This is a genomic window from Blautia sp. OF03-13, from assembly GCF_003460685.1.
Lineage (GTDB): Bacteria > Bacillota > Clostridia > Lachnospirales > Lachnospiraceae > Fusicatenibacter > Fusicatenibacter saccharivorans.
In genome coordinates, this window is sequence record NZ_QTVR01000024.1 from 1 (window position 1) to 45,472 (window position 45,472).

The 45,472-nt window shown below is 49.7% G+C and carries 45 protein-coding genes and 8 pseudogenes; 49 read left to right on the top strand and 4 right to left on the bottom strand.

What is annotated here, in order from left to right; all coding sequences use genetic code 11:
- Positions 1-454: 454 nt before the first annotated feature.
- From DXA55_RS19390 to DXA55_RS14570, 14 genes and pseudogenes are all read left to right on the top strand, one after another.
- A complete protein-coding gene (locus DXA55_RS19390) occupies positions 455-613 on the top strand; it encodes an ATP-binding domain-containing protein (RefSeq protein ID WP_242996502.1) in 159 nt (52 codons plus the stop codon).
- Between the two features lie 206 nt (positions 614-819).
- The gene (locus DXA55_RS14520) at positions 820-1,239 is read left to right on the top strand and encodes a winged helix-turn-helix domain-containing protein (RefSeq protein WP_173821045.1); all 420 of its coding nucleotides are present in this window, start codon (positions 820-822) and stop codon (positions 1,237-1,239) included.
- 349 nt (positions 1,240-1,588) lie between these two features.
- Positions 1,589-1,987: a plasmid mobilization protein gene (locus tag DXA55_RS14525; protein WP_009259638.1), complete on the top strand. Its 399-nt coding sequence runs from the start codon at positions 1,589-1,591 to the stop codon at positions 1,985-1,987.
- Positions 1,959-2,987: pseudogene (locus DXA55_RS19645) on the top strand (relaxase/mobilization nuclease domain-containing protein); the annotation flags it as partial. The gene DXA55_RS14525 and the pseudogene DXA55_RS19645, both read left to right, overlap by 29 nt.
- A 111-nt stretch (positions 2,988-3,098) precedes the next feature.
- A pseudogene (locus DXA55_RS19650) lies at positions 3,099-3,686 on the top strand (relaxase/mobilization nuclease domain-containing protein); the annotation flags it as partial.
- Positions 3,676-4,062: a cysteine-rich VLP domain-containing protein gene (locus tag DXA55_RS14535; protein WP_009259636.1), complete on the top strand. Its 387-nt coding sequence runs from the start codon at positions 3,676-3,678 to the stop codon at positions 4,060-4,062. The pseudogene DXA55_RS19650 and the gene DXA55_RS14535, both read left to right, overlap by 11 nt.
- 133 nt (positions 4,063-4,195) lie before the next feature.
- The gene (locus DXA55_RS14540; RefSeq protein ID WP_025653850.1) at positions 4,196-4,930 is read left to right on the top strand and encodes a replication initiator protein A; all 735 of its coding nucleotides are present in this window, start codon (positions 4,196-4,198) and stop codon (positions 4,928-4,930) included.
- On the top strand, positions 4,927-5,769 hold the full coding sequence (locus DXA55_RS14545; RefSeq protein WP_009259634.1) for an ATP-binding protein: 843 nt from the start codon (positions 4,927-4,929) through the stop codon (positions 5,767-5,769). Before DXA55_RS14540 ends, DXA55_RS14545 begins: the two co-directional genes overlap by 4 nt.
- Before the next feature lie 14 nt (positions 5,770-5,783).
- Positions 5,784-5,972, top strand: coding sequence for a transposon-encoded TnpW family protein (locus tag DXA55_RS14550; RefSeq protein WP_009259633.1), 189 nt, complete (start codon positions 5,784-5,786; stop codon positions 5,970-5,972).
- 111 nt (positions 5,973-6,083) lie between these two features.
- Positions 6,084-7,702 (top strand): annotated as a pseudogene (locus tag DXA55_RS14555) (recombinase family protein).
- Positions 7,703-7,722: 20 nt separating this feature from the next.
- Positions 7,723-7,785: pseudogene (locus DXA55_RS19655) on the top strand (Maff2 family mobile element protein); the annotation flags it as partial.
- A 199-nt stretch (positions 7,786-7,984) separates the two neighbouring features.
- Complete coding sequence (locus DXA55_RS14560; RefSeq protein WP_002593556.1) at positions 7,985-8,257, top strand: helix-turn-helix domain-containing protein; 273 nt, start codon at positions 7,985-7,987, stop codon at positions 8,255-8,257.
- Complete coding sequence (locus DXA55_RS14565; protein WP_005927690.1) at positions 8,217-8,594, top strand: TnpV protein; 378 nt, start codon at positions 8,217-8,219, stop codon at positions 8,592-8,594. The genes DXA55_RS14560 and DXA55_RS14565 overlap by 41 nt, the downstream gene beginning before the upstream one ends.
- A gap of 29 nt (positions 8,595-8,623) precedes the next feature.
- Positions 8,624-9,586, top strand: a complete 963-nt coding sequence (locus tag DXA55_RS14570) for a DUF3658 domain-containing protein (protein WP_005927687.1) — start codon at positions 8,624-8,626, stop codon at positions 9,584-9,586.
- 61 nt (positions 9,587-9,647) lie between these two features.
- On the opposite strand, the gene DXA55_RS14575 is transcribed toward DXA55_RS14570, so the two are convergent.
- Positions 9,648-10,454 (bottom strand): helix-turn-helix domain-containing protein, encoded by an 807-nt coding sequence (locus DXA55_RS14575; RefSeq protein WP_117814525.1) that lies wholly within the window; start codon positions 10,452-10,454, stop codon positions 9,648-9,650.
- Between the two features lie 483 nt (positions 10,455-10,937).
- Here DXA55_RS14575 and DXA55_RS14585 point away from each other — a divergent pair, with 483 nt between their 5' ends.
- From DXA55_RS14585 to DXA55_RS14715, 25 genes and pseudogenes are all read left to right on the top strand, one after another.
- Positions 10,938-11,126 (top strand): hypothetical protein, encoded by a 189-nt coding sequence (locus tag DXA55_RS14585; protein ID WP_117536679.1) that lies wholly within the window; start codon positions 10,938-10,940, stop codon positions 11,124-11,126.
- Positions 11,123-11,464 carry a DeoR family transcriptional regulator gene (locus DXA55_RS14590; RefSeq protein ID WP_005924748.1) on the top strand — a complete coding sequence of 114 codons (342 nt, stop codon included), beginning with the start codon at positions 11,123-11,125 and terminating at the stop codon, positions 11,462-11,464. Before DXA55_RS14585 ends, DXA55_RS14590 begins: the two co-directional genes overlap by 4 nt.
- On the top strand, positions 11,457-11,753 hold the full coding sequence (locus DXA55_RS14595; RefSeq protein ID WP_117628259.1) for a DUF3847 domain-containing protein: 297 nt from the start codon (positions 11,457-11,459) through the stop codon (positions 11,751-11,753). Before DXA55_RS14590 ends, DXA55_RS14595 begins: the two co-directional genes overlap by 8 nt.
- A 345-nt stretch (positions 11,754-12,098) precedes the next feature.
- The gene (locus DXA55_RS14600; RefSeq protein ID WP_025544158.1) at positions 12,099-12,947 is read left to right on the top strand and encodes a MerR family transcriptional regulator; all 849 of its coding nucleotides are present in this window, start codon (positions 12,099-12,101) and stop codon (positions 12,945-12,947) included.
- 109 nt (positions 12,948-13,056) lie between these two features.
- Positions 13,057-14,631, top strand: coding sequence for a MobQ family relaxase (mobQ, locus tag DXA55_RS14605; protein WP_025544159.1), 1,575 nt, complete (start codon positions 13,057-13,059; stop codon positions 14,629-14,631).
- 66 nt (positions 14,632-14,697) lie between these two features.
- Positions 14,698-15,342 carry a CHC2 zinc finger domain-containing protein gene (locus DXA55_RS14610; protein WP_025544160.1) on the top strand — a complete coding sequence of 215 codons (645 nt, stop codon included), beginning with the start codon at positions 14,698-14,700 and terminating at the stop codon, positions 15,340-15,342.
- Entirely contained in the window at positions 15,311-16,648 is a 1,338-nt protein-coding gene (locus DXA55_RS14615) for a virulence-associated E family protein (protein ID WP_008394605.1), read from the top strand. The genes DXA55_RS14610 and DXA55_RS14615 overlap by 32 nt, the downstream gene beginning before the upstream one ends.
- A 242-nt stretch (positions 16,649-16,890) precedes the next feature.
- The gene (locus DXA55_RS14625; protein WP_002595176.1) at positions 16,891-17,088 is read left to right on the top strand and encodes a hypothetical protein; all 198 of its coding nucleotides are present in this window, start codon (positions 16,891-16,893) and stop codon (positions 17,086-17,088) included.
- Positions 17,089-18,758: pseudogene (locus DXA55_RS14630) on the top strand (recombinase family protein).
- 90 nt (positions 18,759-18,848) lie between these two features.
- A pseudogene (locus DXA55_RS14635) lies at positions 18,849-18,932 on the top strand (Maff2 family mobile element protein); the annotation flags it as partial.
- A 40-nt stretch (positions 18,933-18,972) separates the two neighbouring features.
- Positions 18,973-19,839: a VirB6/TrbL-like conjugal transfer protein, CD1112 family gene (locus tag DXA55_RS14640; protein ID WP_005927637.1), complete on the top strand. Its 867-nt coding sequence runs from the start codon at positions 18,973-18,975 to the stop codon at positions 19,837-19,839.
- Between the two features lie 42 nt (positions 19,840-19,881).
- Positions 19,882-20,523, top strand: coding sequence for a septation protein SpoVG family protein (locus tag DXA55_RS14645; protein ID WP_158565097.1), 642 nt, complete (start codon positions 19,882-19,884; stop codon positions 20,521-20,523).
- A 9-nt stretch (positions 20,524-20,532) separates the two neighbouring features.
- Entirely contained in the window at positions 20,533-21,186 is a 654-nt protein-coding gene (locus tag DXA55_RS14650; RefSeq protein WP_117814526.1) for a DUF7007 domain-containing protein, read from the top strand.
- 44 nt (positions 21,187-21,230) lie between these two features.
- Complete coding sequence (locus DXA55_RS14655) at positions 21,231-21,617, top strand: PrgI family protein (protein ID WP_117814527.1); 387 nt, start codon at positions 21,231-21,233, stop codon at positions 21,615-21,617.
- A pseudogene (locus DXA55_RS19395) lies at positions 21,535-23,962 on the top strand (VirB4-like conjugal transfer ATPase, CD1110 family). The gene DXA55_RS14655 and the pseudogene DXA55_RS19395 overlap by 83 nt, the downstream one beginning before the upstream one ends.
- A gap of 279 nt (positions 23,963-24,241) precedes the next feature.
- Positions 24,242-25,908 (top strand): annotated as a pseudogene (locus tag DXA55_RS14670) (CD1108 family mobile element protein).
- A 22-nt stretch (positions 25,909-25,930) separates the two neighbouring features.
- Positions 25,931-26,197, top strand: a complete 267-nt coding sequence (locus DXA55_RS14675) for a DUF4315 family protein (protein WP_005927622.1) — start codon at positions 25,931-25,933, stop codon at positions 26,195-26,197.
- Entirely contained in the window at positions 26,184-26,831 is a 648-nt protein-coding gene (locus DXA55_RS14680; protein WP_117814529.1) for a DUF4366 domain-containing protein, read from the top strand. The genes DXA55_RS14675 and DXA55_RS14680 overlap by 14 nt, the downstream gene beginning before the upstream one ends.
- Before the next feature lie 2 nt (positions 26,832-26,833).
- Positions 26,834-27,025, top strand: coding sequence for a hypothetical protein (locus tag DXA55_RS14685; protein ID WP_318272949.1), 192 nt, complete (start codon positions 26,834-26,836; stop codon positions 27,023-27,025).
- Positions 27,026-27,427 (top strand): cysteine-rich VLP domain-containing protein, encoded by a 402-nt coding sequence (locus tag DXA55_RS14690; protein ID WP_025543447.1) that lies wholly within the window; start codon positions 27,026-27,028, stop codon positions 27,425-27,427.
- 99 nt (positions 27,428-27,526) lie between these two features.
- Positions 27,527-28,150, top strand: a complete 624-nt coding sequence (locus DXA55_RS14695; protein WP_117814530.1) for a hypothetical protein — start codon at positions 27,527-27,529, stop codon at positions 28,148-28,150.
- Positions 28,151-28,162: 12 nt separating this feature from the next.
- On the top strand, positions 28,163-28,345 hold the full coding sequence (locus DXA55_RS14700) for a DUF4316 domain-containing protein (RefSeq protein ID WP_003500078.1): 183 nt from the start codon (positions 28,163-28,165) through the stop codon (positions 28,343-28,345).
- Positions 28,345-28,686 carry a plasmid mobilization protein gene (locus DXA55_RS14705; RefSeq protein ID WP_117814531.1) on the top strand — a complete coding sequence of 114 codons (342 nt, stop codon included), beginning with the start codon at positions 28,345-28,347 and terminating at the stop codon, positions 28,684-28,686. The genes DXA55_RS14700 and DXA55_RS14705 overlap by 1 nt, the downstream gene beginning before the upstream one ends.
- Before the next feature lie 175 nt (positions 28,687-28,861).
- Positions 28,862-29,152 carry a CD1845 family protein gene (locus DXA55_RS14710; RefSeq protein WP_009901657.1) on the top strand — a complete coding sequence of 97 codons (291 nt, stop codon included), beginning with the start codon at positions 28,862-28,864 and terminating at the stop codon, positions 29,150-29,152.
- Positions 29,153-29,231: 79 nt separating this feature from the next.
- Positions 29,232-30,647 carry a relaxase/mobilization nuclease domain-containing protein gene (locus DXA55_RS14715; protein ID WP_117814532.1) on the top strand — a complete coding sequence of 472 codons (1,416 nt, stop codon included), beginning with the start codon at positions 29,232-29,234 and terminating at the stop codon, positions 30,645-30,647.
- A gap of 170 nt (positions 30,648-30,817) precedes the next feature.
- On the opposite strand, the gene DXA55_RS14720 is transcribed toward DXA55_RS14715, so the two are convergent.
- Positions 30,818-31,177 (bottom strand): helix-turn-helix transcriptional regulator, encoded by a 360-nt coding sequence (locus DXA55_RS14720; RefSeq protein WP_036626676.1) that lies wholly within the window; start codon positions 31,175-31,177, stop codon positions 30,818-30,820.
- Positions 31,178-31,405: 228 nt separating this feature from the next.
- Between DXA55_RS14720 and DXA55_RS14725 the strand changes: the two genes are divergently transcribed.
- The 10 genes from DXA55_RS14725 (at position 31,406) to DXA55_RS14765 (ending at position 42,460) form a co-directional block, all read left to right on the top strand.
- Positions 31,406-32,098 carry a response regulator transcription factor gene (locus DXA55_RS14725; RefSeq protein WP_117814533.1) on the top strand — a complete coding sequence of 231 codons (693 nt, stop codon included), beginning with the start codon at positions 31,406-31,408 and terminating at the stop codon, positions 32,096-32,098.
- Positions 32,095-33,126, top strand: a complete 1,032-nt coding sequence (locus tag DXA55_RS14730; RefSeq protein ID WP_117814534.1) for a sensor histidine kinase — start codon at positions 32,095-32,097, stop codon at positions 33,124-33,126. The genes DXA55_RS14725 and DXA55_RS14730 overlap by 4 nt, the downstream gene beginning before the upstream one ends.
- Before the next feature lie 165 nt (positions 33,127-33,291).
- Entirely contained in the window at positions 33,292-35,325 is a 2,034-nt protein-coding gene (locus DXA55_RS14735; protein ID WP_044960748.1) for an ABC transporter permease, read from the top strand.
- 129 nt (positions 35,326-35,454) lie between these two features.
- Entirely contained in the window at positions 35,455-35,715 is a 261-nt protein-coding gene (locus DXA55_RS14740) for a hypothetical protein (protein ID WP_005927561.1), read from the top strand.
- Positions 35,716-35,720: 5 nt separating this feature from the next.
- The gene (locus tag DXA55_RS14745) at positions 35,721-36,386 is read left to right on the top strand and encodes an ABC transporter ATP-binding protein (RefSeq protein WP_005927557.1); all 666 of its coding nucleotides are present in this window, start codon (positions 35,721-35,723) and stop codon (positions 36,384-36,386) included.
- A gap of 14 nt (positions 36,387-36,400) precedes the next feature.
- Complete coding sequence (locus DXA55_RS14750; protein ID WP_117814535.1) at positions 36,401-38,779, top strand: ABC transporter permease; 2,379 nt, start codon at positions 36,401-36,403, stop codon at positions 38,777-38,779.
- A gap of 639 nt (positions 38,780-39,418) precedes the next feature.
- Positions 39,419-39,841 (top strand): RNA polymerase sigma factor, encoded by a 423-nt coding sequence (locus tag DXA55_RS14755; RefSeq protein WP_044927992.1) that lies wholly within the window; start codon positions 39,419-39,421, stop codon positions 39,839-39,841.
- Positions 39,842-40,348: 507 nt separating this feature from the next.
- Positions 40,349-40,552 (top strand): hypothetical protein, encoded by a 204-nt coding sequence (locus DXA55_RS14760; RefSeq protein WP_044927990.1) that lies wholly within the window; start codon positions 40,349-40,351, stop codon positions 40,550-40,552.
- 133 nt (positions 40,553-40,685) lie between these two features.
- A complete protein-coding gene (locus tag DXA55_RS17375; protein ID WP_165483719.1) occupies positions 40,686-40,862 on the top strand; it encodes a hypothetical protein in 177 nt (58 codons plus the stop codon).
- Between the two features lie 89 nt (positions 40,863-40,951).
- On the top strand, positions 40,952-42,460 hold the full coding sequence (locus DXA55_RS14765) for a recombinase family protein (RefSeq protein WP_117814537.1): 1,509 nt from the start codon (positions 40,952-40,954) through the stop codon (positions 42,458-42,460).
- Positions 42,461-42,651: 191 nt separating this feature from the next.
- Here DXA55_RS14765 and DXA55_RS14770 read toward each other — a convergent pair whose 3' ends face one another.
- Positions 42,652-43,938, bottom strand: a complete 1,287-nt coding sequence (locus DXA55_RS14770; RefSeq protein WP_117814538.1) for a GntP family permease — start codon at positions 43,936-43,938, stop codon at positions 42,652-42,654.
- Between the two features lie 12 nt (positions 43,939-43,950).
- Entirely contained in the window at positions 43,951-45,375 is a 1,425-nt protein-coding gene (locus DXA55_RS14775; protein ID WP_117814539.1) for a serine hydrolase domain-containing protein, read from the bottom strand.
- Between the last annotated feature and the right edge of the window lie 97 nt (positions 45,376-45,472).

The window sequence follows — 45,472 nt, forward strand, 5'->3', positions numbered from 1 at the left end:
CCGTTGTACGAATGAAATTTTAAATTTTAGTTTAAAAGTTCATTGAACAAAGTTCACAGATAAAAAGTTTTAATCGGAATGGCGATAGCCCAAAAGTATATATTGCTGAAAAAATCTTCTCTTATTATGTTGGATAAAAGTTTCCGTTGTACGAATGAAATTTTAAATTTTAGTTTAAAAGTTCATTGAACAAAGTTCACAGATAAAAAGTTTTAATCGGAATGGCGATAGCCCAAAAGTATATATTGCTGATAATTCCGAAATCTTCATTGATGAAATTGTTAAGGAAATAAAATTATGCCAAGAGAAAGGGTTTCAGTCGATATGCTTAATTTGTAAAACCGAAAAAAATTCAACCTATCTATTTAATAAAATTAAACACAAACTTGATATTCAATTAATTAAAAATGGGAGCGTATCAGATTTACAAGGCGTGTTTATCTTACCAGTATATATGTCAAAGGGATTAGAATTTGATACTGTCTTAATTTGTGATGCAGATAGCCAAAACTACCATGATGAAGATGATAAAAACCTCTTATATGTTGCCTGCACAAGAGCGCTTCACAAACTTAGCTTATTTTGTGAAAATGAGGTTAGCCCGCTGATATAGATAAATTTACAATATATTGAATTGCCTAAATGCCAAACGCAGCGTAAGTGCATATGAACAAAATGATAATAATTAGACAGACCATCTTTCTCTTTTAATGGCATTAAATTGACATTACGCTCTCTATCATATATATTTGTTGCTTACTGTCAAAAACACGACAGAAAAATATAGTTTAAATTCAACGGATAAAAGAGGTAATGAACATGGGGAAATTACTACTGCTGACACTTAACGAACAAGAGGAAACAGCGATTGACAAAATCATATCGGCAATATCTGATTATATACAGATTGAACCCATGCAGATCACAACCGCTTCCGTGTTATCTTTTCCGGGACTGGAAATAAAGCAGAACCAACGCCGGGTATTTCAAGACGGGGAGGAAGTAAGCCTTACCCGCCTTGAATACAGTACCCTTGTATATCTTGCTTCCAACCCCGGCATTGTCCTCACACGGACACAAATATTTGAAGCCGTTTGGAACATGGAAAGTGAAAGCTGCCAGTCAAGCGTTGCAAATGTGATTTACAACCTGCGGAAAAAAATAGAGCCGGACAGCCGCAAGCCCATTTACATAAAAACCGTTTTAGGTATGGGCTACAAGTTTGCTTCCGGGGAATGACAACAGAATAACCGCCGCCCGTTACAGCGGCATACCATGACAGGAAATCAGAAAAGGTTTCCTGTTTTTTTGCGCCAAAAACCGCGCTGATTTTCCAGCTTTGTCGAAAAGTTTTATCAAAAAGTTTTTCAAAACTTTGCCATATTTGCATTTCTCTGCGTAGTAAGGAGTAAAGGGGGAGTTTCGCCGTTTTCTTAGAGCAAGTTTCTACCACGGTGCCAAAATCCGCAATTCTGCGGTTTTGCCCCTCGCGGGAAACTTGTTGGGGAGTGCCTTCCCCAAACCCTGCTATGCGGCTTGCGCCGCTTATCCCCGCCGCGCTCATGCGGCAAGAAAGGAGGTCACGACCATGCGAAAGAAATACAACACACCCCACCGCAGCCGCGTTGTGAAAACCCGGCTGTCCGAAGATGAATACGCCGACTTCACAGCGCGGCTTGCGCCCTATGGTATCAGCCAGTCGGAATTTCTCCGGCAGGCGATACGGCGCACGACCATACGCCCCGTTATCCATGTGTCAGCGGTCAATGATGAACTGCTTTCCGCTGTTGGAAAGCTGGCCGCCGAGTACGGCAGGATCGGCGGCAATCTCAATCAGATTGCCCGGTATCTGAACGAGTACGGCGCACCTTACAATGCGCTGTCCGGCGAGGTGCGCGCTGCCATAGCCGACCTTGCCGCCCTCAAGTATGAAGTCCTCAAGAAAGTAGGTGACGCGGTTGGCAACACTCAAGCATATCAACTCTAAAAATGCCGACTACGGAGCCGCCGAGCAATACCTGCTTTTTGAGCATGACGAGTTTACCATGAAGCCCGTCCTTGATGAAACCGGCAGGCTTATCCCCCGCGAGGACTACCGGCTGTCCACACTGAACTGCGACGGGGAGGATTTTGCCGTTGCGTGTATGCGGGCAAATCTCCGATACGGAAAGAACCAGCAGCGGGAAGATGTAAAAAGCCACCACTATATCATCAGCTTTGACCCACGGGACGGCCCGGACAATGGCTTGACCGTAGACCGGGCGCAGGCATTGGGGGAGCAATTCTGTAAAGAGCATTTCCCCGGCCACCAAGCCCTTGTATGCACCCACCCGGACGGGCATAACCACAGCGGCAACATTCATGTGCATATCGTTATCAATTCGCTGCGGATAGAGGAAGTGCCGTTCCTGCCCTATATGGACAGGCCAGCCGATACAAAGGCCGGTTGCAAGCACCGCTGTACCGACGCAGCCTTGCGCTACTTCAAGTCCGAAGTCATGGAGATGTGCCACCGGGAGGGGCTTTACCAAATCGACCTCTTGAACGGCAGTAAGAACCGCGTGACCGACCGGGAGTATTGGGCGCAGAAAAAAGGACAGGCCAAGCTGGACAGGCAGAACGCCCCCATGATTGCAGGCGGTATCACGCCCCGGCAGACCAAGTTTGAAACGAACAAAGAGAAGCTGCGGCAGACCATACGGAAAGCCCTTGCCACCGCCGCCAGCTTTGACGAATTTTCCTCTCTGCTGCTGCGGGAGGGCGTGAGCGTTAAGGAGAGCCGTGGGCGGCTTTCCTACCTCACGCCGGACAGGACGAAGCCCATTACCGCCCGGAAGCTGGGCGACGACTTTGACCGCGCCGCTGTCTTTGCCGTTTTGGAGCAGAACGCCGCCAGAGCCACAGAAAAGGCCGCAGCCATACCCGAATACCCCCGGCATGGGAAAACCGGCATACAGCCTACAAAAGCCCCACAAACCGCCCCGAAACTCGTCGGCGCAAGCTCCATATCCTTCGCTTCCCCGCAAGCGGGAAAGCTCACTCATTCCGCTGCTTCTCCTCTCCCCGCAAAGCCAGACGGCTTTGCGGGGGCCCCAAGTGTGCAGCGGCTTGTGGACATTGAAAAGAAGCTGGCCGAGGGCAAAGGCCGGGGCTATGAACACTGGGCGAAGATACACAATCTGAAGCAGGCAGCCAAGACGCTGAATGTGTATCAGGAATACGGCTTTACTTCCCCGGAGCAGTTAGAAGCCGCTGTTGATACCGCCTATCAGGAAATGCGCCAGACCAGCGGCGAACTGAAAGCACTGGAAACCAAGCTACAAGGGAAAAAGGAGTTGCAGCAACAGGTACTTGCCTATGCCAAGACCAAGCCCGCCCGTGACGGGCTGCGGGCGCAGAAATCGCAGAAAGCCCGTGACGCATACCGGCAGGCAAACGAGAGCGATTTTATCATAGCCGACGCAGCCGCCCGGTATTTCAAGGCGCATGGCATTACCAAGCTGCCCGCCCGGAAAGCGTTGCAGGCCGAGATCGAGCAGCTTATCTCCGAGAAAGACGGCCTGTATAACACCTATCACGAACAGAAACAGCGGTTCAAGGAGTTGCAGACCGTCAAGCGGAACATCGACCAGATTTTGCGCCGGAACGAGCCGCACCGCAGAAAGGAGCAGAGCCATGAGCGATAAGTTACCGAGAATGGACTACCGCCAGCATCGGCGGGCGCGGCGGCTGGTACATGAGTGTTGTAACTACGACGAGGGAAACTGCCTGCTGTTAGACGACGGGGAGCCTTGCGTGTGCGTCCAGAGCATTTCCCTTTCCCTCATGTGCCGCTGGTTCCGTGTGGCTGTTCTGCCCCTTGACGGGGAACTGGCCGCAGCCCTCTTGCACCGAGGGAGCCGGAAACGCTGCGCCGTCTGCGGGGCGGCATTTGTCCCCAAATCCAACCGGGGGAAATACTGTCCCGGCTGCGCCGGACGCATGAAGAAAATCAAAGCCGCCGAGAGAAAGCGGAAACAAAGGCAGAAATGTCACGCTTTAGAGCCTTTCAAACCCGCATAAATCAAGGCTTTTTTCGTGGGTGTCAAAGGGTACGCGATACATTTATCCTTTTCCACCGGAAACGCCGTTCTAAGGCGTGACAAAACGCCAAAATCAACCCGAAACACAGGGAGGTGATACTATCGCTGATTATATCATGGCAGACACGCCGCTGCCTATCTATCTGCCCTACCCCCGTTTCCTGCTGAAAATGGAGATTTCCCAGACCGCCAAGCTGCTGTATTCGCTGCTGTTAGACCGTTCCACACTTTCCCAGAAGAACAAGTGGCAGGACGACGAGGGCAGGATATATATTATCTATCCCATCGCGGAGATAGCCGAAATACTGGATAAGGGCAGCACCACCATAAAGGGGGCGCTTAATGAACTGGACATGGCGGGGCTGCTGGAACGGGAACGGGGCGGCTTCTCCGCACCGAACCGCCTATATGTGAAAGTGCCGCGTGTGCCACAGGTACAGTTTTCCGACCAACTGATGGCCGGAAATCCGACCCTCATAGAGCCGGAAAACCGTCCTACTGATGGTCAGAAAACCGACCTTATGATGGTCGGAAAACCGTCCCCTAACCAAACTACTATAAACAACCTTACAGAGAGCCAAACAATGGGAGTGAGTGGGGAGCCGCCCGCGCCCTATGGCCGATACCAGAATATTTTTCTGTCGCAGACCGAATACGACGAGTTGCAGGCAGAGTACCCCGACAGGTTGGAACGGTTCATCGAGGAAATGAGCCGCTACCTTGCCGCCAACGGGAAAAGTTATCAGAACTATGCCGCCGCCCTGCGGATATGGGCGGGGAACGACAAAAAGAAAGCCCCGAAAAAGGGCATACCAGACTACTCATGCAAGGAGGGCGAGAGTTTATGAAGAACGAAATCAACGCTGTTTTGGAGAATATGACGGCCACCACCCCGGAGCCGGAGGACTACACCGGCGAGGACGGTTTACTGTACTGCGGCAAGTGCCGCAAGCCGAAAGAAGCCTATTTTGCGCCGGATAAGGCTGCTATCTTTGGCCGTGACCGCCACCCGGCAGAGTGCGACTGTCAGAGAGCCGCCCGCGAGGAACGGGAGGCCGCAGAGAAGCGGCGCAGGCACCTTGACACCGTGGAGGAACTGAAACGCCGGGGCTTTACCGACCCCACCATGCGGGACTGGACTTTTGAGAACGACAACGGCAGAAATCCGCAGGCCGGGATTGCCCGCCGGTATGTGGAACACTGGGAGGATATGCGAGCCGACAATATCGGCTGCCTGTTCTGGGGCGGCGTGGGAACCGGGAAAAGCTACCTTGCGGGCTGTATTGCAAACGCCCTCATGGAGAAAGAAATCCCCGTCCACATGACGAACTTTGCCCTTATCCTCAACGACCTTGCCGCCAGCTTTGAGAACCGCAACGAGTACATTTCCCGCCTTTGCCGCTATCCGCTGCTTATCCTTGACGACTTCGGCATGGAGCGCGGCACCGAGTATGGATTGGAACAGGTTTTCAATGTGATTGACAGCCGTTACCGTAGCGGCAAGCCGCTGATCGTCACGACCAACCTCACGCTGGACGACCTGCGGAACCCGGAGGACACCGCCCATTCCCGGATTTATGACCGCCTGCTTTCCATGTGCGTCCCGGTACGCTTTACCGGCGACAACTTCCGGCAGGAAACCGCGCAGCGGAAAATGGAGAGCATGAAGAAACTGATTACCGACTGAAAGGAGTATTGCCTATGGCAGATAGACAGCAGCACGACACCCGCACCACCCGCCGCCCCGACTGCGTGACGGAAATCCGCATGGGCAATTCCGTCCTTGTCGTGTCCGGCTATTTCAAGAAAGACACCACGACCACCGCCGCCGACAAAATGGCGCGGGTACTGGAAGCGGAAGCCGCTGCTACACAAAAATCGGCAATTTGACAAATCATAAAGAAGCTGATTTTACACTTTTGCCGCTATACAGCCCGCCCTATTCCGTGGTACAATGAAACCACGGAATAGTGGGGCTGGCTGTCGGAAACGGAGGATTTTATGTTAAGACAAGCCACCCAAAACCTCATTACCGCCCTTTATCCGAGATTGTCCCATGAGGACGAATTGCAAGGCGAGAGCAATTCCATATCGAACCAGAAAAGGATTTTGGAAACCTACGCCAAGCAGAACGGCTTTACCAATCTGCGCTGGTACACCGACGACGGCTTCTCCGGCGCAAACTTTCAAAGACCCGGTTTTCAAGCCATGCTTGCAGACATTGAAGCCGGGAAAGTGGGTACGGTCATAGTCAAGGACATGAGCCGGTTAGGGCGAAACTACTTGCAGGTAGGGTTTTACACGGAAATGCTGTTCCCCCAAAAGGGAGTGCGTTTTATCGCTGTCAACGACAATGTGGACAGCGCAAACGGCGGCATGGACAACGATTTTACCCCTCTGCGAAATCTGTTCAATGAATGGCTGGTGAGAGATACGAGCAAGAAAATCAAGGCAGTAAAACGAGCAAAAGGCATGAGCGGCAAGCCTGTTACCAGCAAGCCGGTCTATGGCTACCTCATGGACGAGGACGAGAACTATATCGTTGACGAGGAAACCGCGCCGGTTGTCCAGCAGATATACCAGCTTTGCCTTGCCGGGAACGGACCGACCAAGATTGCCCGTATGCTTACGGAGCAGCAAATCCCCACGCCGGGGACGCTGGAATACCGCAGGACGGGCAGCACCCGCCGCTACCACCCCGGCTATGAGTGCAAGTGGGCGACGAACACCGTCGTGCATATCCTCGAAAACCGGGAGTACACCGGCTGTCTGGTGAACTTCAAGACGGAGAAGCCTCTTACAAGGTCAAGCACAGTGTAGAGAACCCCGTGGAGAAGCAGGCCATTTTTGAGAACCACCATGAGCCTATCATAGACCGGGAAACATGGGAGCGCGTGCAGGAGTTACGCAAGCAACGCAAACGCCCGAACCGCTATGATGAAGTGGGGCTGTTCTCCGGTATGCTGTTCTGCGCCGACTGCGGCCATGTGATGTACCAGCAGCGGTATCAGAACAAAACCCGCAAGCAGGACTGTTACATCTGCGGCAGCTACAAGAAGCGCACCCGCGACTGTACGGCGCACTTTATCCGCACCGACCTGTTGACCGCCGGTGTCCTCTCCAATCTCCGGCAAGTAACGGAATATGCCGCCAAGCATGAGAGCCGCTTTGTGAAGCTGCTTATCCAGCAGAACGAGATCGGCGGCAAGAGAAAGACCGCCGCAGCCACCAAGCAGCTTGAACAGGCGCAGGAGCGCATTGCCGAAGTGAGCCGCATTATCAAGCGGCTGTATGAGGACAATGTAAACGGCAAAATCAGCGACGAGCGTTTCATGGAACTGTCGGCAGACTATGAGCAGGAGCAGCGGGAACTGAAAGACCGCGCCGCCGCTTTGCAGGCCGAACTGGACAAGTCGCAGGCCGCCACCGTCAACGCGGAAAAGTTTATGGGTATCGTCCGAAAGCACCTTGCCTTTGAGGAATTGACCCCCACCCTCTTGCGGGAAATGATTGAAAAAATCGTCGTGCATGAGTGCAGCTATGACGAGAACGGCACCCGCAGGCAGGACATTGAGATTTATTACAGCTTTGTCGGCAAGATTGACTTGCCCGAAGCCTAACGCCCGACCTATCCGACACAATGGCCAAGTGCCGGATAGGAACGGCAAAATTTTTTACACTTCTATTACTTCTTTATCGCACATAAGCAAAGAGCCAGGGCATGAAGCAGTTCATGGCTAATTAGTTGGAACAAAAAACGAAAGGAAGAGCACAATCCAGACGGTATCAGCGGCAGGCTACAAGAATAAATTGTGATTTCACAAGATTGGTGCTATAATAAGAGAAAAGTTCCTGCCGGGGCAGCCGCCCCGGTGGTATGGATAGAAAGGCAGGAAAACAATATGCACATCAGCTATAAACCACTCTGGCACACACTGTTAGAGCGTGATATGAGAAAAGAGGATTTAAGGCTTGCCGCTGGTATGACAACAAATATGATTGCCAACATGAGCAAAGAGGGAAAGCACATCAGCATGGATACATTAGCCCGTATCTGCGAAACGCTGAATTGTGAGATTACCGATGTGATTGAGTTAGTACCAGACGAGCCTGCTTCCACAGGAGGTAAGGAACATGAGCGAATTGAAACCAAGAATAACGGAAAACGGAATTGATTATATCCTTGTCGGAGATTATTACATCCCGGACTTGAAACTGCCGGAGGAACACCGCCCTATCGGAAAGTACGGACGGATGCACCGGGAATATTTAAGGGAAGTCCACCCAGCCAGATTGAATACATTGATACTGACCGGGGAATTGTGGACATATCTTGCAGACCTGAACGAACAGGCACAGGAACGGTTAGACACCATCATGGAGCAGATGAAAACTGCCGAGGGCGTAACCGAGGAATTGAAGCGTACCCACCAAATGGAATGGGTGCAGCGTTGCAATAACATTCATAACCGGGCAGAAGAAATTGTTTTGCATGAGATGATTTATTCATAACGGGAGCAATTAAATCGGAGGTATATAAGATGATTGAAATTGTATTTGGTGAAAGTGCCTGTGGAAGTTTGAAAATTGCCCAAACTTACGGCAAGGGAAAGTATAGAGGAAGTGCTGTTTCAATATTTATGAGGCATGAAGACGGGAGTGTTCCATCTTCAGATGAAATGAAAAAAGCACAGCTTCAAGCACAGGAACAAGAACGCATTGCTTGGGAGAATGCTATTCCATTGGGAGGCAAGAGCTGTGATGTTTATTGTTTTGATATGGCTCTTAGTGTGGGAGATATTTCTGATAATGGAATTGGCGAACAGCGGAAAAATGTTTTCAAGAAAATGCTGTCTGTCTGCTTTGTAGAGGATTTAGATTATCAGGTTGAAGAAAAAATACAGAAAATTAAAACTACATTGACCTCAGTGATTGAACGATATGTAGCTGGGGAAGAAATTCGCATTTGGTATAGCTATAATCCAGATGAGCTTTGTGGTATGTATTGGCTTATGAAACAACTTCAACCCTTAAACTGCCAGACAACAATTTATTTGGTTAAGTTACCTACATGGGAATATGGAAAAGAAAATACTATGACATCCAAAATAGCATGGGGCGAGGTCTCTCCTGGCGAATGGGGAAACTATATAACTCTACAAGAGAAAGCTAATCCTGTATTTCTTTCAGCTTGTGCTATGAAATGGAATCAACTTCAAAATGAAAATGCACCTTTGCGTGCAATGTTAAATGGTAAATTGCAAAGCGTTTCAGAAGATATATATGATAGTTTCATTCTTCGTGAAATTGCGGAACAGCCAGAGCAATTCAAAATGGCTATTGTCATAGGTAATGTTTTAGGAAAATATCAACTTGGAATTAGTGATGTATGGATTTCCAATCGCATTGATAAAATGCTTGAAGATGGTGTGTTGGAAATTATACAGGACGCACCAAAGGGAGAAACAAATTATCGCCGAATATTAAGAAAACGAATGAAGTAATAACCACAGCACAAACCGCTGCTACATGGAATCCAACAAACCATGCAACAGCGGTTTTCTTTTACCGTTTTTTCCTCTGGTTGATAGGCGTTCCCGTTTTCTTTGATTTTTGGAGAATCCGAATAAGCCAGCGAAATTCTTCTTCCGATAAATTTTTGTAGTTGATACCGAGCTGCTTGCAGTAAAGCACTGCCAGTTTTTCCAAACGGCTGCCCTTGAAATTTTCGACCGCTTCCAGATTTTCTTTCAGTTCATTGGCAACAGTGGTCTGGGGCGCACTCTCACTATCCTTTTTATGGGTTTCCCGAATATCCCGGATAATCAGGTTTAGGTCATCCAGAACCATGTGGCTGAAATATTCATCATCACTGATATGGGCGGCTTGCAGCACTTTCAAATGTGGGTCATCTTCGCCAGGGCGATACCGTTCTATGATTTCATGCCGGACAGTATCGACAAGGGTGTTGAGGTTTTGAATCTGCATGGTGGCAATCCCATCCACATAAATCTCAATGTCCGCAAGAAACTTGATAAAGTCCTTATGGGTGGCAAGTTCGCAGAGCAGACGGTTGTTGATCCGTCCGCTTTTCAGAAGTGCAACCATTTCATCGTTCAAATGCAGCTCCGTCAGTGGCGTGTTGATCTGCTCCCTGTTCTCTGTCCGGCACAGCAGATAATCGACGGAAACCCCATAGAAGTCTGCCAGCGTGATAAGGTTGCCATGATTGATTTCCTTAAAATCTTCTTTTTCATAACTGCCAAGGGCTGATTTAGAAATACCCGTTAGTTTTGATAGTTCTTCCAGATTTAAGCCTTTGTCCTTGCGGAGTTCCCAAAGGCGTTCCTGTATGCTTGTTGCTCCTTTCATGGGCACACGCTCCTTTCCAACGGTTTCATTGCTGCCGCTTATCTGGATTATATCACACTTTCCGTAATCGTGGAAATTTCTGATTTTTACCCTTAATTCCTACTTTGTGGACATACGGCACAGGGCACAAAAATGTTCTATGATACAGGTAGTTCATCGATGGATTATTCCAATCGAATGACCAGCCTGTGTGGGATATGCTTCCCCGGCGATGTAGCGCCATGAATTTTGGCAGGGATATGGAGGAACCCTGACCGAAACGAGCGTACCAAAGGGAGCGATACGCCGCTGTGAGATTCAGGGGAGGAACGACACCGGGGAGAACTGGCGAACTGACACCGAAATGATACCGAAACACGACAATCTGATAGGGGGATAGTCTACCCTATCGCTGATACTTCGGGAGATTTTAAGCGGCTCTATGGCTGTAATTTTGCCGAAAATCGCCCCGAGACCATACACTAAAACGGGAGGAAACACAATATGCCGAGAATGAGCAAAAAGAGGAAGCATGAGCTTTCCTTTTACCTCAATGACCGGGGGCGTGTCACTTACAACGAATTATGCCGGAAATGCCAGCATGGGTGCAAGCAGAGCTTCCGGGCGGTTGTGATTGACTGCCCCTGTTATTTATCCAAACGAGCAAAGAAAAAGGAGGAACACACCGAATGAATTTTGAATTTATGACGATAGACACACCATTACCGCCCTGTATGCCATTTCCCAGAGCGTTGACAGGATTTCCAGTCAGCAGCACCGCAAAGGTCATGTACTGCCGGATGCTGGACGCTATGCTATCCAAAGGGAAGGAGGACGAGAACGGAATCCTGTTTGTCTGCTTCCCCATCACAGCCATTGCCGCAGTCCTGTCCCGCAGCCCCATGACGGTCAAGCGTTCTCTGAATGAACTGGAAACCGCCGGACTTATCATGCGGGTGCGTCAGGGCATTGGAGAACCAAACAGGATTTATGTGCTGATACCGGGAAAGGAGGACGCTGCCCTTGCCTGATACCTCAAAACTGGAAAAGCTCAACCGGGAGTTGGAAAAAAGCGAAAAGAAACTGCGGAAAGCCATCAATGATGAAAAGGCATTGCAGCACCAGTTGAAGCAGCTTACCCGAAAGGAACGGACGCATCGGCTCTGTACTCGTGGCGGTATGCTGGAAAGTTTTCTGCAAGAGCCGGAACGCCTGACAGATGATGATGTCATGCTGCTGTTGAAACTCATTTTTCACAGGCAGGACACGCAGGAACTATTGAAAAAACTGCTGGAACGGGAGAAGCTGGAAACCCCTTAGTTTACTAAGGGCGCAATTATACACCACCCAAAGGTTGGTGCATTGCGTTCTCCGAAGGCTCCTCGCCGGAGGGCTGTGATTTTCCGCAGCCACGGACTGCTCCAAATCAAACAGGGGACGCTACACTTCCCCTGCGCTGGCTTTCGCCAGCTACCCTTTTGTGGACTTGCCATCTGGGGACACCTTGCGTTGCAAGCTGTTCCCAGCCGACAAGTTTTACAGAATCAGTTTTCTGTCTTTTGAGAAGAAATGAAAAATGTTATACTAAAAAATGAAAATGCCTATTGACTCTCACGGAACGTCATAGATTAAAGTTACCTTATCAGGAACAGGAGGTCAGCAGCTATGAGGACAGTAAAAGAAATATCAGATTTAACAGGTATCAGCGTTCGCACGCTTCACTATTATGATGAAATCGGGTTGTTAAAGCCAACAGAAAAAAGTGATGCGGGATACCGGCTTTATGACGATAAGGCACTGGAAACATTACAACAGATTTTATTTTTCCGTGAGTTTGATATCTCCTTGAAAGAAATCAAAGCTGTTTTGGACAATCCGGCTCTTGAAAGAAATCAGATTCTACAAGTACAGCGAAAAATGTTGGTAACAAAGAAAGAACGAATGGAACGTCTGATTGCCAGCATTGATGACATTCTGAAAGGAGAGAACAAAATGGATTTTACAATTTTTACCAAAACAGAAGTAGAAGAAATGTTCCAAACCATGCTTGAGCATATGCCGGAGAATATGAGAAACATTGCAATTAAAGAATTTGGTAGCATTGAACAATGGAAAAAGCATTATATGGAAGTCGTATCTTCGGAAGAAATGCAGAAAGGCTATGCAAAGGTAGTTGAATGGTATGGTGGAAAGGACAAGTTTCTGTCTGTTGCCCGAACTCCCGTCAGCAAAGAAGTTGCAGAAAGCTATAACAAACGGATAGAAGCGATTTTGCAAAAACTGATTGCAAAACAGAATTGTGACATAGATTCTTTTGAAGTAAAAGAGCTTGTTGGAGAATATGGCTTTGTTATGAAACAGCTTGCCCAGATAAAAGAAGAAAAAGGCTTTATGATGGCACAGACGCAGTATTACCGCAATGAACAAATCAAACCAATGATAGACGAAAAATACGGTGAAGGGGCTTCTGATTTCTTTGCACAGGCAATAGAAAACTATTATAAAGTTAAGTAATCTTGAATTTTAACTAAATACCCGCCGCCCCCAGCGGCACACCAAGCAGGAAATCTGAAAAAGGTCTCCTGCTTTTTTTATACCTAAAATCGGAAAGGAGGAACACTAAATGCCCTGTCCACACAATCAAATCTCCATCGTCCAGCGTAGCAACCGCCAGTCTGCTGTTGCCGCCGCTGCTTACCAAAGCGGCGAAAAGCTGTTCTGTGAATACGACCAGCAAGTGAAGCACTACCCAGAAAAGCGTGGTATCGTCCATAATGAAATCCTGCTCCCGGCAAATGCCCCGCCAGAGTATGCAGACCGCAATACCTTATGGAACGCCGCCGAAGCTGTTGAGAAGCAATGGAACTCCCAGCTTGCAAGGCGGTGGGTGCTTTCCATTCCCAGAGAGATACCGCCCGACCAGTACGCCGCCCTTGTCCGGGATTTCTGCAATCAGCAGTTTGTTTCCAAAGGAATGTGCGTGGATTTTGCCATCCATGACAAAGGGGACGGAAACCCTCACGCTCATGTCATGCTGACTATGCGGGCAATGGATGAACATGGGAAATGGCTTCCCAAGAGCCGCAAGGTTTATGACCTTGACGAGAACGGGGAACGGATAAAACTTCCGTCCGGCAGATGGAAAAGTCACAAGGAAGATACGGTTGACTGGAACGACCGCAAGTATTGTGAAATCTGGCGGCATGAATGGGAGATCATCCAGAACCGCTATCTGGAAGCCAACAACCGCCCGGAGCGGGTGGATCTCCGTTCTTATGAAAGACAGGGGCTTGATATTATCCCTACCGTCCATGAGGGTGCTGCTGTCCGGCAGATGGAAAAGCGAGGGATTCAGACCAACATCGGAAATCTGAACCGGGAAATCAAAGCCGCCAACAGCCTGATGAAGTCTATCCGGCAGCTTATTAAAAATCTCAAAGGCTGGATTATCGAGCTTAGTGAAAAACGAAAAGAACTGCTTGCGGAAAAAGCTGCGGAGGAAGCGGTATTTCTTCCCAATCTGTTGATGAAGTACATGGAGGTACGAAAGGCAGAACGGAGCGACTGGACACGGGCGGGACAAAACCGTGGAACTTCCAAAGACTTAAAGGCAGTCAGCGAAGCCCTGTCCTATCTTCAGAGAAAGGGACTTTCCACCGTGGAGGATTTGGAAAACTTTATAGAAACGTCCGGGAAATCTGCCGCCGACTACCGAAAGCAGATGAAGCCAAAGGAAACCCGCAGCAACGTGATTGACGCTATCCTTGCCGCCCGGACGGACTGTAAGGAATGTAAGCCCGTTTATGAGAAATACCAGAAGATATTTTTCAAGAAAACTAAGGAAAAATTCAAGCTGGAACACCCGGAGGTTGCCCGGTTTGAGAAAGCCAGTGCCTACCTTGCCAAGCACCCGGATGATAAGGACAGCACGAAAAAGGAGCTTTTGCAGGAACAGGCGAAGCTTGTGGGCGAAATCGCAGACTTGAAAGTACCGTTGACCGAGGTGCAGGAAGATTTGAAGAAGCTGCGGGACATCCGCTACTGGGTACGGAAAGCCACACCCGGCACAGAGGAAAGCAAAGAGCCGCCCAAGAAGCAGCCCCTCAAAGAAGTCTTGCAGGATAAGGCTGACGAGAAGAAAGCACAGAAAAACGCCCCGGCGCAGACGAAACACAAACAACAGGATATGGAACTTTAACAGGCACTTGTCATTTTCAGATTGAGAATGATAAGTGCCTTTTCTTTTTTACAAGGAGGAATTGATTTGAATGTATTTGAAGCTGTGAAGCAGTCCGTTACGACAAGACAGGCTGCGGAGCATTACGGAATCCGGGTAAACAGAAACGGGATGGCTTGCTGCCCGTTCCACAACGATAAGACCCCCAGCATGAAGCTGGACAAGCGTTTCCACTGCTTCGGATGTGGTGCAGATGGGGATGTGATTGATTTTGTAGCTGCCCTGTACGGGCTGGGGAAAAAGGAAGCCGCCGCACAGTTGGCGAGTGACTTCGGGCTTGCCTATGAGGACTGGAAGCCACCGGGCAGGGCAAGGAAGCCCAAGCCCCGGCAGAAATCCCCGGAAGAACAGTTCCGGGAAGCAAAGGCACATTGCTTCCGTGTCCTTGCCGATTATCTACACCTCTTACGGGTATGGAAAACCGACTATGCCCCGCACTCCCCGGAGGAAGCGTTTCATCCCCGGTTCGTGGAAGCCTTGCAGAAGCAAGCCCATGTGGAATATCTGCTGGATGTGCTGCTGTTCGGGGAGACAGAGGAAAAAGCGGTTTTGATTATGGACTACGGAAAGGATGTGATACAGCTTGAACAGCGAATGGCAGAGCTTGCAGCCGCAGACGCAGCAAGAACTAAAAAACACCATGAACGCCATGCAGCCGCCCCAGAGCGTTGAGGAAGTAAAGGCAACTCTGGAAACCACCGAGAAAGGCGGCGTCCGCCAGAGCATACGGAACTGCCTGACCGTATTCCAGCGTGACCCTGTGCTTGCCGGGGCAATCGCCTACAACATCCTGACCGACCGCAAGGACATCATAAAGCCCATCGGTTTTCACAGAGAAAGCACAGCCCTGACCGATACGGACATGAAGTATCTGCTTCTCTATCTGGAGGAAACCTACGGGCTTACCAGTGAGAAAAAGATTGAAACCGCCATCGGGATTGTGGCGAATGAGAATAAGTACCACCCCATCCGGGATTTTCTGAACAGCCTTGCATGGGACGGGACTGAGCGCATCCGCTTCTGTCTGCGGCACTTTCTGGGAGCTGATGTGGACGATTACACCTATGAAGCCTTGAAGCTGTTCATGCTGGGGGCGATTACAAGGGCATTTAAGCCCGGAAGCAAGTTTGAAATCATGCTGTGTCTGGTAGGCGGTCAGGGGGCTGGCAAATCCACCTTCTTCCGGCTGCTGGCAGTCCGGGACGAGTGGTTTTCCGATGATTTGCGGAAGCTGGACGATGATAACGTGTACCGCAAGCTGCAAGGTCACTGGATAATTGAAATGTCGGAAATGATGGCAACCGCCAATGCCAAGAGCATTGAGGAAATCAAGTCCTTTCTAAGCCGCCAGAAAGAGGTTTACAAAATTCCCTATGAAACTCACCCGGCAGACCGCCCCCGTCAATGCGTGTTCGGCGGCACTTCCAACGCCCTTGACTTTCTCCCCCTTGACCGTTCCGGCAACCGCCGATTTATCCCGGTCATGGTGTACCCGGAGCAAGCCGAGGTTCACATTTTGGAGGACGAAGCCGCTTCCAGAGCCTATATCAGCCAGATGTGGGCGGAAGCAATGGAGATTTACCGAAGCGGCATGTTCAAGCTGTCATTCAGCCCAGCCATGCAGCGGTATCTCAAAGAACACCAGCGGGATTTTATGCCGGAGGACACCAAAGCCGGGATGATACAGGCTTACCTTGATAAGTACACCGGGGAAACGGTCTGCTCCAAGCAGCTCTACAAGGAAGCCTTAAACCACACCTTTGATGAGCCGAAGCAATGGGAAATCCGGGAAATCAACGAGATAATGAACCAGTGCATTACCGGGTGGAACTACTTTTCCAATCCGAGGATGTTTGCGGAATACGGCAGACAAAAGGGCTGGGAGCGTGAAATCCCGGCAACGGACACCGACAACCCGCCCGAAAAATCTATGGACGGTTTTGTGGAGGTCACAGAGCAGATGGAGCTTCCATTCTGAAAATGACAGCCCGTTGCCGACTTCGTTGCTATCCCGTTGCCGAGCCGGTTGCCGGGGAAAATCCCTTATTTCCGGGCTTTTTCCCTCTCTGACAACCAAAACAACAGAAAAATAAAAGAAAAGTATAAATAGTAATCAACGCCAGATTGAGATTGTTTGCAAGGTCTTTTGAAGCCCGTTGCCGGACTTCGTTGCCGACCGTTCTCTGTCTGGCTATTTTCATGTATGGAGGATAACTGCCTATGGCGAAAAATAAGACCAAGATTGAAGTGACAACCGTATTTGACGGGGAACTGGACGCCACCGATGTGTTCGTCAGCCTGATTTCCCAGAAATACGGCAAAACAAATACAAAAGAATATCTTGCTAAAAAGAAAGATTTGAAGTATAATGAAGATGAGGTTCAACAGAGCCAGATACCGTCTGGATTGTGTGGGTAAATGGCTATGATGAACGAAATGGAATACAGAACAATCGGTTCAGCACTTGCCGGGGGCTATCGTGCGGCGGTCTATTGCAGGCTGTCAAAGGACGATGACCTGCAAGGCGAAAGTGCCAGTATCGCAAACCAGCGTGATATGCTGGAAAAATACTGCGAAAAGCAGGGATGGGAGGTTGTGGCAGTCTATCAGGACGATGGCTTCACAGGTCTTAACATGGAGCGTCCTGATTTACAGAGAATGTTGAGAGCCATTGAGCGCAGGCAAATCAACCTTGTCATCACGAAAGACCTCAGCCGACTGGGGCGTAACTATCTGCAAACAGGGCATTTGATTGAGGACTTTTTCCCAAGAAACGGTGTCCGCTATATCGCCATGAATGACGGTATCGACACTCTGCGGGATAACAACGATATTGCCCCGTTCAAGAATATCCTGAACGAGATGTACAGCAAGGATATTTCCAAGAAAGTCCATTCATCTTATCTTCTGAAAGCGCAGAAAGGACAGTTTACCGGGTGTCTTGCCCCGTTTGGGTATCGGAAAGACCCGGAGGACAAGAACCATCTGCTCATTGACGAGGAAACAGCCCCGATTGTGCGGCTGATTTTCGGATATGCCCTGAACGGTCATGGTCCGAACTATATCCGCAGACGGCTGGAGGAAGAAAAAATCCCCTGCCTACATGGTGGAACCGGGAACGGGGGTTTCGCAATACCCGCACCAAATGGGAAAAGAAAGACCCGGAAAACGGGCGGTATATGTGGGACTTCTCCGTTATCAAAGATCTTTTGATGAATCCCGTCTACACCGGGGCGATTGCTTCCCAGAAAAAAGACTACCGTTTCAAAATCGGAACGATTGGGGAAAAGAAGCCGGAGGACTGGATTGTGGTGGAGGGACAGCATGAACCGCTGATTGACCGCATGAGCTTTGACATTGTGCAGAACAAGCTGAAATCCCGCCAGCGTCCGGGGCAGACAAATGAAATCAGCCTGTTTGCCGGATTGATAAAATGCGGCGAGTGTGGGAAATCTCTGACGATACGCTACACAAACGCAAAACATCCCCAGCGGATTTATTCCTGCAAGACCTACAATGCCTTTGGAAAGAACCACTGCACCCAGCACCGGATTGACTATGACACCCTTTACAGCCATGTGCTGCGGAAAATCCGGGAATGTGCCAGAGCCGCCCTGATGGACGGGAAAGCGGTTGCTGACCGCCTGACCAATACCTGTGAAGCCGAGCAGCGGGAACAGCGGGAAGCAATGGAACGCTCCCTTACAAGGGACGAGGAACGGATTGAGGTTCTGGACAAAATGGTAATGCGGCTTTATGAAGATATGATTGCAGGGCGTATCAGTGAGCAGAACTTCAACACCATGCTGGAAAAGACACAGACCGAGCAGACGGAACTTAAAACAAAAGTGTCCGAGGGCAGAAAGCGGCTGTCCGATGAAGTCCAGCTTGCCAATGACGCAAAACAATGGGTGGAAGCCATTCAGGAATACGCCAACATCACAGAGTTGGACGCAGCCACCCTCAACCGCTTAATCAAAGAAATCGTCGTGCATGAGCGCATTGACGAAGATAAAACAAGACACATTTCTATCGAAATTCATTTTAATCTCAAACCCATCCCGGAGGTGGAACAGGTCACTGCCTGACCTGTCCCGCCGGGACGGTTCTCTTAAAAACACCATATAGATTTTTTGTACGCCGCCGCCCGCCATCGAGCAGAGTTTTACACCTAATTGGGGATAAAACAGCTCATGGCGGGCGGCGGTGTCGTTCTGATCGGCCTTCAGCTTATCCCTCTGCTGTCCGGCCTGTTCAGCTAAGTGTCACCCGTTGTCCCTTTTCCAGAAAAGGAGCTGATGTATGGACTTTATCATCGACGCAATCGTTGAATGGCTGAAAGGTCTGCTCGTCGATGGTATCATGGGAAATCTGGATGGCCTTTTCGATAACGTCAATCAGAGCGTTGGCGAGATCGCCACACAGGTAGGCACGACCCCGGCGGACTGGAACGCCGGGGTCTTTTCCATGATACGACAGATCTCCGAAACTGCCATTCTGCCAATCGCCGGGGTCATCCTCACTTTTGTTATGACCTATGAACTGATACAGATGCTCATAGAACGCAACAACCTCCATGAAGTTGACACATGGATGTTTTTTAAGTGGGTGTTCAAAACCTTTGTGGCTGTGATGATCCTGACGAATACCTTCAATATCGTGCTGGCGGTCTTTGATGTGAGCCAGCATGTGATACAGCAGTCAGCGGGCATTATCCAGAACGGGACAGAGATCACGCCGGATGTGCTGGACAGTCTGCGGACAGAGCTTGAGGCGATGGAGTTAGGCCCTCTGTTCGGACTCTGGCTCCAGTCCTTCCTGATCCAGCTTACCATGATTGCCTTAAACATCGTGATTTTCGTCATCGTATATGGCCGTATGATTGAAATTTATTTACTCACAAGTTTAGCGCCTATCCCGTTTGCCACCGTCCCCAACAGGGAAACCGGACACATGGGGCAGAACTATTTCCGCTCCCTCTTTGCGGTGGGCTTTCAAGGTCTATTGATCTTGGTCTGTGTCGCCATCTATGCGGTGCTGATCCAGAGTATCGCCACCGACGGCGACCCCATCGGGGCGATCTGGGGCTGCGTGGGATATACGGTGCTGCTGTGTTTTACCTTATTCAAAACAGGCAGTCTTGCAAAATCCATCTTCGGCTGCCATTAAGAGACTTCGGGCCATGCTGACCCGAAGCGGAAAGGAGGCGGTATGCCCCGGCGTTACAAACAGGGTGCGGACGGACAGCCGCACCCGGCTTTCTATGGAAAGCTCCCCGAAGAATTTTCTAAAGCAGACACCATGCGCTTTATGGTGGAAACCGATCTGAAACTGTCCGGGTGCGTATCGGCGGACACGCTGGCGGCACTCCGGGCGGAAGGCTATGACTACAAGGACGGGAACCTTGTTCCCGCCGGAAAGGAGGAAACCATGCAGGAAAAGGTTGCAAACACCACCCCGGCCGCACCGTTGAAGCTGGATGTAAGCGTGCGGGTCATCGAACCTGTGAAAAATCTGATGGGCTTTGCCAGCGTGAAATTCAATGACTGCTTTGTGGTGGAAAATCTGAAAATCGTACAGGGCAGCAAGGGGCTCTTTCTTGGGATGCCCAGCCAGCCAGACGGCAAAGGCGGCTACCGGGATATGGCCTACCCTGTCACAAAGGAGTTCCGGGAACAGCTCAACACCGCTGTTCTGCAAGCCTATGAGGCAAAGCTGGAACAGATGGCGGAGCGTGGCTCTGTGGGGCGTGCATCCATCAGCGACCAGCTCAAAGCCGGAAAAGCGGCTGCCGAACAGGCAAAGGCGGAACGGCCCCCGAAGGAAAAGCCCAGCCGTGGCGCGGAGCGTTGACCTCGGGCCATGCTGGCCCGAAGCAGAAAGGAGGCGAAACCCATGCCACGCAAACGGACGGGCTATGACGCGGCCTGCTATTACGACGGAAAACTGCTGGGCCGCTGTACCAAAGCGGACAGCGACGCCTACACCCTGTTGATGAACGCCTGCGGCGGGGAGGCTGCCCGTGTCCTTCGGGAATATGCCTATTTTTCCCCGGAACTGAAAGCCATCTTGGAAAAGGCGGCTCTCATGCAGGCGGACCGGAGCCGGACGGGCGGAATGTTCCATGCGCCGAAAAGCTCCCCGTGGGGCGAGGTGCAGAGCTGTGAAACCCTCTGTCCGGGGGTGTTTTTGGTATCTACCGCCAGCCACGGCGGAACGATGGTGGCAAACGAGGTAGCCGCCGTTCTCTCCCCGGCGGCCAAAAAATGCGGCTTCAAGGACAAGGGCTATATCTGCTATGAGGAGGACGCACAGGAAAGTGTGGTGCTCCGGGAGCTGCTGGACAAAAAACTGTGGAACGTCCCTGACCGCATTAAGGACAAAGGACAGTTTGAAGAAAAACTCAATCAGTCCATCCGGCAGTATCACCCCGAATACTGGCGGGCAAGGCAGAGCGGACGAGAGGCCGCCGAAGCTGCCCGCAGCACAGCCCCGGCCAAAGAGGCCGCAAGATAACCTCGGGTCATGCTGGCCCGAAGCAATAAAGGAGGTGTACCAAAATGGCCTATGTACCAGTACCAAAAGACCTTTCCAAAATCAAGACAAAGCTGGCCTTCAATCTAACGAAGCGCCAGCTTGTTTGTTTTTCCAGCGCGGCGGCGGTGGGCCTCCCGGCCTACCTGTTTTCCCGTGGCAGTATCGGGAACAGCGCCGCCATGTTCCTGATGATCGGCCTCATGCTCCCGTTCTTCTTTCTGGCTATGTATGAACGGGATGGCCTTCCGCTGGAAAAAGTGCTGAAAAACATCATCCGCACCCGGCTCCTCTATCCCCGGGTGCGGCCTTACAAAACCGAAAACTTCTATGCGCTGCTTAGCGCCAGAAAGGAGGCGCAGCCGATTGCGAAACAACAGAAGGGCCGGAAAGCCCGCAGGCAGAAAGCCTGAAAAGCAGGGCCTTACCGGCCTGTTCACGAAAGGAAAGAACATTCCCACCACCGCCCAGCAGACCCTCCCTTACCGGGAAATGTACCGGGACGGGGTGTGCCGGGTAGCGGACCGCTATTACACCAAAACCATTGAATACGAGGACATCAACTACCAGCTCGCACAGTCCGAAGATCAGGCGGCCATCTTTGACGGGTGGAGCGCCTGCCTCAACTACTTTGACAGCAGCCTTCCGTTCCAGCTTTCCTTCCTCAACCACCGGAGCCGCCCGGGCAGCCGGTACAGCGTGAACATCCCCATGCAGGACGATGATTACAACAGCGTCCGGTGTGAGTATGTGGAAATGCTGGAAAACCAGATCGCCAAAAGCAACAACGGCATTGTTCGCACAAAGCTCCTGACCTCGGCGTGAACGTGGACGACCTTTCCACCGCCAGGGCAAGGCTGGAACGTGTAGAGGCGGACATTTGCGGGAACTTCAAAAAGCTGGGCGTCAAGTGCCGCTCCCTTTCGGGGCTGGAACGGCTGGAGCTTCTTCACGGGCAGCTTCACCCCGGCAGCGGCTCCCCCTTCCGGTTTTCATGGGATATGATCCCCAAAACCGGGCTTTCCACCAAAGACTTTATCGCCCCGGACAGTTTCGATTTTCGTTTCAGCCGTCTGTTCCGGGTGGGGACGACTTGGGGCGCTGCCTCCTACTTGCAGATTTTGGCCTCGGAGCTCTCGGACAAGCTGCTGGCGGAGCTTTTGGAAATGGACGCGGAAATGACCATCACTCTCCATATCCAAACCGTCGATCAGGCCGCCGCCGTAAAATCTATCAAGGCCAAAGTCTCCGACATTGACAAGATGAAGGTGGAGGAACAAAAGAAGGCAGCTCGGTCAGGGTACGACATGGACATACTTCCGCCCGACCTTGTAACGTACAGCAACGACGCAAAGACCCTTCTGGAAGATTTACAGAGCCGGAATGAAAGAATGTTCCTGCTGACCTTCCTTGTGGTAAACATGGCCCCGACCCGCCGGGAGCTGGACAATGACCTGTTCACGGTGTCGGGTATCGTCCAGAAATACAACTGCACCTTGAAGCGGCTGGACTTCCAGCAGGAGGACGGTTTTCTTTCCAGCCTTCCGCTGGGTCATAACGGCATTGAGATCAAGCGCGGCATGACCACCAGCTCCACGGCCATTTTCGTTCCCTTTATGACGCAGGAGCTCCGCATGGATGGCGAAGCGTCTATTACGGGCTCAACGCACTTTCCCATAACGTCATCATGGCAAACCGGAAAAAGCTCAAAAACCCCAACGGCCTGTTCCTCGGCGTGCCGGGCTCCGGCAAATCCTTTGCCGCAAAGCGGGAGCTTGTGAACGTGTTCCTTGCCACCCGTGACCGGATCATTGTGGTTGACCCGATGGGCGAATACTCGCCCCTTATCAAGCGGCTGGGCGGTCAGGTCATCGAGATTGCCCCGGACAGCCCCCACCACATCAATCCGATGGACATTGATTTGAGCTTCGACGAGGAAAACCCGATGGCGCTGAAAGCCGACTTTATCCTGTCACTGATGGAGCTGATCGTCGGCGGCAAGGACGGCTTGCAGCCGGTGGAGCGTACCGTCATTGACCGCTGTGTGCGCCAGATGTACCGGGAACACTTGCAGGACCCGGAAACAAGCAAAATGCCGACCCTCCAAACCCTGTATGACCTGCTCTGTTCCCAGCCGGAGGGCGAGGCGGTGCGGCTGGCAACGGCCCTTGAAATTTATGTGTCGGGTTCCCTTAATGTGTTCAACCATGAAACCAATGTGGACTTAAACCGCCGTCTGGTATGCCTTGACTTGAAAAAGCTGGGGGCCGGGCTTCGGACGATTGCCATGCTCATTATGCAGGACTTGGTAAACTCGCAGGTGTCCATGAATTTCCTGCGCGGTATCGCTACATGGTGCTACTTCGACGAATTTCATGTGCTGCTCCGTGACCGTCTGACGGCAAGCTATTGTGTGGCGATCTGGAAAATGCTGCGAAAAAAAGGGTGCGTTCCCAGTGCTTTAACGCAGAACGTGAAGGATTTTCTGGCAAGCCCGGAGATTGAGAACATCTTTGAAAACTCGGACTTCCTTGTGCTTCTCTCGCAGGCACAGGGCGACCGGCAGATTTTAGCCAAACAGCTTGGGATCAGCCCCCACCAGCTTTCCTATGTGACCCATACCAATTCCGGCGAAGGGTTGCTGTTCTTCGGGAATACCACCATCCCGTTTGTTGACCGCTTCCCGCAGAATACCGAGCTGTACGCCATTATGACCACCCGCCCGGAGGACAAAAAACAGGAAATGAACCGGGCATAACGCACTTCGGGCCATGATGGCCCGAGGTTTGGAAAGGAGGGATACATCATCGGAAAGAAACCGGATAAACGGAATTTTCAAAGGCCGGGGCCGACGGAGGATACCGGGAGCAATCGCCCCGGACCGGCTGAACGGGAAGGGCCTTCCCCCGCACCGTCCCGACGTCTACGGTTTGAGGACGAGGATGCCGGGCAGGACAGTCCTTCGGGCCACAATGGCCCGAAGTCCAAAAGCGGTAAGTTTCAAGAGGACAGCCGGAAAAGCCGTCCCTCTGACCGCATGAGGCAGGAAGATGAAGCGGGCGGGCCGCAGGATACCGGCAAGGCACAGGAGCCGGAGGGCTCCGCCGAGAAGGCCGGGAGCAAAAAGGACAAGTACCAGAAAGCACAGGCAAAAGCGGAACACGCCGGGGAAAAGCTGGGAAAGGCCCGGGAGAAACTGGACAAGACCGAGGCAAAACGGGCAGCGAAGAAGCCGCCGGGGCTTGCAAAAAAGGCAGTCCGGGGAGCCCGTACAGAAGCGTGGTTCTATGTCCACAACAAGATACACGAGGTTGAGCATGAAAATGTGGGTGTGGAAGGAGCCCATAAATCCGAGCTGGCCGCAGAGGCCGGAGCCCGGAAACTGACCCGCTATGCCAAACGCCGCTGGCGGGAACACCCAGCCCGGAAGGTGGCAAAGTGGGAACGGAAGGACATAAAAGCCCGGGCCAATGTGGATTTTCAAAAGATGGCCTCCGAGCACCCGGAACTTGCCAGCAATCCGCTTTCCCGTGTGCAGCAGAAATGGAAACTGAAACGCCGGTATTCCAAAGAAGCAAAGGCGGCTGCAAAACAGGGCGCAAAGGCCGCAAAGAAAACCGCTGCCGCTTCGGGAACTGCGACCCGTCGGGCGGCGCAGTTTGTGACCCGTCATCCCGTGGCTGTGCTGGTCCTGCTCCTGCTGTTGCTGCTCTGTTTTCTTGTGTCGGCGGTAAGCTCTATCTTTCCCACGCTTGGCAGCGGCCTTGCCAATGCGTTATCCGGCACCTCCTACGCCTCGGAGGATACGGACCTGCTGGGGGTGGACGAGGACTACACGGCACTGGAAAACGAGCTGGCGCAGACGGTAGCGAACATCGAAAGCACCCATCCCGGCTATGACGAGTACCGCTATTCCGTGGACGAGATCGGCCATAACCCCTATGAGCTGGCATCCTATCTCTCGGCAAAGTACCATGTGTATTTCCGGGAACAGGTGCAGGACGAACTGCGGGAGATCTTCGAGGCACAGTATGAGCTGACCTTGACGGAGGAAGTCGAGATACGCTACCGCACCGAAACCAGCACTGACCCGGAGACCGGGGAAACCACCACCGAGGAAGTCCCCTATGAGTATTACATTCTCAATGTGACCCTCACAAACAAGACGCTGCCCGCCGTGATCCTGCCGAGGCTTAACGAACAGCAGCGGGAAATCTACACCGTTATGCAGCAGCTCAAAGGCAACAAACCCTATCTGTGGGAAGGGATTTACAACGGCGGCGAAGATACCGGCCCCAGCTATGAGATACCCGGCGAGGCGCTGGATGACCCGGCTTTTGCGGCGCTCATGGAAGAAGCCACAAAGTACATCGGCTGGCCCTATGTGTGGGGCGGCTCCAGCCCGTCCACCTCCTTTGACTGTTCGGGCTTTGTCTGCTGGGTGTACACGGCCAGCGGCGTCCACAACCTACCCCGTACCACAGCGCAGGGCATTTACAACCAGTGTGCTATCATTTCCTCCTCCGAGGCAAAGCCCGGCGACATTATTTTTTTCACGGGAACCTATGACAGCCCCGGCCCTGTGTCCCATGTTGGGATTTATGTGGGCGACGGATGATGCTCCATTGTGGGTCGCCCATCCAATACGCAAACATCAATTCAAGCTACTGGCAGACACATTTCTATGCCTTCGGGCGTTTGTGAGCCAGAGGAAAGGAGTCCTTGCATGAACAAAATCGACAAGCTCGATAAGGAACTGGAAAAAGCCCGGGAGAAGGCCGCCGAATGGCAGGCCAAAATCCGGGAGCTGGAAAAGCAGAAACAGGAGGAAGAAAACAGCCAGATCGTGCAGGCGGTGCGCTCCCTCAAACTGACGCCCGCCCAGCTTATGGCTTTTCTGAATGACCCCAAAAACAGCCTTACCGCTTCGGGCCATACTGACCCGAAGCCGGAGGCACCCGAAAAGGAGGACACGGCCCATGAAGAAAACTAAATTTCGCAGGCTGGCGGCGATGGCTGCCAGCCTTTTGTGTTGCCTGATCTTTACGGTCCCGGCCTATGCACAGAGCAGCGAGCCGCAGCCGGAGACAGCTCCCTCCCCGGCAGAAACCGAAGCAGAGCCGGAAACCCAGAACCCCTTTACCCCGGACGGGACGGGAACCGTGGTGGACAACGGCACCGACGAGGACGGTAAAGAGTTCTACACCATCACCACAGCAGACGAGAGCGTGTTTTATCTGGTGATCGACAAGCAGAAAACCAGCGAGAACGTCTATTTCCTCAATACCGTTACCGTAGACGACCTTCTTCCGCTTGCTGAACAGGGCAAGGAACCGCCCAAAGAAGTGACCCCGGAGCCAGAGCCAAAGCCCACCGAACCGGTGGAGGAAATACCGGACCCCGAGCCGGAGAAAAAGGACAGCCCCCTTCTCTCTCTGCTCCTGATCGGTGCGGTGGTGCTGGCCGGCGGTGGGATTGGTTACTATTTCAAGATTTACAAGCCGAAGCATGAGGCCCCGGATTTGGAAGATGATTACTGCGAATATGAGGACGGGGAGCTGGAGGAGATCGCAGAGGAACCCGAGGACGAAGATACCCCGCCGTGGGAGGAAGATACGGAGGAATGAGAATGAATTTTACAAGCAGCCCTTTTGAACGAATGATGAAGGAAGTACCGCACCCTGGCTGGGACAATGACAACCCTTGTAAGGGATGCCGTTACTACAAGGAGTGCAAAGGAAAGAAAAAACAGTGCCGGAAGAAATTCCGGGCGCTGATCGTGGAGCCCCGCCCTTCGGGCCATCGTGGCCCGAAGTCTTAAATGGACGCCCGGGAGCTGACCCGTGACGAGAAGAAGAAAATCCGTTCTCTGGTCACGGGGATGTGTGCCAACTATGACAGGGAAAGCGGCCTGTGCCTTCCTCTGGACTGTGCCTGTTATATGCTGCACAAGTGCTGGACAGGGGCGTACTGCCGTTACTTCCGTGAGGCTGTCCTGCCCCTTGACCCGGAGCTTCAAGCGGCGCTGACAACGGAAGGCATCTCCCCGGAACTGCGGGCCTGTGCGGTCTGCGGAAAGGCGTTTTTGCCCGAGGGGCGTCAAGCCTACTGCTCCGACGTCTGCAAGGCCGAAGGAAACCGTCGGAAAAGCCGGGAACGCATGAGGAAAATGCGGGAGAAAAGGCCGGGCGGCTGTTACGATTTGTCGCCTCCAAAGGCTTGACATTCCGGGCTTTTTTGAGGGTGTTTCCGGGGTGGGAATATCTTATTACATTCCTCCCCGGTCTGCCCTCTTATTTCGTAACATCCAGCACTTCGGGTCATGTTGGCCCGAGGCACAGAAAGGAGGGATCTCTTGGAGACAGTACAAGGATATGTGATTTTGAAAGCTGCCACCTTTGAAACCGGACACGGCTTTGCGCTGGGGCATAATCCGGGAGCGCCGAGCCCCTTTGTGACCTGGCAGTTTACCGAGGGGGAAAACGGCCATCGGGATTACTACTGGGGCCGCTATGGAACCAGTCAGGCGTGGGCGCAGAGGGACTTTGACCGCCGGGTGGACGACTATCAGCAGCTTTACCATGTGGCGGTCAAGCATACCGAGCTGGGAGCGGAGGGCGTTTACCGCTATTATTCCACCCAGCGGCCCGTGGACATAGGAACTTACCCGAAGCCGCCGGATAACCAGCCTCTTTCCATCGTCAACTACGATGATGACAGGCGGCGTCCTGTGGCAGACGGCAGGCTGATGGCATGGGGCGAACTGACCTACGCAAAGCCGCTGACCGAAAAGCAGATGGAGGATTATGAGCTGAAACCAGCACCGGGCAATCCTGACCGGGTGCGCCCATCCATTACTGCCCGGCTCAAAGATGAAACCAGAGGGCAGGAACCCCCGAAGGAGCCCGGCCAGAAGCGGAGCCATAAAAACCATGAGGAACGATAAAGGAGGATCGCCATGCACGAAAAAGACAACTATCTGAAAACCGCCGAGCTCTCCACAGAGCAGAACTGCAACATGATCGACGGCGTACCCAACAATACGCCCATCCCGCCCACGCCCCCGGAGCTGGACGCAAAACCGCTTGATAAGGTAAAGGAACCCAAAGAGCGCCGGAAAGGCCGGGAGCTGGAACGCTGATGGAGAACCGCAAGCGGAATGTCCATCTGCACGTTATGGTAACGCCGGACGAGCTGGCGGCCATCCATGAGCGGATGACCGAGGCGGGCATTTCCAACGCCGGGGCTTATGTGCGGAAAATGGCTCTGAACGGGTATATCCTGCACATCGACCTTGCGCCCGTAAAAGAGCTGATCTCTCTGCAACGGCGCTGTTCTAACAATCTCAATCAGGTTGCCATACACGCACATACCTATGGCGTGTACCCGGAGGAAATCGACGGATTGAAGCGGGACTATGAAAAGCTGTGGGGCGAGGTGTCAAAGGTGCTGCGGGAGCTTTCCGAGCTGGTGGCAAAGTAAGACGAGGGCGGCAGGCTTCCGTTGCGGGGCTTGCCGCCCTGTTCTTTTTTTACCACTTCGGGCCAGCATGCCCCGAAGTTTTAGGACAGGATTTACTAATCTTTCGCAACATTTATGTCCCCGGGCAGGCATGATAAAATAGAGGTAGGAAGGATAGATAAAGGAGGTTTTGAAGATGAAGATACTGCTGAAAATATTGGTTGCTCCCTTTGCTTTAGCGCTGTCCCTTCTGGCGGCTCTGCTGGTGTTCCTGTTTGATATTTGTGCCGTCCTGCTGACGATTGCCTCTGTGATCCTGGCGGTGCTGGGTGTCGCTCTTTTTTTCACGCCGACGCCCATAGGCGGGATTGTATTTCTGTTTCTTGCCTTTCTTCTTTCGCCGTATGGACTGCAAGCGGCGGCGGGCTCCCTTCTGTGGGCGCTGGACGGAGGCAAATCCGCTCTGTACCGGTTTCTGGCAAGTTAAGCAGCCTCGGGCCATACTGGCCCGAAGTCGGGGCGGTCTGAATGGGCCGCCCCTTTCTCATGGAAAGGAGGAATGATTTTTGGCTACCACAACTTTGTTACAGCGCCATGCGGGCGAAGGCGAAACGATTGCTGAGGCTATCCGGGATTGTCTGGACTATGGCAAGGACCCGGAGAAAACAGAAAGCGGAAAGTATATCTCCGCTTATGAATGTGATCCGGCCACCGTGGCGGACGAGTTCCTTTTGGCAAAGGCCAGCTATGCCGCTATGACGGGCCGGGAACAGAAGAAAGAAAATAATGTGCTGTGCTATCAGATACGACAATCCTTCTATCCGGGCGAGATCACCCCGAAGGAGGCGAACCGTATCGGCTATGAGCTGGCTATGCGCTGGACAAAGGGGCGGCACGCTTTTATCGTTACCACGCACACCGATAAGCAGCACATCCATTGTCACATTTATTACAACTCCACCACCCTTGACTGCACCCGGAAATTCCGAAATTTTTGGGGCTCCAGCTTCGCCCTTCGGCGGCTCTCTGACAGGCTGTGCCTTGAAAACGGGCTGTCCATCGTGGAGAACCCGAAGCCCCGGAGCAAGAGCAAGTATCGGAACTATGGGGAGTGGCAGAAAGACCGGAAAGGGCCGCTTTCCTATCAGGACCGACTGCGCCTTGCTATTGATACTGCGCTGGCGGAACGCCCCGCTGATCTGGACGAATTTCTCAATTTGATGAAGCGGGCCGGGTATGAGGTCAAGACGGTTCGAGGCGGCGGTATCAGCTTCCGGCTGACCGGGCAGGGCCAGGAACGCTTCACCCGTCTGCGTGCCTCCACGCTGGGGGACGGCTACGACTTGCAAGATGTTCTGTCCGCCATTGAGGGCAAAGAAAAACGCCCCGGGCGCTCGGAGCGGAAAATCAGTCTGGCGGTGGATATTCAAGCAAAGCTGGCTGCCGGTAAGGGGCCGGGATATGAACGCTGGGCGAAGGTATTTAACATTAAGCAGATGGCCGCCGCTCTTGCCTATATACAGGACAATAACCTGACCGATTATGAGCAGTTGGCGAAGAAAGCCACCGAGGCAGCAGACCGTTTCCATGTTATTTCCGAACAGGTCAAGCAGACGGAACAGGCCATGAAAACCAATGCCGGGCTAAAGGCCGCAACGGTTCAGTATGCCAAAACCCGCCCAGTCTTTGAGCAGTATAAGGCGACGAAGTACAGCCGGAAATTCCTTGCGGAGCATGAGGCCGACCTTGAACTGTACCGGGCTGCACAAGCGGAAATGCGCTCTCTGCTGGGCGGGGCGAAGCTCCCTAAAATGGATGTGCTGAAGGAGGAAGGCCGCAAGCTCACAGCAAAGAAAAAACAGCTCTATGGAGAATACCAGAAGGCACGACGGGATATGCAGGAGCTCGTCACGATCAAGGCGAACATTGACACTCTGATGGGCTACACCGAGCCGGGAAGAAAGCAGGAAAAGGCGCGTTAAGGTTATGAAAATAAGGAGCAAAGCGACGCTGACACTTCGGGCCATGTTGGCCCGAAGATACGGGTTTGGGGCGAGCCCCAACAAGCCGCCTTTGTGCCACTTGTGGCCACAGAGGCATTGCTTGCCACTTAGCGGCAGTCCCTAAAATGGCGCAAAAAAAACAGAGGCCCTTATTCTGGAACCTCCGTTTCTCTGGCTTTCTTAATGCCCTCGGCTGTGGCTTCTATTACAACAAGCTCTTTTTCATTCATAGAATTTAGGAGCACATCAATGTGCTTTCTGCAAGAACTTGACCTTGCCCCTCCGTCCGCATGAATAAACTGGTCAACTGAAACGTCAAACATGGTAATGAGTTTAACAAAAAGGTCGAAGCTGGGATACTGACCTTTGTTCTCAATATTCATAATGGTACGGGAGTCACGGTCTACTAATTCCGCAACGTAGGCTTGTGTCCAGCCCTTTTCTTCTCTGGCTCTTTTGAGAGCTGCCCCGAGGCCGTGAAAGTCAAACCTTCTTTCATCTTGGTTCATTCTCATATCACCCTATATCATTGTACATTTCTGGTTGGATTATGAGAATGTAATGAAACTTTATGTAAGGTAGTATTTCATTTCACTATTCACTTGTAAAATCTTGATGTAAAAGCCAACAGGCTATATAATTTATGAAGAAATAATTTTTTCAAAAATTCGTCCGCTGTAACATTTCACGGACATTTGCCTGTTATACTATCTGCAAAAAGCAAAGGAAGTGAGGATATGAAGCAGATTTTAATTGTCGAGGACGACAGTTTTTTGAATAAGATGTTGGCCTATAACCTGACCGCAGACGGCTACGGCGTGACCGCCGCCCTAAATGCCAGAACCGCAGCCGACGCCATCCGCCAGCGGAAATTTGATTTAGTGCTGCTGGACATTAACCTGCCAGATGGGAACGGTTTTGAGCTGTGCAAGCTGATAAAGCCCCAGCACCCGGACACTATCGTAATTTTCCTGACCGCCAACGATCAGGAGAGCGACCATATACGGGGCTATGAGGTGGGCGCGGTGGACTACATCACAAAGCCCTTTGTGATCAGGGCCTTGCAGCGAAAAATCAAAGCCATGTTCGCCATGCTGGAACACCACAAACCGGCCAAGGATATTTACAACGACGGGCGGCTGTTTCTGGACTTTTCGGAGCAGACGGCTTCCTTAAACGGCAAGCCCCTGACCCTATCCCCGATGGAGTACAAAATGCTGAACCTGTTCCGTAAAAATCCCCGGCAAGTGCTGACCCGTGGGCAGCTTTTGGAAAAGCTGTGGGATATAGACGAGAGGTTTGTAGACGAACACACCCTGACAACCTCCATCAGCCGGATTCGCAGCAAGATTGAATCCGACGGCGGCGCGCCCTACATTAAGACCGTTTACGGCATGGGCTATCAATGGACGGGAGGCGAGGCAAAATGAAGTTTCAAAACCTCTCGGTAAAGCGGCTGTTTGGCCGGGTGGCAATGGGGCTTGTCCTCTCCATGTCCGGGATCACCATAGCCCTGTTTCTTGTGACAAAACAGACGGCGGTGCTGCTGACGGGCGGGGCGCTGCTGCTGTGCGCCCTTGTGGGAATTTTTGTACTGACGCAGGCGTTTGGAAAGCGGCTGTCGCAGTTTACCGCTGACCTGTGCCAGACCTTAGACCACATGATCGCCGGGAATGAAGCGCCCCAGCGGCCAGAGGACAGCGAAACCCAGCTTGCCAGAATCGGACACCGGCTGGCAAGGCTTTACCAGATCATGCAGGAGAACCGCCGCCGGGTGGACGAGGAACGGCAGGAGTTACAGACCCTTGTATCGGATATTTCCCATCAGGTGAAAACGCCGGTAAGCAATCTGAAAATGGCGACGGACACCCTGCTGGAAAAGCCCATGACCGAGGCGGAGCGCATCGACTTTATCCGGGGAATCCGCAGCCAGACGGATAAGCTGGACTTTCTCTTTCAGGCCCTTGTGAAAACCTCACGGCTGGAAACGGGCGTGATCCAGTTGGATAAGAAACCGGGTCGCCTCTTTGATACCGTGGCGCAGGCCATGAGTGGGATTGTGTATGCAGCGGAGAAAAAGGAAATCGCTGTGTCCGTGGACTGCCCGGAGGATTTGACCGTTTTCCATGACAGCAAGTGGACATCCGAAGCCCTCTTTAACCTGCTGGACAATGCAGTGAAGTACACCCCGGCAGGCGGGAAAATCGCCGTGTCAGTGGTGCTGTGGGAAATGTATGTGGAGGTCAAAGTGACCGACACCGGCAAGGGCATTTCCGAAAGCAATCAGGCTGCCATCTTCCGGCGCTTCTATCGTGAGGAAGAAGTACACGAACAGCAGGGCGTGGGCATTGGCCTGTATCTGGCCCGCGAGATCGTAACGCGGCAAGGCGGCTATATCAAAGTGGTTTCGGAGCCGGGCAAGGGTTCAGAATTTTCCATTATGCTGCCGACAAAATAAAACGCGGCGGACGGCCATTTCCGGCTGCCCGCCGTAAATTTTTTTGAAATGTCCGAGCGTTGTAACATTTCACCTCGATTTTCAATGAAATTTTTTGGCCGCTGTAACATTTCGCGGACATTTAGGTTTTACAATACCCTTATCAAATATGGAGGTGATACAACTATGACATGGCCTTTTGAAAATGACACCAGCGCCATTACAAAGAAGCTGGCGCAAAGAAGCTTCAAAGCCAACAAATTACGAAATATTGTTGCTGTAATAGCAATCGTTTTAACATCAATGCTTTTTACTTCTGTAACGACTTTATGTGTTGGAGCGATCCAGTCTATACAGACAACTATTTTGCAAATTAGGGGAACCAGCCCATCCACTGGTACATCTGTAAATTGGATTGCCATAATAGCAGCCCTGTTTTTTATTATGATTTTTGTAATAACGGGCTATTTGCTCATTCGCAATATTTTTGAGATTTCTGTTGTTCAAGAAATAAAGAAATATGGCTTATTAAGAACAATCGGAACAACGGAGAAGCAAATCAAGCGAATTGTTTATAAGCAAGCATTTTGGCTGTCTATAATTGGTATATCTATTGGGTTGATTTTAGGATATATAGTAGGAATACTTATGCTTCCGTGGATTCTTAATTTTATGAAAGGCGAGTATCACAATCTTTCTGTGAACTTGAGTTTTAATCCTATTATTTTTGTCGTTGCCGGGATATTTAGTGCGATTACTGTTTGGGTGAGCATAAAGAAACCATTCAAAATTGCAGCTACGATTTCGCCCATTGAGGCAACCAGATACTATGAAAAAGACAATTATCATAGTGCCAACAAGAATCGTCTTTCGTTTAAGAATAGAATAATAGAAATGGCATGGAGAAATTTAAGAAGAAATTCAAAGCGTACCATATTTATCGTCTTATCCATGATACTCTGCATTATTCTCCTAAACAGTGCAATCGCAATCGGAAATAGTGTTGATGTTAAAAAATATGTATCTTCTGTTACCTCATTTGATTTTGTTGTGGCAAGCCCAAACACATTTTCTAATGTGCAAGGTTTTCGATTTAAAGATGATTCTGTTAGTAATGAAATCATATCTGATATTGAAAATAATATTCCTGTGCTGAACGGAAGTCGAATTTATAAAAACACTTTGGATGATGTCAGTGTTACTTATGATTATGGTAGTTTGGTCACGGAAGTATTAGACGAATACACAGAAGATAATCACCTTATACGAAGTGGTATGGTTGATGGCAGAACTTATCCAGTAAAACTCGGTGTTGATTATCGACCTCTTTGCAATATTTACGGGGTAGAAAAATCAATACTTCCTAAATTGAATTTCATTGAGGGAGAAACAGATATACAGCAACTAACCTCATATTTGGAAAGTGGAAACTATGTTATAGAAATTTCAGCGATCAACCCAAATGAATCTCCTGAATTTCTTTGTCCGCTCAATCAGGAAGTTACCATTTACAAAGATGGATTGCCTTATAAAACGGTTTCGGTAATTGCGCGTGCAGTGGTTGATTTTTCATTGGTAGAATCTCCGGGTAAGAATGTTGGCTACACTGATGTTGGCGGCGATTGTCCTATTTTCTATATGAGTAATGAGATGTTTGTGGAATTGTATAACAATCCAGCCATAATGAGTTATGTGTTTGATGTGGAAAAAGAACACTTTTTGCCAGCGACCGAGTACATCAATTCTTTGCCTACCGTTGAATACGCATCGTCTGAAACATTGGCACAAACTATGAATGGATTAAAACAAACTATTTTTATCATAGGTGGCCTTATTGGGTTTCTATTAGGAAGTATCGGGCTTGTGAATTTTTCCAACATCATTATAACGGGCATTATAAACCGGCAACGGGAATTTGCTACATTAGAGAGCATCGGAATGACGAAAAAACAAATTAACAAATTGACCGTATTGGAGGGATTGTTTTACGCATTTCTGATTTGTGTAATGGGTTTACCTCTCTCTCTTATTGTTGCAAATACAATTCTTCCTACTTTCTTTAATCAACCTGACTTATGGCTGTTTACAATACAGCCTACGATTTTCCCGTTGATATTAGAGGGAATTGTTATTTGCGTTGTGGCGATTATAGTTCCTCATGTTTCGTTTCGCTATTTTAGAAAAACAAGTATTGTAGCTCGATTAAGGGTAGTTGAATAATAATTTTGAAATGTCCGAGCGTTGTAACATTTCACCCCGATTTTCGATGAAATTTTTTGGCCGCTGTAACATTTCGCAGACATTTGGGTTTTACAATGACCTTATCAACAAAAGTGAGGAGGCGTTGCAATGGAACTGACCCCGACCATGATTTTGAATCTGGCGCTGCTGATCGTCCCGCCCGTTGCCCTTGTGCTGGCGTTCTGGCAAAGGCTGGCCCAGCACATCCGCTGGACGGTTGCCTTGACTGCCCTCTGCGATGTTCTCCTGTTTTGGGATGAACTGTTCTACTATGAGAGCTTCGGACTGTTCGCTGTGCTGATTCTGGTACAGTTGGCGGCCACCGGCGCAGCAGCGTTCCGCATTTACAACAAACAAAGAAAGGATTGAATTTTATGAGAATTTTACAGACTATCGACCTGAAAAAGTATTACGGTACAGAGCCGAATATCACCCGCGCCCTTGACGGCGTGAACTTCTCTGTAAATGACGGCGAATTTGTGGCCGTTGTGGGAACCTCCGGCAGCGGCAAGTCCACCCTGCTTCACATGATGGGCGGGCTGGACACCCCTACTTCCGGCAATGTGATTGTCCGGGACAAAGAACTGTCGAAAATGAACGACGAACAGCTTACCATCTTCCGCCGCCGCAACATCGGCTTTATCTTCCAGAACTATAACCTTGTTCCTATCCTGAATGTGTATGAGAACATCGTCCTGCCGGTGGAGCTGGACGGGGACACGGTGGATCAGAAGTTTTTGGACGAGATCGTTCACCTGCTGGGGCTGGAAGATAAACTGAAAAATATGCCGAACAATCTTTCCGGCGGCCAGCAGCAGCGTGTGGCTATCGCCCGCGCCTTGATTACCAAACCGGCTATTGTTCTGGCCGACGAGCCAACCGGCAACCTTGATAGCAAGACCAGCGCCGAGGTGCTGGGGCTTATCAAGCGCACCAGTGCAGAGTTCCGGCAAACTGTTGTGATGATTACCCACAACAACGACATTGCCCGCCTTGCAGATCGGATTGTCCGCATTGAGGACGGCAAGATTGTGGAGTAAGGAGGTGGCAGGCTATGACATGGCCTTTTGAGAATGATACCAGCGCCATTACAAAGAAGCTGGCAAAGAAAAGTTTGCAAAGCGAGAAGCGCCGGAATCTGATGGTGGTGATTGCCGTTGCACTGGCGGCGTTTCTAATCTGCTTTACGGGAATTGTGTCTACCTCCCTGACACAAATGCAGCGCAATCAGGTTGTCGATACTTATGAGGCGGTCTGGCTGGGCGTGGAGGAAAACGACATTGAAACCCTGAAAGGACTGCCGGAGTTTGAGCGTGTAGGCGGCTACTATATGCTCGGTGAGGAACTTTCAGAACAGGGCTATCATGCGTCCTATGTGTATTGTGACACACAAATGATGGAGATTACCAAGGCGCAGATGGAGTTATTAGAGGGCCGGGTTCCTGAAAAAGCAAATGAAATTGTCGTAAGCAAATACTTTCTTTCCACCTATGGAAACAATGCCAAGATCGGGGACACTGTGACCTTAGACACCGAGAGTTTTCATGGTGATTATGTCGTTACCGGCATTATGAACAGTGTAAATGAAAAGGAAGCGAATACCTGCGCGATCATTCTTTCCAAAGCTGCCCTAACAGAATGGAATGGGTTTGACCCGGCTGGCTATCGCGCCTATGCCCATTTCAAAAACAGCGATCAGTTGGGTGAGGAACTGATGACCTCTTATTGCAGGGAGATTGCAGAGGAATATCAGCTTCCTATGCCCAAAATGAACAGTAAGTATTTTGCCTATGCTTCTAAATCCTTTGATTTTGCACTGATGGCAGGTGTGATTGCCCTTGTTCTGATTGGCGGCTATATTGTGATCCAGAGTATCTTCCGTATCTCCATCAATGACAAAATCCAAAGCTACGGGCAGCTTCGGACGATTGGTGCGACACCAAAGCAAATCAAGCGGATTGTAAAGAACGAGGGACGCAAACTCGGCAGTATCGGGATTCTGATTGGCACAGTGCTGGGCGTATGCGGCGGTTTCCTCCTGTTTTCCAAGGGTTTTAACGCTGTTTCCTATGTGGCAACGGTTATTTTAACGCTTATAAGCAGTTGGATCATGGTATCTGTTTCCATCCGTAAGCCGGTGAAAATTGCGGCAGGGATTTCCCCCATTGAAGCCGTCCATTTTACCCCGGCGCAAAAGGACATCCGCAGCCGGAAAAAGAATATCAAGCTCAATCCTGTTTCAATGGGAATTGCAAATTTTAGGCGTGACCGAAAAAAGACCGTTGCTATTGTAGCCTCATTGAGTTTGGGCGGAATTATCCTGCTTGTGGTATCCTCCATTGTTTTGCTGCGCTCACCAGAGGCGCTTGCAAGACAGTTTTTCCTAGACGGCGACTATAAAATTTATTTGGATTCTGAAATGACAGAAGAAAAGGTTATGGCAGCGGGAAATCCATTGAATGAGGAATTAAAGCAGGAAATCTTATCTATTGATGGCGTTACAGATATAATTCCAAGCAGGCAATCTCTCCATGCAACTTATAAAACAGAGATTCATCAAGCTGGTGGTATGTGCGATATGCTGACCGACCAGAATTATGCGGTAGTTGAAGCGGCTCTGACAGAGGGAACCATGCCAACAGATTCCCGTAGTATTGTAATTGACTATAATGTGCTAAAGCAGAATGAGGATATGGGTGTTGGTTCAACGGTTGAGATTTCTTTGGGAGAAGAACAGCCATCCGTTTCTGTTACCATATCGGGGTTATACGCTCCTGCAAAGGTATATTCAGGACATGGCAGGATGCACTTAGATGGGGCAACTCTTTTTGCACCAGAAGCGTTGTTCCACGAACTGCACCCGGAAATCACCTCTTTTGACTATTCATGGAGCATTGTAAATGACCCTAAAAAAACGGACTATGTGGGAGCTGAATTGAAAAATATTGTTGCCAGCCATAGTAATATTGCCTTAGATGAAATCAATACAGTGATTGAATATGAAGAAATGACAAATTCTTTTGCGTTTGGCAGTATGGAGGTACTGTCATGGCTGGTATTTCTCTTTGGCGTTATCAACCTGATTAACACGACACTCTCTAACCAGATCGCCCGAAAGCAGGAAAACAGTATTCTGCGTTCTATCGGCCTAACACAAAAACAGCTATGTAAAATGAACATCTGTGAGGGGCTGTGCTATGCGCTCTTTGCAACATTGGCAACGCTGATCGTTGGGCTTCCGGCTTCCATCTTTGCTTGCAGAAAAATGAGTGTAGGTGCTTTTGCCGGAAATGTAGTGCCTTATCAATTCCCGGTTTTGGAAATGGGGCTGTTCATTCTGGTATTGTTCGGAATGGAGCTAATCTTGTCTGTATGGACAATCCACAGACAGAAAAAACAATCTCTGATTGAACAAATGCGGGCAATGGAATAACCGTATGGGATCGGCGGGGCGGCGTGTGCTGCCCCGCTTTTTTCGTCATTTCTCAAAGAAATTTTTGAAATGTCCGAGCTTTGTAACAATTCAGCCTGTTTTTCTGTCGAAATCAAAGACGCCTCGGACATTTGTGTAACATTTGTAGTTTATGCTTGTGGTAAATCAATTAAGAAACATCTGCCCCCACAGCGGGGAAAAGAAAAAAACCGCTGACGGGCAGAGGATTTCGTGTGCTTTCCTATATCACTGACGATACGGCGGTTTTGAGAAATCAGAGCCGCCGTTTCTTTTCGCCCCCCTAAACCAACGACGACCTAACACCGTGTAAATCCACGGCGGCATATAGGAGGATTGCCGCCGTGTCTATCTTTGCCTTTTTTCACAGTGCCCATGACCTACATCAGTTAAAAAAAGCATAGCCCCGCCTCCGGGTTATTCCGGCTATGTATGCGAAATTTGTTGGAACCTTAACTATTATGTCATTTCATGCGTCCGTGTGGCTTCATGCCGCTCGGGCGCTTTTGCGTTCTTATGGGGCGGCTTCGGGTCATGTTGGCCCGAAGCCATTCCCCGGTGCCGCTCCCCGCCGCCTTCGTTTCGGTCACTCGTCAACCAACAACCGAAACGGAGGTCAATATGGCTATTATCAATTTGCGGGACTATTACCCATTCTATACATCGGATTGCTTCATGGAAGTATCGGAAGAAGTTGCAGAAATGTTCAAAGAGTTTGATCGTAAAGAGGCTGCCTACCGGCTGCGTACATACCGCCACAAAGCCTACTATTCCCTTGATCGGGATGACGGGCTGGAGCATGAAGCTGTCTTTGTCGCCTTATCTCCCCATGAACTGTATGAGCGGAAAGTGACCATGCAGGAGCTTCATGCGGCGATTGCCAGTCTGCCGAACAAACAGGCAAAACGGATTTACGCTCATTTCATTCTCGGCATGACCAAACAGGATATTGCCCGGGCAGAGGGCGTCCATGAAAAAGTGGTTCGTGTCGCAATCGAGCGAGGTCTGCGGCACTTAGAAAAAATTTTGAAAAATTCTTTGTAAGGCGTACCGATTTAGGCCGGAAAATGAAATGGCTTATGAGAGGCAAAACACTTCGGGTCACAATGGCCCGAGGTTCAGACAAGCCTCATGCAGATTGAAAATTGAATAAAAAGACACCCGGATACGAAGGGAAACGCGCTGTGTGACAGACCCGCCATGACCTCGGATTTCAGAGAATACAGTCTTTGTAAAACTGAGCAAGCGAACAGGTCCATGCCATAGGTGGGGAAAGGCTGGCTCCACCGGAACAGGCGCAGAACCCGGATACTTGCGTTTAGTCACAGTCCGAGCGTTGAAGCGGCCTTGCAAGCCGTGAGCCGTCGCAGGCAATGAGAACGCCTTGCCATCAGAATGGGGAGAGTTGAAATACTATGGGGCATGAAGCCTATGCCCGTCCGGTGTGTCTGAAATGAAGTGAAAACCTATGGGGAGCCCCCGGCAATGCTGTCTGATGATAGGCCAACCAATCCGGCGTGGCTCCCCATCTTTCAAAAAAAGGAGCACTTTATGGGAAATGCGTTTGGAATGATCCCCGGCTTGGAACCGGACGAATGGAGCAATGACGCCTGCCGTGGTTATGTCATTATGGCAATGGAGGACTGCGGATTTTCAAAGAAGGATATACGGCGTGTTGTGGGGCAGCTTTATGAAGTATTTGACCTCAACAGCGTGGAGGACGCCAAAGAAAAGTACCATTCCAGTCCTTACTGACCTCGGGTCACATCGACCCGAAGTGGAGAAAGCTCAAAGGGCGACACCTGCTGGGTGCCGTCTTTTGACATTTCCCCACGGGACAAGTGGGAAAGGCAGGCATATACACGCACTTTCGCAAAGGAGGTTTTCAATGACGCAAGCTGTCACTTATGAACGAGAAACAAAGTCTGTCGCATTTCAAGGGAAGATCATTGTGCTGGAAAGCCTCACGCCGGTACTTCCCCCGAAGGAGAAAGCACAGCGCAAAAAAGAAATTGAGCGTTGTCTTTATGAGGTGTTCCGCAAATATGGAGACAGATTTCCCTAATCATTCGCAACATTGTTGTCCGGGGCTGCTGATGGTATAATATAGTTGTAAGGTTGGTAGCTCCATTCCAACAAGGAAAGGAGCCCAATATGGAATTTATCAGAGAAGATTGTATTTACGCAAGACAGTCAGTAGACCGCAAGGACAGTATCAGCATTGAAAGTCAGATTGACTTTTGCAAGTATGAATTGAAAGGTGGGAGTTGCCGGGTATTCAAGGACAAAGGCTATTCCGGTAAAAATACGGACAGGCCGGAGTTTCAAAAGCTGTTGGGCGAGATCCGCAAGGGAAAGGTCAGACGGGTCATCGTGTATAAACTGGACCGTATAAGCCGCTCTATTCTGGACTTTGCAACGATGATGGAGCTGTTTCAAGAGTACGATGTGGAGTTTGTATCCTCCACGGAAAAGTTTGATACTTCGACCCCGATGGGCCGGGCTATGCTGAATATCTGCATTGTATTCGCCCAGCTTGAACGTGAGACAATTCAGAAGCGTGTCACAGACGCCTACTATTCCCGGTGCCTTAAAGGCTTCCACATGAGCGGGCAGGCACCATACGGTTATCAGTTAGAGCCTACTGTGGTAGAGGGTATCCGCACAAAGAAAATGGTTGCCGACCCCGTAGCCGCCGACCATGTTCGGCTGATGTTTGAAATGTACGCTGAACCGGAAACCTCCTTCGGAGATATTACCCGATACTTCGAGGAACATGACATAAAAATTTATGGCAAATCCATGTTCCGTACATTTCTTTCCCAGCTTTTAAGAAACCCCGTTTACGCACAGGCCGATTTGGAGCTGTACGAATTTTTCAAGAGTCAGGGTGCAGCGATTGTCAATGACGCTTCTGACTTTGCCGGAACAAACGGCTGCTATCTCTATCAGGGGCGGGATGTGAAGGAGGACAAGGACAGGTACTTAAAAGACCAGATACTTGTTATCGCTCCCCATGAAGCACTCATTTCCTCTGACACATGGCTGAAATGCCGGAAAAAACTTATGGCAAATACCACCTTCCAGCAGGGACGGAAACCGAAAAATACTTGGCTGGCCGGAAAAATCAAATGCGGGCATTGTGGGTATGCTCTGAAAGCCACCCATGTACCAAACAGCACCGGCTATTTCCGCTGTACCAAACGGACGGAAAACAAAGGCTGTCCGGGCTGCGGGAAAATCCGCAAAGAAGAATTTGAGCAATTCATTTTCTCGGCCATGCAGGAGAAGTTCAAAGACTTTCAGATACTCCACGGCAGGGAGGAAAAAGTCAATCCGAAGCTGACCGCCTATCAAGTGGAGCTGGCACAGGTGGAGGCAGAAATTGAAAAGCTGCTGGATACGCTGACCGGAGCCAATGCGACCTTGCTTGCCTACGCCAACAAAAAAATTGAAGAACTGGACACCAGACGCCAGACCATTTCAAAGGCAATCGCCGAATTGAGCGTTGAAACCATATCTCCCCAGCAGATAAAGAAGTTGTCCTATTATCTCGACAACTGGGACAGCATAGATTTTGACGACAAAAGAAAAGCCGCCGATGGTTTGATCTCTACGATCAAGGCCACCAGCGATCGTGTTCAGATAGAGTGGAAAATCTGACATTTCCGCTCTATCGCCCCTCATTTCTATTTTATCTTGTTTGTACCCCTTGTACACCGATGTTTGTGATATGCAAGAGACAAATCATCCTCATTTGCGCAGGAACAGTCGCTACTACCTCTATCTTACCTTTCCACTCTCTGTGGAATTTTAATGACTCTTTTGCATACTCTATAGTAATCTGTTACTTCTTAATAAAATGCAATTCCAAGAAATACTGCAAATGCCAGTCCAATTAATGTAATACATACAGATGTGATAAATATCGGTTTGTAGCTTTCTTTATGTGTCATACCACAGGCAGCCAAGCAGGTAATCACCATACTGTTATGCGGCAGTGTATCCAGACCATTGCATGCAATTGCAGCTATACGGTGTAAAACTGCAGGATTTACTCCCAAGTCCATATATTTTTGTGCAAATACCTCCATAGCGATTCCGATACCACCAGAACCGGAACCAGTTGCTCCAGCGATTAATGTGGTAGCACTTGCAAAAGAAATCAGTGGGTTTCCACCAAGGTTTGACAACATATCTATCAGATTCTGGAATCCCACAGTTGATTTAACAACATAACCAAATCCAACAACTGCTGCAGTATTCATAATTACCATGCTGGCACGTTTTACACCGTCATCGATCAAATTCAGTTTTTTCGGAGTAGTATTCCAATATAAAATCACACAACAGAAAGAAGCTAAAATAATTGCAATATTTACATTTACCTTAAATACATTTAACAGAACAAATAACAGAATCATCGGAACCACAGATCTCCATGGTTTTACAATCTCCAATTCTTCAAATGCTTTCATTTTTTCTGCAATATCAGGTGTAATTACAAATCCGTCATTATTTTTCTTTGCTTTTCTGAATTCATACTCCAGATAAATAATACACAGAATACTGCAGAAGATACCAGTTGCAATACCAAGACCGGAAGCTGCCATAGTATCTGTACCAAGATACTGTGTTGGAAGCACATTCAATATAGAAGGAGAACCCGGGAACATGGAACTGTTATACGCCAGAGAAGTATAAATAACACCCGGAATCAACCATCTTGGCAGATTTTCCTGTTTAAATACGCACAGGAAGATCGGATAAGCGATAAACATCAATGCCCATCCATTCACACCTATATATCCTAAGATCAGCACTGCAAGCATACAACCATAAATCGCTCCACGTCCACCCACTTTAGAATAGATCATTTTTGCAAATGCTGCTGCAGCTCCGGATCCTTCCATCAAAGATGCAAATACGGTTCCGGTTGCAAAAAGCAAAAAGTTATTCTTCAGGAAATCAGAAAATCCTGTAAAATATGTATCTGTAATTGTATCCAACACAGACAAACCACTGAATATTGCCAAAATTGCAACACATATTAATGTTCCCACAACTGGGTTAAATTTACGATAGCAAATAATAATCAACACAACAAGTGCAACAATAATTCCCAATAAACTCATATCCATAGTTTTATCCCCCTACTGTATGTTTCCTGAAAGTTCAATCGGTACAGCTCCGCCAAGTTTTACGCTTGTGATAATCATTCCATTTACACTGTCATCCTGGAAATGCAGCGTATAGATATCGTAACCTGACATATTTAACCAGTACTGCTTTATCACCAATGTCTTATCATCTTTGAATGCATAAGAAAAGCTATTAAGAAAATGATGCGGATCATCAAATACAGCTTCCTGTGTAATCCAGTTTTCAAATCCAGCCTCTACACTTACCATCCTGTCCTTCAGGTGAAAATTAATCAGCAGTTCATTTTCTGTTTTTCTATTAATCTCTATGCTTTGAATTTTCCGGTCATTTTCTTCAAAGGAGAGTGTTTTATCAAACCATTTTCCTTCCAAGCAGGAATTTTTTGCTCCTTCCGGATATGGAAGACACAGGTCATCCAGATATTTTTTCAGTTTTTTCTCTCCATCTACATCTGTTTTCAATGTTCCTCTCTCTGTCGGTATAAACAACTTTTCATTTACGATTTTGCTAATCAGACGGTTCGGATTTCCATTTTTATCACTTGCTCCTGCTGTGATTGCAACTGCCAGTTTTTTCTCTGGATTAACCACGATCACATTTCCGAAAGCTCCATAAACGCCGAAGGAATGATCAGCAGTGATCCAATACTGATATCCGTATCCACAGACTGGATATTTTTCTTCGGGAGTATCAATCTGTTTTCTGGTTGCTTCTTTAAGATATTCTTCCGGAATAAGTGTTTTTCCGTTCCATTTTCCCATATTGGCAAGTAATATTGCAATTTTCGCGATGTCAGGTGTTTTCAAATACAACCCCCATCCTCCGACTGTATTGCCTTCTGGGCTTTCCAGCCATTCGATATCGGTAATACCCATTGGTTTCAAAACACGTTCTTTCATCAGTGCAAGCACATTTTTATGCATGGTTTTTGTAACCAGTGAAGACAACATGTAGCTTGCTCCTGTATCATACTGAAAGACAGTTCCCGGATCATGGGGTAATTTATATGTAAAATAATGTGTGATCCAGGAATCTGTCACTCCACGAAAACAGGTGCTTAATCTGCAGGAATTTGCTGCCATTGTTAACAGATTACGAACTGTCAGCTGATCGATTCGTTTATCATATTCTTCCGGCAAATACTCTTTAAAATAATCTATCACCAGATCATCCAGATGTAATTTTCCCTCGTCGATTGCAATCCCTACTGCAATACTGTTCATACTTTTCGAAAATGAATGAAGCATCTGCATAGGTTCTTCCGTATATGGTTGAATGCATTTTGAAAAAATCACATCGTTATCGCATACTACAGATATAGAATGAATATCTTCGACAAATGTCTCCAGTTCCTGTACCATACACAACAGATTATCTGAAGATATTCCATAGGCTTCTGGTTTATTTTTTATCATTTTGTGCTCCTTCTTTTAATATATTGTATTAAATTCTTTTCAACATTCATATGAAGTATTTACTACTATACTATCACAAGTTGTTTCTGGAAACAAT

Coding starts and splice junctions, on each gene's coding strand:
- DXA55_RS14600 (WP_025544158.1), top strand. CDS start 12,099: ATGAGGACAGTAAAAGAAATATCAGATTTAACAGGTATCAGCGTTCGC.
- DXA55_RS14735 (WP_044960748.1), top strand. CDS start 33,292: ATGACATGGCCTTTTGAAAATGACACCAGCGCCATTACAAAGAAGCTG.
- DXA55_RS14775 (WP_117814539.1), bottom strand. CDS start 45,375: ATGATAAAAAATAAACCAGAAGCCTATGGAATATCTTCAGATAATCTG.
- DXA55_RS14750 (WP_117814535.1), top strand. CDS start 36,401: ATGACATGGCCTTTTGAGAATGATACCAGCGCCATTACAAAGAAGCTG.
- DXA55_RS14745 (WP_005927557.1), top strand. CDS start 35,721: ATGAGAATTTTACAGACTATCGACCTGAAAAAGTATTACGGTACAGAG.
- DXA55_RS14730 (WP_117814534.1), top strand. CDS start 32,095: ATGAAGTTTCAAAACCTCTCGGTAAAGCGGCTGTTTGGCCGGGTGGCA.
- DXA55_RS14560 (WP_002593556.1), top strand. CDS start 7,985: ATGCACATCAGCTATAAACCACTCTGGCACACACTGTTAGAGCGTGAT.
- DXA55_RS14615 (WP_008394605.1), top strand. CDS start 15,311: ATGAACGCCATGCAGCCGCCCCAGAGCGTTGAGGAAGTAAAGGCAACT.
- DXA55_RS14640 (WP_005927637.1), top strand. CDS start 18,973: ATGGACTTTATCATCGACGCAATCGTTGAATGGCTGAAAGGTCTGCTC.
- DXA55_RS14655 (WP_117814527.1), top strand. CDS start 21,231: ATGGCCTATGTACCAGTACCAAAAGACCTTTCCAAAATCAAGACAAAG.
- DXA55_RS14625 (WP_002595176.1), top strand. CDS start 16,891: ATGGCGAAAAATAAGACCAAGATTGAAGTGACAACCGTATTTGACGGG.
- DXA55_RS14585 (WP_117536679.1), top strand. CDS start 10,938: ATGCCGAGAATGAGCAAAAAGAGGAAGCATGAGCTTTCCTTTTACCTC.
- DXA55_RS14685 (WP_318272949.1), top strand. CDS start 26,834: ATGAATTTTACAAGCAGCCCTTTTGAACGAATGATGAAGGAAGTACCG.
- DXA55_RS14705 (WP_117814531.1), top strand. CDS start 28,345: ATGGAGAACCGCAAGCGGAATGTCCATCTGCACGTTATGGTAACGCCG.
- DXA55_RS14645 (WP_158565097.1), top strand. CDS start 19,882: ATGCCCCGGCGTTACAAACAGGGTGCGGACGGACAGCCGCACCCGGCT.
- DXA55_RS14755 (WP_044927992.1), top strand. CDS start 39,419: ATGGCTATTATCAATTTGCGGGACTATTACCCATTCTATACATCGGAT.
- DXA55_RS14520 (WP_173821045.1), top strand. CDS start 820: ATGGGGAAATTACTACTGCTGACACTTAACGAACAAGAGGAAACAGCG.
- DXA55_RS14550 (WP_009259633.1), top strand. CDS start 5,784: ATGGCAGATAGACAGCAGCACGACACCCGCACCACCCGCCGCCCCGAC.
- DXA55_RS14760 (WP_044927990.1), top strand. CDS start 40,349: ATGGGAAATGCGTTTGGAATGATCCCCGGCTTGGAACCGGACGAATGG.
- DXA55_RS14525 (WP_009259638.1), top strand. CDS start 1,589: ATGCGAAAGAAATACAACACACCCCACCGCAGCCGCGTTGTGAAAACC.
- DXA55_RS14695 (WP_117814530.1), top strand. CDS start 27,527: ATGTTGGCCCGAGGCACAGAAAGGAGGGATCTCTTGGAGACAGTACAA.
- DXA55_RS14770 (WP_117814538.1), bottom strand. CDS start 43,938: ATGGATATGAGTTTATTGGGAATTATTGTTGCACTTGTTGTGTTGATT.
- DXA55_RS14565 (WP_005927690.1), top strand. CDS start 8,217: ATGAGCGAATTGAAACCAAGAATAACGGAAAACGGAATTGATTATATC.
- DXA55_RS14740 (WP_005927561.1), top strand. CDS start 35,455: ATGGAACTGACCCCGACCATGATTTTGAATCTGGCGCTGCTGATCGTC.
- DXA55_RS14725 (WP_117814533.1), top strand. CDS start 31,406: ATGAAGCAGATTTTAATTGTCGAGGACGACAGTTTTTTGAATAAGATG.
- DXA55_RS14675 (WP_005927622.1), top strand. CDS start 25,931: ATGAACAAAATCGACAAGCTCGATAAGGAACTGGAAAAAGCCCGGGAG.
- DXA55_RS14570 (WP_005927687.1), top strand. CDS start 8,624: ATGATTGAAATTGTATTTGGTGAAAGTGCCTGTGGAAGTTTGAAAATT.
- DXA55_RS14765 (WP_117814537.1), top strand. CDS start 40,952: ATGGAATTTATCAGAGAAGATTGTATTTACGCAAGACAGTCAGTAGAC.
- mobQ (WP_025544159.1), top strand. CDS start 13,057: ATGCCCTGTCCACACAATCAAATCTCCATCGTCCAGCGTAGCAACCGC.
- DXA55_RS14680 (WP_117814529.1), top strand. CDS start 26,184: ATGAAGAAAACTAAATTTCGCAGGCTGGCGGCGATGGCTGCCAGCCTT.
- DXA55_RS14710 (WP_009901657.1), top strand. CDS start 28,862: ATGAAGATACTGCTGAAAATATTGGTTGCTCCCTTTGCTTTAGCGCTG.
- DXA55_RS14690 (WP_025543447.1), top strand. CDS start 27,026: ATGGACGCCCGGGAGCTGACCCGTGACGAGAAGAAGAAAATCCGTTCT.
- DXA55_RS14545 (WP_009259634.1), top strand. CDS start 4,927: ATGAAGAACGAAATCAACGCTGTTTTGGAGAATATGACGGCCACCACC.
- DXA55_RS14720 (WP_036626676.1), bottom strand. CDS start 31,177: ATGAACCAAGATGAAAGAAGGTTTGACTTTCACGGCCTCGGGGCAGCT.
- DXA55_RS14535 (WP_009259636.1), top strand. CDS start 3,676: ATGAGCGATAAGTTACCGAGAATGGACTACCGCCAGCATCGGCGGGCG.
- DXA55_RS14575 (WP_117814525.1), bottom strand. CDS start 10,454: ATGAAAGGAGCAACAAGCATACAGGAACGCCTTTGGGAACTCCGCAAG.
- DXA55_RS14650 (WP_117814526.1), top strand. CDS start 20,533: ATGCTGGCCCGAAGCAGAAAGGAGGCGAAACCCATGCCACGCAAACGG.
- DXA55_RS14700 (WP_003500078.1), top strand. CDS start 28,163: ATGCACGAAAAAGACAACTATCTGAAAACCGCCGAGCTCTCCACAGAG.
- DXA55_RS17375 (WP_165483719.1), top strand. CDS start 40,686: ATGACGCAAGCTGTCACTTATGAACGAGAAACAAAGTCTGTCGCATTT.
- DXA55_RS14590 (WP_005924748.1), top strand. CDS start 11,123: ATGAATTTTGAATTTATGACGATAGACACACCATTACCGCCCTGTATG.
- DXA55_RS19390 (WP_242996502.1), top strand. CDS start 455: ATGTCAAAGGGATTAGAATTTGATACTGTCTTAATTTGTGATGCAGAT.